The 57671-nt window shown below is 27.6% G+C and carries 57 protein-coding genes (1 of these 57 running past the window's edge); 14 read left to right on the forward strand and 43 right to left on the reverse strand.

Going from position 1 to position 57671, the window contains the following annotated elements:
• Window positions 1–107: 107 nt before the first annotated feature.
• A complete protein-coding gene (locus tag GBG18_RS00790; protein ID WP_152187480.1) occupies window positions 108–1346 on the reverse strand; it encodes a BaiN/RdsA family NAD(P)/FAD-dependent oxidoreductase in 1239 nt (412 codons plus the stop codon).
• A 58-nt stretch (window positions 1347–1404) separates the two neighbouring features.
• On the opposite strand from GBG18_RS00790, the gene GBG18_RS00795 reads away from it, so the two are divergent.
• Window positions 1405–2406: an endonuclease/exonuclease/phosphatase family protein gene (locus GBG18_RS00795; RefSeq protein ID WP_152187482.1), complete on the forward strand. Its 1002-nt coding sequence runs from the start codon at window positions 1405–1407 to the stop codon at window positions 2404–2406.
• A gap of 167 nt (window positions 2407–2573) precedes the next feature.
• Here GBG18_RS00795 and mfd read toward each other — a convergent pair whose 3' ends face one another.
• The 4 genes from mfd to GBG18_RS00815 form a co-directional block, all read right to left on the reverse strand.
• Complete coding sequence (gene mfd, locus GBG18_RS00800; RefSeq protein WP_152187484.1) at window positions 2574–5561, reverse strand: transcription-repair coupling factor; 2988 nt, start codon at window positions 5559–5561, stop codon at window positions 2574–2576.
• On the reverse strand, window positions 5561–5869 hold the full coding sequence (locus GBG18_RS00805) for a hypothetical protein (RefSeq protein ID WP_152187485.1): 309 nt from the start codon (window positions 5867–5869) through the stop codon (window positions 5561–5563). The genes mfd and GBG18_RS00805 overlap by 1 nt, the downstream gene beginning before the upstream one ends.
• 79 nt (window positions 5870–5948) lie before the next feature.
• The gene (locus tag GBG18_RS00810) at window positions 5949–6962 is read right to left on the reverse strand and encodes a sensor histidine kinase (RefSeq protein ID WP_152187487.1); all 1014 of its coding nucleotides are present in this window, start codon (window positions 6960–6962) and stop codon (window positions 5949–5951) included.
• 26 nt (window positions 6963–6988) lie between these two features.
• On the reverse strand, window positions 6989–7693 hold the full coding sequence (locus GBG18_RS00815; protein ID WP_152187489.1) for a DUF445 domain-containing protein: 705 nt from the start codon (window positions 7691–7693) through the stop codon (window positions 6989–6991).
• A gap of 105 nt (window positions 7694–7798) precedes the next feature.
• On the opposite strand from GBG18_RS00815, the gene olsF reads away from it, so the two are divergent.
• Window positions 7799–9517, forward strand: a complete 1719-nt coding sequence (olsF, locus tag GBG18_RS00820; protein WP_152187491.1) for a bifunctional ornithine lipid synthase OlsF — start codon at window positions 7799–7801, stop codon at window positions 9515–9517.
• Between the two features lie 11 nt (window positions 9518–9528).
• Here the strand turns inward: olsF and GBG18_RS00825 are convergent, their stop codons facing one another.
• From GBG18_RS00825 to yajC, 12 genes are all read right to left on the reverse strand, one after another.
• Entirely contained in the window at window positions 9529–11142 is a 1614-nt protein-coding gene (locus tag GBG18_RS00825) for a cation:proton antiporter (protein WP_152187493.1), read from the reverse strand.
• Between the two features lie 14 nt (window positions 11143–11156).
• On the reverse strand, window positions 11157–13277 hold the full coding sequence (locus GBG18_RS00830; RefSeq protein WP_152187494.1) for a DEAD/DEAH box helicase: 2121 nt from the start codon (window positions 13275–13277) through the stop codon (window positions 11157–11159).
• Entirely contained in the window at window positions 13264–13701 is a 438-nt protein-coding gene (locus tag GBG18_RS00835; protein ID WP_152187496.1) for a bactofilin family protein, read from the reverse strand. The genes GBG18_RS00830 and GBG18_RS00835 overlap by 14 nt, the downstream gene beginning before the upstream one ends.
• Window positions 13647–14549: a M23 family metallopeptidase gene (locus GBG18_RS00840; protein ID WP_152187498.1), complete on the reverse strand. Its 903-nt coding sequence runs from the start codon at window positions 14547–14549 to the stop codon at window positions 13647–13649. The genes GBG18_RS00835 and GBG18_RS00840 overlap by 55 nt, the downstream gene beginning before the upstream one ends.
• Complete coding sequence (locus tag GBG18_RS00845) at window positions 14539–15708, reverse strand: Mur ligase family protein (protein ID WP_152187499.1); 1170 nt, start codon at window positions 15706–15708, stop codon at window positions 14539–14541. Before GBG18_RS00845 ends, GBG18_RS00840 begins: the two co-directional genes overlap by 11 nt.
• Window positions 15709–15711: 3 nt before the next feature.
• Complete coding sequence (gene lptE / locus GBG18_RS00850) at window positions 15712–16251, reverse strand: LPS assembly lipoprotein LptE (protein WP_226896357.1); 540 nt, start codon at window positions 16249–16251, stop codon at window positions 15712–15714.
• 7 nt (window positions 16252–16258) lie between these two features.
• Window positions 16259–18724 (reverse strand): leucine--tRNA ligase, encoded by a 2466-nt coding sequence (gene leuS / locus GBG18_RS00855; protein ID WP_152187501.1) that lies wholly within the window; start codon window positions 18722–18724, stop codon window positions 16259–16261.
• Window positions 18724–19068 (reverse strand): DUF6394 family protein, encoded by a 345-nt coding sequence (locus GBG18_RS00860; protein ID WP_152187503.1) that lies wholly within the window; start codon window positions 19066–19068, stop codon window positions 18724–18726. The genes leuS and GBG18_RS00860 overlap by 1 nt, the downstream gene beginning before the upstream one ends.
• A 108-nt stretch (window positions 19069–19176) precedes the next feature.
• On the reverse strand, window positions 19177–19665 hold the full coding sequence (locus tag GBG18_RS00865; RefSeq protein ID WP_152187505.1) for a hypothetical protein: 489 nt from the start codon (window positions 19663–19665) through the stop codon (window positions 19177–19179).
• Between the two features lie 68 nt (window positions 19666–19733).
• Window positions 19734–20702, reverse strand: coding sequence for a protein translocase subunit SecF (gene secF, locus GBG18_RS00870; RefSeq protein ID WP_152187506.1), 969 nt, complete (start codon window positions 20700–20702; stop codon window positions 19734–19736).
• Complete coding sequence (gene secD, locus GBG18_RS00875; RefSeq protein ID WP_152187508.1) at window positions 20702–22267, reverse strand: protein translocase subunit SecD; 1566 nt, start codon at window positions 22265–22267, stop codon at window positions 20702–20704. Before secD ends, secF begins: the two co-directional genes overlap by 1 nt.
• Before the next feature lie 76 nt (window positions 22268–22343).
• Window positions 22344–22619, reverse strand: coding sequence for a preprotein translocase subunit YajC (yajC, locus tag GBG18_RS00880; protein ID WP_152187510.1), 276 nt, complete (start codon window positions 22617–22619; stop codon window positions 22344–22346).
• Window positions 22620–22647: 28 nt separating this feature from the next.
• Here yajC and GBG18_RS00885 point away from each other — a divergent pair, with 28 nt between their 5' ends.
• On the forward strand, window positions 22648–23880 hold the full coding sequence (locus tag GBG18_RS00885) for an apolipoprotein N-acyltransferase (RefSeq protein WP_152187511.1): 1233 nt from the start codon (window positions 22648–22650) through the stop codon (window positions 23878–23880).
• A gap of 15 nt (window positions 23881–23895) precedes the next feature.
• On the opposite strand, the gene GBG18_RS00890 is transcribed toward GBG18_RS00885, so the two are convergent.
• The 10 genes from GBG18_RS00890 to GBG18_RS00935 are packed head-to-tail and all read right to left on the reverse strand — an operon-like array spanning window position 23896 to window position 35019.
• Window positions 23896–25296 (reverse strand): CCA tRNA nucleotidyltransferase, encoded by a 1401-nt coding sequence (locus GBG18_RS00890; protein ID WP_152187513.1) that lies wholly within the window; start codon window positions 25294–25296, stop codon window positions 23896–23898.
• Window positions 25271–26098 carry a mechanosensitive ion channel family protein gene (locus GBG18_RS00895; protein ID WP_152187515.1) on the reverse strand — a complete coding sequence of 276 codons (828 nt, stop codon included), beginning with the start codon at window positions 26096–26098 and terminating at the stop codon, window positions 25271–25273. Before GBG18_RS00895 ends, GBG18_RS00890 begins: the two co-directional genes overlap by 26 nt.
• A 21-nt stretch (window positions 26099–26119) precedes the next feature.
• Entirely contained in the window at window positions 26120–27841 is a 1722-nt protein-coding gene (locus GBG18_RS00900; protein ID WP_152187516.1) for a proline--tRNA ligase, read from the reverse strand.
• A gap of 16 nt (window positions 27842–27857) precedes the next feature.
• Window positions 27858–29150 (reverse strand): glutamyl-tRNA reductase, encoded by a 1293-nt coding sequence (gene hemA / locus GBG18_RS00905; protein WP_152187518.1) that lies wholly within the window; start codon window positions 29148–29150, stop codon window positions 27858–27860.
• Window positions 29150–30049 carry a polyprenyl synthetase family protein gene (locus tag GBG18_RS00910; protein WP_152187520.1) on the reverse strand — a complete coding sequence of 300 codons (900 nt, stop codon included), beginning with the start codon at window positions 30047–30049 and terminating at the stop codon, window positions 29150–29152. Before GBG18_RS00910 ends, hemA begins: the two co-directional genes overlap by 1 nt.
• 8 nt (window positions 30050–30057) lie before the next feature.
• A complete protein-coding gene (locus GBG18_RS00915) occupies window positions 30058–30360 on the reverse strand; it encodes a DUF2018 family protein (protein WP_152187521.1) in 303 nt (100 codons plus the stop codon).
• An 11-nt stretch (window positions 30361–30371) separates the two neighbouring features.
• Window positions 30372–31673: a histidinol dehydrogenase gene (gene hisD / locus GBG18_RS00920; RefSeq protein ID WP_152187523.1), complete on the reverse strand. Its 1302-nt coding sequence runs from the start codon at window positions 31671–31673 to the stop codon at window positions 30372–30374.
• The gene (locus GBG18_RS00925) at window positions 31674–32183 is read right to left on the reverse strand and encodes a shikimate kinase (RefSeq protein ID WP_226896358.1); all 510 of its coding nucleotides are present in this window, start codon (window positions 32181–32183) and stop codon (window positions 31674–31676) included.
• Window positions 32184–32236: 53 nt separating this feature from the next.
• On the reverse strand, window positions 32237–34150 hold the full coding sequence (locus GBG18_RS00930; protein ID WP_152187525.1) for a sensor histidine kinase: 1914 nt from the start codon (window positions 34148–34150) through the stop codon (window positions 32237–32239).
• Window positions 34151–34173: 23 nt separating this feature from the next.
• Window positions 34174–35019, reverse strand: a complete 846-nt coding sequence (locus GBG18_RS00935; RefSeq protein ID WP_152187527.1) for a 1-aminocyclopropane-1-carboxylate deaminase/D-cysteine desulfhydrase — start codon at window positions 35017–35019, stop codon at window positions 34174–34176.
• Window positions 35020–35091: 72 nt separating this feature from the next.
• On the opposite strand from GBG18_RS00935, the gene GBG18_RS00940 reads away from it, so the two are divergent.
• Together GBG18_RS00940 and GBG18_RS00945 are read left to right on the forward strand one after the other, a co-directional pair.
• Window positions 35092–35562 carry a MotA/TolQ/ExbB proton channel family protein gene (locus GBG18_RS00940; protein WP_226896359.1) on the forward strand — a complete coding sequence of 157 codons (471 nt, stop codon included), beginning with the start codon at window positions 35092–35094 and terminating at the stop codon, window positions 35560–35562.
• A 1-nt stretch (window position 35563) separates the two neighbouring features.
• Window positions 35564–35950: an ExbD/TolR family protein gene (locus GBG18_RS00945; protein WP_152187531.1), complete on the forward strand. Its 387-nt coding sequence runs from the start codon at window positions 35564–35566 to the stop codon at window positions 35948–35950.
• A 20-nt stretch (window positions 35951–35970) separates the two neighbouring features.
• On the opposite strand, the gene GBG18_RS00950 is transcribed toward GBG18_RS00945, so the two are convergent.
• Together GBG18_RS00950 and GBG18_RS00955 are read right to left on the reverse strand one after the other, a co-directional pair.
• Window positions 35971–36351 carry a DUF779 domain-containing protein gene (locus tag GBG18_RS00950; protein ID WP_152187533.1) on the reverse strand — a complete coding sequence of 127 codons (381 nt, stop codon included), beginning with the start codon at window positions 36349–36351 and terminating at the stop codon, window positions 35971–35973.
• Window positions 36352–36438: 87 nt separating this feature from the next.
• Entirely contained in the window at window positions 36439–37935 is a 1497-nt protein-coding gene (locus GBG18_RS00955; protein ID WP_152187535.1) for an aldehyde dehydrogenase family protein, read from the reverse strand.
• A 219-nt stretch (window positions 37936–38154) separates the two neighbouring features.
• Here GBG18_RS00955 and GBG18_RS00960 point away from each other — a divergent pair, with 219 nt between their 5' ends.
• The 3 genes from GBG18_RS00960 (at window position 38155) to GBG18_RS00970 (ending at window position 41918) form a co-directional block, all read left to right on the forward strand.
• Window positions 38155–40071, forward strand: coding sequence for an FIST N-terminal domain-containing protein (locus tag GBG18_RS00960; protein WP_152187537.1), 1917 nt, complete (start codon window positions 38155–38157; stop codon window positions 40069–40071).
• The gene (locus tag GBG18_RS00965; RefSeq protein ID WP_152187539.1) at window positions 40068–40727 is read left to right on the forward strand and encodes a response regulator transcription factor; all 660 of its coding nucleotides are present in this window, start codon (window positions 40068–40070) and stop codon (window positions 40725–40727) included. The genes GBG18_RS00960 and GBG18_RS00965 overlap by 4 nt, the downstream gene beginning before the upstream one ends.
• A gap of 168 nt (window positions 40728–40895) precedes the next feature.
• Complete coding sequence (locus GBG18_RS00970; RefSeq protein WP_152187541.1) at window positions 40896–41918, forward strand: cytochrome-c peroxidase; 1023 nt, start codon at window positions 40896–40898, stop codon at window positions 41916–41918.
• A gap of 44 nt (window positions 41919–41962) precedes the next feature.
• On the opposite strand, the gene GBG18_RS00975 is transcribed toward GBG18_RS00970, so the two are convergent.
• Complete coding sequence (locus GBG18_RS00975) at window positions 41963–42838, reverse strand: AraC family transcriptional regulator (RefSeq protein ID WP_152187543.1); 876 nt, start codon at window positions 42836–42838, stop codon at window positions 41963–41965.
• A gap of 131 nt (window positions 42839–42969) precedes the next feature.
• Between GBG18_RS00975 and GBG18_RS00980 the strand changes: the two genes are divergently transcribed.
• A complete protein-coding gene (locus GBG18_RS00980; RefSeq protein WP_152187544.1) occupies window positions 42970–43656 on the forward strand; it encodes a hypothetical protein in 687 nt (228 codons plus the stop codon).
• 36 nt (window positions 43657–43692) lie between these two features.
• Here GBG18_RS00980 and pqqE read toward each other — a convergent pair whose 3' ends face one another.
• From pqqE to GBG18_RS01030, 10 genes are all read right to left on the reverse strand, one after another.
• Complete coding sequence (gene pqqE, locus GBG18_RS00985; protein WP_152187546.1) at window positions 43693–44796, reverse strand: pyrroloquinoline quinone biosynthesis protein PqqE; 1104 nt, start codon at window positions 44794–44796, stop codon at window positions 43693–43695.
• Window positions 44789–45058, reverse strand: a complete 270-nt coding sequence (pqqD, locus tag GBG18_RS00990; RefSeq protein WP_152187548.1) for a pyrroloquinoline quinone biosynthesis peptide chaperone PqqD — start codon at window positions 45056–45058, stop codon at window positions 44789–44791. Before pqqD ends, pqqE begins: the two co-directional genes overlap by 8 nt.
• Window positions 45030–45770 (reverse strand): pyrroloquinoline-quinone synthase PqqC, encoded by a 741-nt coding sequence (pqqC, locus tag GBG18_RS00995; RefSeq protein WP_226896360.1) that lies wholly within the window; start codon window positions 45768–45770, stop codon window positions 45030–45032. Before pqqC ends, pqqD begins: the two co-directional genes overlap by 29 nt.
• Before the next feature lie 14 nt (window positions 45771–45784).
• Window positions 45785–46702 (reverse strand): pyrroloquinoline quinone biosynthesis protein PqqB, encoded by a 918-nt coding sequence (pqqB, locus tag GBG18_RS01000; RefSeq protein WP_152187553.1) that lies wholly within the window; start codon window positions 46700–46702, stop codon window positions 45785–45787.
• Window positions 46703–46805: 103 nt separating this feature from the next.
• A complete protein-coding gene (pqqA, locus tag GBG18_RS01005; RefSeq protein WP_071626476.1) occupies window positions 46806–46880 on the reverse strand; it encodes a pyrroloquinoline quinone precursor peptide PqqA in 75 nt (24 codons plus the stop codon).
• A 37-nt stretch (window positions 46881–46917) separates the two neighbouring features.
• The gene (locus tag GBG18_RS01010) at window positions 46918–48684 is read right to left on the reverse strand and encodes a PQQ-dependent methanol/ethanol family dehydrogenase (protein ID WP_304621416.1); all 1767 of its coding nucleotides are present in this window, start codon (window positions 48682–48684) and stop codon (window positions 46918–46920) included.
• Window positions 48685–48801: 117 nt separating this feature from the next.
• Window positions 48802–49584 (reverse strand): lanthanide ABC transporter permease protein PedC, encoded by a 783-nt coding sequence (gene pedC, locus GBG18_RS01015; protein WP_152187555.1) that lies wholly within the window; start codon window positions 49582–49584, stop codon window positions 48802–48804.
• Window positions 49585–49601: 17 nt separating this feature from the next.
• Complete coding sequence (locus tag GBG18_RS01020; RefSeq protein ID WP_152187556.1) at window positions 49602–50321, reverse strand: ATP-binding cassette domain-containing protein; 720 nt, start codon at window positions 50319–50321, stop codon at window positions 49602–49604.
• Window positions 50322–50326: 5 nt separating this feature from the next.
• A complete protein-coding gene (locus GBG18_RS01025; RefSeq protein WP_152187558.1) occupies window positions 50327–51286 on the reverse strand; it encodes a PQQ-dependent catabolism-associated beta-propeller protein in 960 nt (319 codons plus the stop codon).
• Window positions 51287–51310: 24 nt separating this feature from the next.
• Complete coding sequence (locus GBG18_RS01030; protein WP_152187560.1) at window positions 51311–51730, reverse strand: cupredoxin domain-containing protein; 420 nt, start codon at window positions 51728–51730, stop codon at window positions 51311–51313.
• 130 nt (window positions 51731–51860) lie between these two features.
• Between GBG18_RS01030 and pedA1 the strand changes: the two genes are divergently transcribed.
• Window positions 51861–53009: a lanthanide ABC transporter ABC transporter substrate-binding protein PedA1 gene (gene pedA1 / locus GBG18_RS01035; protein ID WP_193311040.1), complete on the forward strand. Its 1149-nt coding sequence runs from the start codon at window positions 51861–51863 to the stop codon at window positions 53007–53009.
• Window positions 53010–53480 (forward strand): DUF302 domain-containing protein, encoded by a 471-nt coding sequence (locus tag GBG18_RS01040; RefSeq protein WP_152187563.1) that lies wholly within the window; start codon window positions 53010–53012, stop codon window positions 53478–53480.
• Window positions 53481–53484: 4 nt separating this feature from the next.
• On the opposite strand, the gene GBG18_RS01045 is transcribed toward GBG18_RS01040, so the two are convergent.
• The 3 genes from GBG18_RS01045 to GBG18_RS01055 are packed head-to-tail and all read right to left on the reverse strand — an operon-like array spanning window position 53485 to window position 55920.
• On the reverse strand, window positions 53485–54207 hold the full coding sequence (locus GBG18_RS01045) for an ABC transporter ATP-binding protein (RefSeq protein WP_152187565.1): 723 nt from the start codon (window positions 54205–54207) through the stop codon (window positions 53485–53487).
• A gap of 1 nt (window position 54208) precedes the next feature.
• The gene (locus GBG18_RS01050; RefSeq protein WP_152187567.1) at window positions 54209–54943 is read right to left on the reverse strand and encodes an ABC transporter permease; all 735 of its coding nucleotides are present in this window, start codon (window positions 54941–54943) and stop codon (window positions 54209–54211) included.
• Between the two features lie 8 nt (window positions 54944–54951).
• Window positions 54952–55920, reverse strand: a complete 969-nt coding sequence (locus GBG18_RS01055; protein ID WP_152187568.1) for an ABC transporter substrate-binding protein — start codon at window positions 55918–55920, stop codon at window positions 54952–54954.
• Window positions 55921–56058: 138 nt separating this feature from the next.
• Between GBG18_RS01055 and pedF the strand changes: the two genes are divergently transcribed.
• The 3 genes in view from pedF to GBG18_RS01070 are tightly spaced (at most 30 nt apart) and all read left to right on the forward strand, a layout consistent with a single transcriptional unit that may run on beyond the window.
• The gene (gene pedF / locus GBG18_RS01060) at window positions 56059–56475 is read left to right on the forward strand and encodes a cytochrome c-550 PedF (RefSeq protein ID WP_152187570.1); all 417 of its coding nucleotides are present in this window, start codon (window positions 56059–56061) and stop codon (window positions 56473–56475) included.
• A gap of 8 nt (window positions 56476–56483) precedes the next feature.
• On the forward strand, window positions 56484–57344 hold the full coding sequence (locus GBG18_RS01065) for a substrate-binding periplasmic protein (RefSeq protein ID WP_152187572.1): 861 nt from the start codon (window positions 56484–56486) through the stop codon (window positions 57342–57344).
• 30 nt (window positions 57345–57374) lie between these two features.
• Window positions 57375–57671: the start of a quinoprotein dehydrogenase-associated SoxYZ-like carrier gene (locus GBG18_RS01070; protein WP_152187574.1), read on the forward strand. 462 nt of this gene lie beyond the right edge of the window; only the first 297 of its 759 coding nucleotides appear in the window; its start codon is at window positions 57375–57377; the stop codon falls past the right edge of the window.

A 57671-nucleotide genomic window follows, 5' to 3' on the forward strand; every position in this document is an offset into this window, starting at 1 on the left:
CCTACTTTGTCAAGAGGTAAAGCTTAGAAGAAGCTTAAATTTTTAAAGTTCTTGTCTTTTCGGAGTTTTACTATGTTTTTCTTGGGTTTTAGATTGTTTCTTATCTATTATAGTAAATGCCCAGCTAAATTACCACTTGAAAAAGACCATTGAAGATTAAAACCACCGCAAGGTCCATCTAAATCCATCACTTCTCCACAAAAATATAAACCATCAACTATTTTGCTCTTCATTGTTGTTGGATCTATTTCCTTCAAAGTAACCCCACCTCTAGTAATCATTGCTTTTTTAAAACCAACAGAATCTATTACTGTTAAAGGAGTATTTGTAAGTATTTTTATTAGATTATTTCTTACTTCACCATTTTGTTCTTTGAACTTTTTATTTATATCAGCATTTACTATTTGACATAATTCTTTTGCAACTGATTTTGGTACAAGTATTGAGGCATTATCTAATACATTTGAATCAGGATTTGAACTTGCGTGTTTTTTTATAATTTGTAAAACCTCATCTTCATTTTTTCCTTTTACCATGTTTATAAGTAAAGGTACTTCATCATACTTTTCTAATAAAGGTGTAATCTCTCTTGAAAAATCTAGAATAACTGGTCCTCTTAATCCTTTAGATGTAAAGATTAAATCTCCTACAGCTTTTAATTTCTTTGCTTTTTTTAAATCTATTTTTACAATAGCTTTAGCAATCGTATCAGCAGTACAATTTGCAACCCATGTTTCTTTTGTGTAAACAGGAAGCATTGCTGGATAAAGGTCTGTAATTTTATGACCTAGTTCTTTAGCAAATTCATAACCATCACCATGTGCTCCTAGAACTGGGAATCCTAGTCCTCCAGTTGCTACTATTACATTTGGTGAATTAAAGACTTTATCCTGAGTTTGAACTCCAGAGATTCTATCTTTAGTAATCAAAAGTTTTTGTACTGACTGATTACACTCAATATCTACACCTAAAGAGTTTAACTCTTTTTCTAAAGCTTTGATTATTGTTGAAGAGTTATGAGTAACTGGAAAAATTCTAAAGCCATCTTTTGTATCAGTTTGAACTCCAATATTTAAAAAGAATTCTCTTAAGCTATCTCTATTTAACATATTAATAGCTGTTGTCATAAATCTACCATTTTTACCAAAAGAGTTCATAAACTCTTCACTACTTAAAGTATTAGTAAGATTACACTTTCCTCCACCTGTTGCTTTTAATTTTGCACCAAGAGCTGGTAGTTTTTCTAAAAGAAGGACATTTTTACCTTGTTTTCTTGCAGTTATTGAAGCAATCATTCCAGCACCACCTGAACCAATTACTATTACATCATAATTATTTGTTTTCATTGGCTAATAATAACTAAAGATTATTAAATATAATCTATTATTTAGATATACTTCCTATATGAAAATAAGACTTGGTACATTTAACCTCTTTCAATTTGTAGAGCCTCCTTACTCTTGGTATACTAAAAAAGAAAAATTCAATAATCTTCAATGGATAGAAAAAACTCAATGGATTAAAAATCAAATTACTTTAATGAATTGTGATGTGATTGGATTTCAAGAAGTTTTTTCAAGAAATTCATTGAAAGATATTCTTTCTGAACTAGGGTTTAACTATTTTGAAACTGTAGATATTGCAAAAACAAGTAAAGAGAACTCAACTATTTATACAAGTACAACAGTTGCTATTGCTTCAAAGTTTCCTATTTCACAGCTACAAGAAGTTAAAGCACATATTCCTAGTATTAAAAAACATAATTTTGAAGGTTTTTTCAAGTTTTCTAGAATTCCTATAAAAGCTACAATTATTCTTCCTAATGAACAAGAAATACTTATTTACGTATGCCATTTAAAATCAAATAGATTAAATGAGTTTGAATATACATTTAAACAAGAAGATTCAATTGAGCATAAAAAAAGTTTAATTAGTAAAGCTTTAAAAGATAAATATTCTAGTTCATTAAAACAAAGACTTTGTGAAGCATCTTCACTATTTTTTGATATAAAAAAAGAAAAAGATAAGCCAATCATTTTGATGTGCGATTTAAATGATAAAGAGTTTTCTATAACTATTGATGCTTTGAGTAATGATAAATATCATGATGAAAAAAGAAAAGAGAGTTTAATTTTACATGATGCATATAATCAACATGAAAGAATTATATATAATCCACATCCTGAACAAAAAGAGGTGAAAAGAACTCCTACTAGTTTTTTTGCAGGTAAAGGAAATGTTCTTGATTATATATTTATCTCAAAACAGTTTAATAAGAAAAATAAAAATTCTATTGCTAAAGTTACTAAGTATGATATTTGTGATAAACACTTACAAGAAAACCCTGATGGCTCACTATTAAAAAGTGATCATGCTCAAGTTGTTTGTGAATTAGAGTTTAAATGAAAATATTCTATTAACAAATTGTTTACAATCTCTTTACAAACTATTAACACTAAAACTCTATAATTGATTTAACATTTGAATTAAGCCGCGAACTTAAAATAGATGTCATTTTCTCCTTAATATAAAAGTAAGACAAAGTTCTCCTAATTTGTCCTACTTTTTTTCTTCTATTTTCTTAAATATTTTAAAGTTGTAATAATAATATCGTCATCATCTTTACTTGGACTTTTAATAGTCTCTTTTGTATCATCACTTTTTGTAAATGTAATATTCATTTCGTATGAACTAATTGTCTGAATACCTTTTTGTAAACTCAATATCTTTATCATAATTAATTCTAAGAATTGTTTTGTAGGTAAATCTGGCTTTCCAAATCTATCTTCCATCTCTTCTTCAATTTTATAAACTTCATCTTTTTGTGTAGTTTTTGAAAGTCTTCTATAAAGCTCTAATCTTACTCTATCTTCAACTATATAATCATCAGAGATAAATGCCGAAATTGCTAATTTAATATCAACATTTTTCTTCTCTTCTTTTGCATCACCACTTAGAGTTGCTAGTGTGTCTTCTAACATTTTTAAATATAAGCCATATCCAATTTGTTTGATATGACCACTTTGAGCTTCACCTATAATATTTCCACCACCTCTAATTTCTAAATCTTGATGAGCTAGAGCTGTTCCACTTCCTAAATAAGAGTTTGATTCTAAGGCTACTAATCTTTTAATTGCATCTGATGTAATTTTCTTTTTATCTTCAACTACGTAATAACAGAAGCCCTCTTTATTACTTCTTCCTACTCTTCCTCTTAATTGGTGTAAATCTGCAATACCAAATCTATCTGCACCATCAATTATAATTGAGTTTGCATTTGGAAGATGAAGACCTGATTCTACTATTGAAGTTGCTAATAAAATATCAAATTTCTTTTCTTCAAAGGCATCAAGTATTTTTTCAGCATCAGCTGGCTTAATTTTTGAGTGAATGATTTCAACTTTGATATTTGGAACAATCTCTTCAATATCTGCTTTTTTTGCTTCAATTGATGCAATATTATTATGAACATAGAAAAGCTGACCTCCTCTTCTTTTTTCTCTTAAGACAATTTCTTTGATTAGTTTATCACTATACTCTTTTACATAAGTTCTAACACCTAATCTTTCACTTGGAGGTGTTAAAAGAGAACTCATACCTTTTAATTTTGATAATGCTAGATTTAAAGTTCTTGGAATTGGTGTTGCACTCATTGAGAAAATATGCACATCTTCTCGTAAGTTTTTTAATTTCTCTTTTTGTTTTACACCAAATTTATGCTCTTCATCTACAATAACTAAAGCTAAGTCTTTTGCTGTAATATTAAGTAAAGAGTGTGTTCCTATTACAAATTGGATTTCTCCTGAGTTTAGACCTTTTTTAATCTCACTTTTTTCTTTAGCAGTTGATTTCCCATCAAGTTTTGCCATAGAAAAACCATACTCTTCAAATCTTTTTTGCATTCCATGAAAATGTTGAGTTGCAAGCAGTGTTGTAGGACATACAAAAATAGCTTGGTTTCCATTTAAAACAGTTGCTAAAATTGCATTCATAGCAACTTCAGTTTTTCCAAATCCAACATCACCTGAAAGTAATCTATCCATTACTCTACCTGAGCTTAAATCTTTAAATATTTCAGATACAGATCGTGCTTGGTCTTTTGTATAATCAAAACCTGAGCTTTTTCTAAAGTCACTTAAAACTTTTTTATCTACATCTATTTTAATACCATTTACTAATTCTCTTGCAGCTGCTAGTTTTATAATATCATTTGCAATTGCAAATAATCTATCTTTAACTTTCTCTTTTAACTTAGCAAATGAACCTTTTCCTAGTTTATCAATAACAGCATAGGAACTTCCATCAGCTACATATCTATCAACTAAATCAATATTTTCAACAGGAATTAAAAGCTTATCTTCTCCAGCATATTGAACAATTACAAAATCACGCTTCGCACCCATTACAGTTACAGGTTCTATTCCTTTGTACTGTCCAATACCATGTTTTTCATGAACTACAAAATCATTTACTTGTAATTCATCAATTACAAGTTTTATTTTCTTTTTTCGTCTTTTTTTAATCTCTTTATTTAAAGAAATTATTACCTCATCATCACTTACAAGATTTATAATATAAGGTTCAAAAACATAATTAATCTTTGAATCACTTAACTCTAAATCAAAAGCTTTTACCTTAGCTTCTGTACTTGAAATTATTGTGATTTTTTTGCTTTTATGAAAAGTGATAAACTCTTTTACATTTGCTGGTGCTATTTCTTTATGAGTTGTACTTTTATATATTTGTGGAGTTAGTAAAAACTTATCTTTATTAATTCTTTTTTCTTCAAAAACATAAACTTCTTCTAATTCGTCTAAAGACTCTTGTGTTATAAAACAATTCATACTTGAAGGTAAATATTCACCTAAATCATTTAAGTACCAAAAACCTAAAGAGTGAATATCTTTTATAAACGCATCACTTGAAACTGTTTGAATTTCATTTGTTATGTTTTCATAAGTTTCTTCATCTAAAGCTAAAAAAGCAGGTGTTATATCTATAGTTTCAATCTCTTCTTTAAAAGATTTTTGATCTTCAATATCAAACTTTCTAATACTTTCAACTTCATCATCAAAAAGTGAGATTCTATATCCCACTTCACTTCCTAAAGGACAAATATCAATAATATCCCCTCTAATAGAAGCTTCTGCTTCACTTGTAACAATATCTACAAAATAGTATCCCCAATTATAAAGTTTTGATTTAAACTCTTCTATATTTATAGTATCTGCAAAGTTTATTGTATATGAATCAAAACATTTTGCTTTTGGAAGTGGAAAAGATATTGTTCTAATTGGTGATATTAATATTTTATTCTGTTTTTTATATGAATAAAACTCATTTAATACTTTCGTAATTTCTTGTAGTTCACCTGAAAAAGATAATAAATCATCACCAAAGTTTGCTCTAAAGTCTGATAAAACAAAAGGGGTAAAGCCTAAAAAAGAGACAATATCACTAGCTATTTGTGCTTGTTTATCATCATTTACTATTAAAAGTTCACACTTCTTTAGTTGTTTATCATCTTTTAAATTCTTAAGGAATTCATATATATTGTTCACTATTTGCTTTCTTCTTTTGATAACTCAAAATCATTTGTATCATGATCATAATAATATGCAGGATAAGGTGTTTCATTTAAAAGAAAAATTAAATTTGCATCTTTGAAACTATTTTTTTGAAGTCCTTTTCTAAATACTTCTAAAATATATGCTTTTGTTGAAAATGTAGTTGTTGAACTTTGTGCTGTGTAAACGAATGCTTCTTCTTCAACTATATTAAAACCCTCTTTTTTTAAATGTTTTTCAAATTTTTCTTTATCTTCTAAGCTTGAAACATCTAATAATACTAATACTTCTAATTTTTCCATACTTTTTGTTTTCCTATATATTTATTACATTAAAAAAATGTATTGTAGTTAAATATGGTTTAATTACTAAATTACTTTATTAAGATGAAATATTTTTATATAATGGAATTTTAATAAGAAATTCAGCTTTATTATCAATATTTTTAACTTTAATACTACCTTTCATATTTTGTTCTATAATAATCTTTGCCATATATAAGCCAATTCCAGTACCCTTACCCTCTTCTTTTGTTGTAAAGTAAGGATCAAAGATTTTATTTATGATATTTGAAGGTATTCCACCTGCATTATCTTTAATCATTACAAAACCGTAATCACCGTCAAAACCAGTAAGTATTTCAACTGTAGATTTTTCTATATTTTTATTAGTAAAAGCATCTTTTGCATTATTTAAAATATTTAATAAAGTTTGTGAAAATTCATTAACAAATCCATAAACCTCAATTTTCTTACTACTATTATTTATAATTTCTATATTACTATGTTTATAACTTGCTTCTACTAAAGATAAGGCATTATTTACTGAAGTACTTAAATCAAATACTTCAATCTCTTTATTAGATTTAAAAAAGTTTCTAAAATCATCAATTGTTTTTGACATATTTTGATTAAGTAGATTTATTTTTTCAATAGAACTATCCATAAATTCATCATTTAATTCACCAGCTTTATATGAAAAATATATATTTTGAGAAACTAAGCCTAAGGCATTTAGTGGTTGTCTCCATTGATGAGCAATATTTCCTATCATTTCACCTAATGATGCTAATTTTGACTGCTCTATTAAAAGTTGTTCTTTTTTGTGTCTTTGCGAGATTTGATTTTCTATTTCTTCTTTTAGTTTTTGATTTATATTTTCTAATTGTTTATTGATTCTACTAGCTTCAGAAACTCTTCTAAAAGTAAAGAATATTGATAAGATTCCAATAATAACAATAAGTAAAAGAAGTTCATCAAGTTCATAATCTTCATGTGTTTCTAAATAATTTAATATATATTCAAAAGCATCAACTTCACTAAGAAGAAGCCAAGAGATTATAGATATAAAAACTAAAATTAAAAACTCTTTTTTTATATTTAACTTATCAATCATAAACAACCTTTATATAAATAAGAGTTTTATAAGAATGTACTTATAAATCCAATTAGTCCACCAAATACAGCGCCCCAAACTACTAACCATCCTAAATGTTCTTTGATTATATTTTGAACCATTTGTTTAACCATTAAAGGTGTTAGTTCATCTAATCTTTTATTTACTATTTGACTTAATTTATTATAAATATCTTCTGATAAATCATCTGATTTTACTGCTTCTTCTAATACTTCTTGAAAAGCTTGTGTTTTTGTAATATCAATTATTGAAGTTTGAAGTTTATTTGTAAAAGGTTCTTTTAAAGGCTCTAGTGCAGCCTCTCCGCCGAACATTCCTAACATCCCACCAAATGAAGATTCCATTACTGATTCTTTTAAAGAGTTATAAGCTGGTGTAAAATCTGTTTTATTTAATATTTTTTCAAAATCTACTGTGTTTTTTGCACTTTTCATCTCTTCTTGAAAAAACCTAGTTAAATTCTCTTTTGTAAAGAATTGATTCATAAGTAAATTATGAATTGAAGATTTAAACTTTGTAAAGTTTTTTTCAATCACTCCCGAACCATAAAGGTATGGCACTTTTTCAAAAAGCATATGAATAGCTAAAGTATTTGTAATTGCTCCACTTAAAGCAAAAAGACCTATCATAAAAATAGTATCGTATCCATTTGAGTAACCATAAGCCATTATTAAAACTGTGAGTATATTTGTTATATCTGATTTATTCATCTATCAAATCCCTTTTAAATTATAAAAGAATTTTAACATAAAGAATATTCATTTTTGTTTCCTTTTTGTAATCAAAGCTTATTACAATATGATTAAGGAGAATATATGATAGATGTTCAAAAAGAGATAGAAAAAAAATTTCCAAATATAAATAAAAAACAAAGCTTTTTAAAAAAATCCCTATTTAAAATTGCAAAAAAAATTGTTCATGAAGATTCAATCAATAAATTTTTAAATCAAAACTCACATCTAAAAGGTTTTGAATTTGTTGATTCTGTTTTAGATTATTTTGATTTTGATTATACAGTTTCAAGTACTGATTTAGAAAATATTCCAAGTTCTGGGAAAGTTGTGATTATTGCAAATCATCCACTTGGAGGATTAGATGCACTTTGTTTATTAAGATTAATATCACAAGTAAGATCTGATGTAAAAATTGTAGCAAATGATTTTTTAGTTAGTTTTGAAGCTTTAAACAATCTTTTAATTCCAATAGATAATTATAAAATCAGACAATCAAAAAAAGATATAAAAAAAATATATGAAGCTTTAAATAATGAAGAAGCTGTAATAATTTTTCCAGCAGGAGAAGTTAGTCGTGCAACTTCTAAAGGAATTAAAGATCCTTCATGGAATAAAGGTTTTTTAAACTTTGCCCAAAATTCTAATTCCCCAATTTTACCTATATTCTTAGATGCAAAAAATTCAAAAACATTTTATACAATTTCAGTTATTAATAAAACATTCTCAACACTACTTCTATCAAATGAAATGTTTAAAAAGAAATCAAAAAGAATCAATATCAAAATAGGTAAAATTATTCCAAATGAAAACATTACACCTAAAGGTTTAGATAAAAAACATCTATTAACTTTATATAAAAAACATTTATATGCACTAAAGAAGAGAAAAAAAAGCTATTTTCAAACACAAAGTGCGATTGCTCATCCACAGAAAAGACAAGAATTAAGTAAAGAATTAAAATCATCACAATTAATTGGTCAAACAAATGATGGGAAAAAGATATATTTATATGATTATAGAGACGATTCTATTGTTTTAAAAGAATTAGGAAGATTAAGAGAATTATCTTTTAGAAAAGTTGGTGAGGGATTAAATAAAAAACGAGATACTGATAAATATGATATATATTATCAACATATTATTCTTTGGGACGAAAATGATTTAGAAATTGTAGGTTCTTATAGAATAGGGAATTCAGATTTTATTTTTAAAAATATTGGAGTAAAAGGCTTTTATTCAAATACTTTATTTAAATATAAAGAAGAAATGACTCCTTATTTAAAAAACTCTATTGAATTAGGGCGTAGTTTTGTACAACCAAAATATTGGGGGACAAGAGCTTTAGATTATCTTTGGTATGGAATTGGTGCATATTTAAAACAGAATCCAAATATTAAATATATGTTTGGTCCTGTTTCTATGAGTGCATCTTTTCCAGCAATTGCTAAGGATTTAATGATATTTTATTACTCTCATTATTTTAAAGAAAATAAAGATTTAGTAATAGCGAAGCTTCCATACCAATACTCAAATAGCCAAAATGAGATAAAAGAACAGTTTTTATTAAATGATAGAAAAAAGGATTTTAAGTATTTGAAATCAACTCTATTAAGTATGGGACTTGCTGTACCTACACTTTACAAACAATATAGTGAAATTACAGAAGAAAATGGTGTTAAGTTTTTAGGCTTTAATGTAGATAAGGAGTTTTCTGATTGTATTGACGGTTTTATTTTAGTTAATGTTGATAAAATAAAAGATACTCCAAGAAAAAGATATATAGATTCACATAGAGATTAAATCTCTATGCATTAATTTAATCTACAATACATAACCTCATCAACAACTGCTTTTGATAATTGTTTTGTTTCTACAATAATATGTTCTAAGTGAAGACTTTCTAAAATCTCTTTTTCTCCATCTGTTGTAACTGTTACAATAGTTTTAGTATTATGTGTTAAAGAATCTACTGCTTCACAAATTAAATGTAAAGCATCAGGATTATTAACAGCTACAATAACAGCTGAAGAACTTATAATATTAACTGAGTTTAGAATATGTCTTTGAGCTGCATTTCCAAATACTATGGGTTCGTTTCGTTCTTGCCCTATTTGATAAAACTTAACATTATGTTCAATAATAATATATTTTTGTCCCATTGCTTTTAACTCTTCAACAATAGCCTGCCCAAAACGTCCATACCCTAAAACTACAACATGATTTGCAGTATCTTTTTCAACATTATAAGTATTAACTACTTCTAAAGGATCTTCACTAATTAATAATCCTGCTGCTTTTGATAAATTTTTAAGAATTATAGGAGTTAAAATCATTGATATAACAATAGTTACAATTAAAATTTGAGAGTATGTTTTATCAACTAAATCCTGACTTCTAGCTAACTCTAAAATGGCAAGGGAAAATTCACCAATTTGAATTAATGAAAATGCTGTTTTAAAAGCAACTCTTCTAGTATCTTCAAGTTTTACAAGTGTGTATATAATTACATATTTTAACCCCATTAAAAGAGGTAATAAAACTAAAATTACTAAAATATACTCTGAAATTACAGCAAAGTTAATTTGCATACCAACTGTTACAAAGAATACACCTAATAATATATTTCTAAAAGGAATTAAATCTGCTTCAACTTGATGTTTAAACTTTGTTTCTGCAATCATCATACCTGCGATAAAAGCACCTAAAGAGTAAGAGAACCCAAAATAGTATGCTAAATATGAAGATCCAATAGCAAGAAGTAAAACAGATGCTACAAAAAGTTCATCAGATTTTGTTTGTGATACATGAGTTAAAAATGGCTCTAATAAATATTTACCAGAAACAAAAAGTAATCCTAATAAAATCACAGCAGCTACTACTGTTTCTAAAATCATATAACCAACACTATTCCCTTCATTCATTGTAAAAAATGAAATCATAAGCAAAATAGGAATTACAGCAATATCTTGCATTATTAAAATACCTAAAACTCTTTTTCCATATGGTTTTTTTATCTCTTTTGTTTCATTAAATGTTTTTAATACAATAGCTGTTGAGGATAAAGAAAGTGCCGCACCAATTACCATTGAAGATCTAACATCTATTCCTATTACATAATGACAAATAAGAAAAACAAAAAGTGTTGTTATTATAATTTGCAAGGAACCTGTAAAAAACACTTCTTTCTTCATCTTTTTTAAGTGTTCAATAGAAAATTCTAATCCTATTGTGAACATTAAAAAAACTACACCAAACTCTGCTATTTCTTTTAATTCATGATTATTAACAGCTGCATGTAAATTAAAAGCATATGCAATTATTGTTCCTGTAAATATATATCCAATAATTGTTGGTAATTGGAATCTTTTTAATATTAAATTTATTATAAGTGCAATAAATATAGTAGCTACTATTATTCCTAACATTTTAAAACTCCTTTTTATTTATAGTGCATTTGCTTATATCCCTCAGCTCTTTTTTTAAAAGCTGAATTAAGCATTGCATTGTTTGTATCTAGAAAATCTATTGCTAAACACTCTTGATTTCCTCTTCCTATTCGACCTAAATACTGAACTAATCTACCATAATAAGAGATGGGAGTTGCAAAGAAAATAGTATTTAAATGTGGGAAATCAATTCCCTCACCAAAATATGAAGTAGTTGCAATTATTAAAGATTTTTCTCTTACTAAATTCATATTTTCTACTTGTTCTTTTTTATTTTGACTTCCATGAATACTTACATAATCAATATTCTCTAAATTGAGTAAATGTTCAAGTATATTTATATGCTCTATTCTATCAGTTAAAAGTAAAATCTTTCTATTAATATTGTTTTTTATTTCATTAATTATTAATTTATTTCTTTTTTCATCAAGACATAGTTCATTTATGATAGTTGCATAGTTATCAGCTTCACTTATGAAATCCGTTCTAATTATTTTTAATTTATTATAATGTGTTTTTTTCTTCTTATACTCATAAGCGATATCTCCTAATTGTTGATATAAAATAGGCTGTAAACCATCTTTTCTATTAGGTGTTGCACTTAAACCTAAAATATATTTACCTCTAAAGTTTTTTACAATTTGCTCAAAAGTAATTGCTGGGATATGATGACATTCATCTATTATTACAAAAGAGTAATTATGTATGTATTCAGGTGCATTTTTCAAGCTTTGCATTGTTGCTACATCTATATATCCATTTAGTTTATTTTTGCTTTTTCCTAAATAACCTATATCTTTTTTATCATATTCAAAATAATCAACAAATCTTTCAATCCATTGGTTTAAAAGCATGTTTTTATTAACAATTATTAAGGTCTTACACTCTCTTTTTTCAAACATCTTTGCACCAATTAATGTTTTTCCAAAACCAGGAGGTGCAACACAAATACAAAAATCATTTTTCATTATTTGATTTATTGCATCATTTTGCTCAGGTCTTAGTTTAAATTTCACTTTTTTTGTTTCACAAGAGTTAAAATATCTTTTATCATCAATAACAAATGTGACTGCATTAGAATTAAAAAAATCACAAACTATATTTTTTAAACCTCTAGGAAGCATTAAATGAGTTTCATCTTCTTCAAAACTTTGAATAATTCTTGGAATATTATATAAAGGCTTACGAAGTCCTAATAAAATTTTTATTTGTGGATTTTCAAAAGAAGCAAAAGACTTTAATTTATTAATTAAAGATTTAGATAATAAAGCAAGAGGAATATATAAAAAATCATATAAAACTATTTCAAGTTTCTCTAAAGGAAACTCTATATTTCCAAAATCTTTTTCACTATTAACACTCTTGCTTATTTGAGCATTATTATAAACAATTTGTTTTGATATTTTTTGAACACTATTTAAAAGCATCCATTGATCTTCATAAATTTTACTTGTATTTGTATCAATAAAAACTGTTTTATTTTTCTTTCTACTTTTTAAATGAAGTGGTAATTCAATACTTAATCCTAAATTTCCCTTATTAGCAAATTCATTATTAGGGTACATTTTAGCACTTATATTGGCTTTTTTTAAAAGAAACTTTCCAAAATTATAAACAATTTTTGTTTCTAAACTCTCTTCTAAAAAAATCCACACAATTAGCGAGTTATACGAGTTTAATTCATAATAAGCTTTAATATTTAAACTATTAAGTGCTATTTGAAGTTTAAACTTATCTTCATCTAGAATCTCAAAAGCTAAGAATTTTGACATATTATTTGAATCAATACAAAAAGTTCCAAGATGTACTAAACCTCTTAAATGACTCTCAATCTCTTTATTTGTTAAAGGAATATAATCTTCACCTTGAAAAGTTCTTGTAACTGGATAAAAATCTTGTTTATTTCCATCTTTACTTATCCATTTTTTTGCATATATATCTAATCGTGCTATAAATAAAGACTTGAAAATATTAATCTTTTCATCTTTCGTAAATGTAGTTTGAAGAGTTTTTTCTTTTTCTATACTTATTTGTTCTTCTAAACTCTTAATCTCATTTTCTATGTTTTCTTTTTCTAAGTAAAGATTTTTAAGTTTATTTTCAAGATTTGTCATGAGCTATTGCAGAAGGTGTCACTATAATATTACTAATTTTTTGTTCAATTTCATTATATCTACTTTTTAAATCAGAATTCTTTCTAATTCCTCTTCCTTCAAATTTTCCATTTGTTTCTATGATTAATTCATTATATTTCATATCACCAATAACTTTTCCATGCTCTAAAATTTGAACAATATTACAATCAATTTTCCCATCAAATAAGCCATTTACTATTAAATTATTTGCTTTAATATCACCAATTACTTCTCCAGTTTGACCAATAGCAATTACATCTGCTTCTAAAATAACACCCTCAAATTTTCCATCTATATGAACTGTACCTTTTGTACTAATTCCACCAATAATACATGTTCCTTGAGCAATTACTGTAGCGCCGTTTGGTGTTGATCCTTTATCAGACTTATTAAAGACTCCCATTCAACTTTCCTTTCATTTTTAAAAATACTATCATATGTATCTAAATTCCATTTTATAAAATTTTTTGGATTTAGAAGTGTACTTGCATATCTTATTTCATAATGTAAATGCGGGCCAGAACTTCTTCCTGAAGTCCCAACTGAACCAATTATTTGTCCTTTTTTTACAATATCACCTAATTTCACATATGTTTTATTCATATGAGCAAAGGTAGTTTTAAATCCATAATTATGACTTAATCTTATAACTCTACCATAATCTCCTATATTTTTTGGTTGAACATGTTCAACTATTCCATCAGCAGTTGCTATAATAGGTGTCTTCTTTGGAGCGGCTAAATCTATACCTCTATGAAACTGTTTTCTTTTTGTTATAGGATTAATTCTATATCCAAAGTGTGAAGAGACTCTACTTTTTTTAAGTGGTTTACCATTTGGAATTACCATTAAAGTGTATTTTTTCTTATTTATATTAATAGCTGCAAGTGTTTTTTTAGTAATTTCACTTTTTGTAGCATTTTTTCCAACACCAATAATAGTATGAATTTCATCTAACTTTTGATTTAACTCATCTATATCTTTTACTTTACTTTTTATTTGTATTGAATAGAGTTTATTTTGAGCTAAGAGTTTCTCTTCTTTTTCATTGAGTATTTTAAATTCAATCTCTTTATTTTTCTTAACACTTTGTATTTCTTTATCTAAATAAGATATAAGCCAAAAACTTCCACCAATTATACATAACACTATTAAAATAAGAGAAAATAAAACTTTTTTTATAAACTGATGAACATTATAGGACTTTGTGCCTTTTATGTCAGAAACTGTAATTATTAATCTATTTTTCATTAATCCCAATCAAATATAAAAATTTTTCAACAACTAAAAATGAACCAAAGACTAAATACTCTTCATTATCATTAATTTCAATCATATCTTCATTCATTATATTTAATTTATCTATAATTTTTAATAAATTATTTTTAGAAACAATTCTTTTATCATTTATATCTATAATTATTATTTTATTTATTATAGGTTTAAGAATTTTTAATACCTCTTCATAATCTTTATCTTCATAAGAGTTATAAATTAAAGTGATTTTTTTATTTGCAAATTCTTCTTTTAAAACTCTAGCTGCAAGAGGATTGTGTCCTACATCAATCGTAATATTCTTTGCTATTTTTTGACACCTTCCAAAGAGTTCTACATCATCAAATAAAGCTAAGTCTATATCAATTTTTAGTTCTTTTAAACAAGCTATAACTAAATGTAAATTTCTTTTTAAATAACTTGCGAATTTATTATTTAATTCATATTTATTAAAATCTTGAACTTTTTCTATTATTATTTTTCTATTTCTCTCTTTTAAAATCTGCTCTTTTACTTTTAATGCTGTTTTATAAACACTCTTATGTATTTGATAACCTACTATCATTTTATTATCAACTGAACGCATTTTAGTTTGGGCTATTTCTTCGACACTATTTCCTAAAAAACTCATGTGGTCTAAATCAATAGTTGTAATTAAAGATAGATTATTCTCTACAACATTTGTAGCATCAAATTCTCCACCAAGACCAGCTTCTAAAACTAAATAATCACAATCTTTTGATAAATATAGTGATAATAATGTTGCATATTCAAAGTATGTTAACTTTTCTAATAATTCTATAGGATAAAGTTCTTGTAAAAACTTATGAGCATCTTCTAAATAATCATTTGATACATCACTTCCATTAATCCAAATACGTTCATTAAACTTGATAATATGAGGAGAACTGTAATGTAAGACTTTATAATTACTTCTATTTAAATAGTGAGCTAGAAATCTTCCTGTACTTCCTTTACCATTAGTTCCAACAAGATGAATTACAAAAGGGAGTGTGATTTTTTTTGATAGTAAATCCCAAGAAGATTTTACTATTGTAAAATCAATCTTGTCATAATAAAGAGTTTTAAACTCTAAAAACTGTGCTAAAGTAGCTTTTTTTAAATCAACTTGCATTGATTATTTTTTAAAAGATGCTACTGCAATTTTTGATAATACTTCATCTAAAGCATCATCTGAAGCACTTTTTATTGCATCAAAACGTTTTGTATCAGTAATTGTAGTACTACTTCCTAAGGAAAAGTCATTCTCACCACTAACTGTAAAGTTTCTTGTTATTTTTTCTTCTTTGTTATTATAGTTTACACCAATATTTACTTTTGCTCTATATAAATTATTGTATCCATCTGCATCATATTGTAAAGTAGTCATACTTACAGATGTGATCTTAATATTCATAATAGTATCAGCAAGTGCTTCATCATATACAAGTTTTGAATTAAGTTTTTGCACCAATAATTGATTCATTGCATCTTTAATTAAAACTGCATTTCTTGGATCTTTCAAATCAATAAATAGCTTTACAAAAACCTTTCCTGAAAGTTCTTTTTTTGCATATGAAACACTTGGTTTATATCCACATCCGCTAAGAGTAAAAAAACAAAGACTTAAAGTGAAAAGTACAAATAGTACTTTTCTTACATTATTTATACTTTTCATACTTTAATTATCCTTTTATTACTAGATTTACTAATTTATTTGGAACAACAATCTCTTTAATAATCTCTTTATTTTCAATCCACTTTAAAGAACTTTCTTTTGCAATTGTTAAAATATCTTCTTTTGAAGCATTTGGTTCAACTTCAATTTCACATCTTTTCTTACCATTAATTGTAACAGCTAAAACAAGTGAATCCATTTCAAACACTTCAGGCTTTACTTCAAGTTTATCATTAAAGTTCTCTTGCTTGAATAATGCATTTGATATTTCCCATGAAGCATGAGGAATAATAGGCTCTAAAATATTTGATAATATATAATAACCCTCTGCCCAAACATCTTCATTTTCTTGTGCTGATAAAGCATTTAATGCTTCCATTGAAGCTGCAATTAAAGTATTGAAAGTATATGTTTTATTGAATACTTCATTTGACTTTTGTAAAGCTTCATAAACTTTTTTTCTTGCATTTTTTTCATCTTTAGATAAAGATTTGTGATCAATACTTTTAAAGTTCTGAACTGCTGAACTTGTAACATTAGAAGCTCTTTCAAAAAACTTTTTAATAAATCTAAAAGCTCCATCAACTGCTGAATCATTCCACTCTAATTCTTTTGTAGGAGGTGCAGCGAACATCATAAATAATCTTGCTGTATCTGCTCCATATTTTTCAATAATTAAATCAGGATCAACAACATTTCCTTTTGATTTTGACATTTTAGAGCCATCTTTTAAAACCATTCCTTGAGTAAGTAGTTTTTTAAAAGGCTCTTTAGAGTTTGTATATCCTAAAGAGTTTAGTGCTTTTGTAAAAAACCTTGCATATAAAAGGTGTAAAATTGCATGTTCTATTCCACCAATATATTGATCAACATCCATCCAATAATCACTATCGGCTTTAGATATTCCCTCATCATTCCATTTTTTAGGATTTGTTGCATATCTTAAAAAATACCAAGAAGATTGAACAAATGTATCTAAAGTATCAGTTTCTCTTAAAGCAGGTTTTCCACATTTTGGACAAGCACAATGTTTCCATGTAGGATGAGTATCTAAAGGATTTCCCTCTCCTGTAATTTCAACATCTTCAGGTAATGCAATTGGTAAGTTTTCTGTTTTTTCAGGAACTAAACCACAAGAGTCACAATGTACAAAAGGAATAGGCGCTCCCCAATATCTTTGTCTTGAAATACCCCAGTCTCTTAGTTTAAAGTTAACTTTTTTAATACCTAAAGAGTTTTGTTCAAAATGATAAATAATCGCTTTTTTAGCTTTAGTATTTTTTAATCCAGTAAAACTTTCTGAATTAATAAGTTCACCCTCACCTGTAAAGGCTTCAGTTTGTTTCTCAATTAATCCATCCTTTCCTACAATTACTTGTGTAATTGGTAAATCATACTGTTTTGCAAATTCAAAATCTCTTTGGTCATGAGCTGGTACTGCCATAACGGCACCTCCACCATAAGATGCTAAAACGAAGTTTGCAACCCATACTGGAATAGTTTCTCCTGTTAAAGGATGCATAACATCAATTTCTAAAGAGATACCCTCTTTATCTTGAGTTGCTCTGTCTCTTTCACTAACTTTTTGCATATCTTTAATAGCATCTAGTTTCTTTTGTGGTAAAAGTTTATGCTCTAAAATATACTTTACAATTGGATGTTCAGGTGCTAAAGCAGAATAAGAGATTCCATAAACAGTATCTGGTCTAGTTGTAAATACTAAATATTTTGAAAAAGATCTATTTAATTTATTTTTTGAATCTTTTGATAATTCAAATTTAAACTCTAAGCCTTCGCTTCTTCCAATCCAGTTTTCTTGCATTGTTAAAACTTGTGATGGCCAAGTATCTTTTAGTCCATCTAAATCATCTAAAAGTTCTTGTGCGTATTGAGTAATACCAATATAATATCCTGGCATCTCTTTTTGTTCAACAGGAGTATCACATCTCCAACAACATCCCTCTTCTACTTGTTCATTTGCTAAAACTGTATGACAAGGCTCACACCAATTTACTGTTGTTGACTTTCTATATAATAACTTCTCTTCATACATTTTAATGATAAACTCTTGTTCCCATTTTGTGTATAATTCATCTGAAGTTGCGAATTCTCTAGTTTCAGAAAAAGATAAACCTAAACTTCTTAATTCATCTCTCATATAATCTATATTTTCGTAAGTCCATTTTTTTGGATGTGATTTATGTTTTATAGCTGCATTTTCAGCAGGCATTCCAAAACTATCCCATCCTATTGGATGTAAAACATTAAAATCTGATTTTCTAAAATGTCTAGCAAAAGCATCACCTAGACAATAATTTCTAACATGTCCCATATGAATTCTACCACTTGGGTATGGGAACATACTTAGAATATATTTTTTTTCTTTATCTTGATTATCACTTGGCTCAAAAGATTTATTTTCTGTCCAAAATTTTTGCCATTTATCTTCAATTGCTTTTGCATTGTATTCCATTAAAACTCTTCCTTATCTTGACTTTTCGCACTTTCAATTAATGCTAGGGCAATTGAGAAAACATTTGCCACAACTGCACCAATAGCTAAAGAAATTGCTAAAGATATATCATTCATAAAAGTTAATACCATAAAAGCAGGAATTAGATGTAAATCAGCTACTAAAGAACTTGCTAATAATTCTGCTGCAAGTAAATTTTTAACACCAAGTTTTAATATTGTTGATATAACATTTACACCAGCTGCAATAAATAATGCAATCTCATTTTGCTCATACAGAAATCCTGCAGTAGTTGTTAATGACATTAGTGAAAAAAATATGTAAGTTACTTTACCCCAATCCATTTGAATCCTTTTATAATTTTACTTTTAAATTTAAAAGAGATAATAGCTAAATTTTGATAATAAATTGCTTTTATTATCTTTAAGATGGGGTTTTAAAAAGTTTGTGTTTTACTCTTTTTGTTTTTGTTTTTTAATTGAAATTAACATTTTAATTACTAGATAAGTGATGATTAATTTTAAAAATAGTTGAATAAGTAAATAAAAACCAAAGCCATTTTCAAATAAATTACCAGGATTTAAATTATGTATTAATAAATTAAAAGTAATATCATGAGTAATAAGCAAATATATACAAACAGAACCATATAAAGCAAGAGTAATAAACTGTTTTCTATACATAAAAACAATACTATAAACACTATACCAAATAAAAAGTACAAATAAAGAGGCAATAAATATTTCTTTTGTTAAACCATCTTCCATATGAAAAATATATTGTTCTGAAGTATCTAAGTACTCATACTCTAAGACAGTTGAAGTGAATTCTAGAATAAATATCCATATTAGTGCTAATATTCTATCTTTACCATTGTTTGATGTGATTTTATCAAATTTATATAAAACGTTTTTAGACTTAGTCAAAATATCTGTTTTCATATTATATTTCTTTTCAAGTATATAAATTTTATTTAAAAGAAGAGAAAGACTCTTCTTTTATTTTCTAACTACATTGTACCTTGTTCGTACATTGCTCTAATTTTATCTTTTTCTTTTTGTCTTTTCAATTTATCTGCTTCTTTAGATCTAAAATCAGCAATTGAAAATTTCAGTTGTACTAAAAATGATGCAGCTACAAAAATAGATGAATATGTACCTACAATAACACCTACAAGCATTGTAAATGCAAATCCATTAATAATCTCACCACCAAATAAATAAAGTGTTACAACAACAAAGAATGTAGTTAATGAAGTAAGCGTAGTTCTTGATAAAGTTCTACTAACTGACTCATTTACTACTTTTTCTAATATAGATTCTTTAGAAGTTTGAACACCTTCTCTAACTCTATCAAATACAATAATTGTATCATTTAAAGAGTATCCTAAAATTGTAAGAATTGCTGCTAAAATATCAAGATTAACTTCAACATTAAACAAACTAATTGCACCTAATGCAATAATAATATCGTGAGCTAAAGCAAGAATTGAAGCAACAGCAAATCGCCATTCAAATCTAAATGATACATAAGCTAAAATCACAATTAAAGATAAAGCTAATGCCATTATACCTTTTTCTCGTAATTCTCCACCAACTTTTGGTCCAACTATATCAACTCTTCTTATTTCAAACTCACCAGTAGTTTTTAATAAAACATGCATTTCATCACCAATATCATTTGCAATATCAGAAGATGAACCTGTAATTCTTATTACAACCTCTTGGGGGCTTCCAAACTCTGTAATTGATGCCTTTGCATAATTTGTCTTTTTTAAAGTATCTCTAATATCATCTATAGGAGCTTTTTGTTCATATTTAACTTGAACAATAGTACCGCCTGCAAAATCAATACCAAAGTTTACCCCTTTAGTTAATAATAAAACAATTGAAGCAATAACTAATAAAGAAGATAAGCCTAAGAAAGGCAATCTTTTTCCCATAAAATTATAAACTTTACCTGATTTAAAAATTTCCATTAGCTAACTCCAAACCATTTTTTTAAGTCTTTATCTTTTGATATTTTTCCAAGTAATGCTTCGTAAATACCATGAGTACCTAAAATTGCTGTTAACATTGATGCTAAAATACCAATTGAGATAGTAATTGCAAAACCTTTAATAGCTCCTGTTCCATAAGCATAAAGAATAACTGCAACTAATAAAGTTGTAATATTTGCATCTAAAATTGCTCTCATAGCATTTGCATATCCATCTTCAATTGACTTTTGAACAGATACACCAGCTTTTAATAACTCTCTAATTCTTTCACTAATAATAACATTAGCATCAACAGCCATACCAACTGTTAATACAATTCCTGCCATACCAGGTAAAGTAAGTGTTGCTCCAAACATTGCCATAACTGAAATAATTATGAAAATATTTGTAACTAGTGCAATATTTGCAATTACACCTGCACGTCTATAATAAACTATCATAAATACAAATACTATTAGAAAACCAGAAATTAAAGCAATTGTTGAAGCTTTAATAGAATCAGCACCTAAAGATGGTCCAACTGATCTTTTTTCTAATAAATTTACACTTGCTGGAAGAGCTCCTGATCTTAAAGCAATAGCAACATTTCCAGCTTCAGAAGTTGTAAAACCACCAGAAATTTGACCAGAACCGCCACCAATTCTTTCTCTAATATTTGGAGCAGAATAAACTTTTCCATCTAAAACAACTGCTAATCTTTTTCCTACACTTTTACCTGTAAAATCTCCAAAAATTCTAGCACCTGTAGAGTTTAATGTAAAGTTAATAATAGGCTGATTTCCTTGATCAAATGCAACTTGAGCATCTACAACTTGAGAACCATTTAAAATAGGAATTTCTTTTACAAGATATTTTCTATTTGGATCTCTAGTATCTTCTAAGATTATATCACCATATTCAGCAGCTTGTGCTCTTGATAAAGTATATACTTGATCAGCTCTTTCTTCATCAACAGCCATTAATTCTAGATTAGCAGGCTTTGAAATAAGCTCACGTGCAGCCTTTTCTTCAGCTTGAGTTTTAATTCCTGGAAGTTCAACAACAATAGCAGTCTCACCTTGTCTTACAACACTAGGTTCTGCAAGTCCAAATTGGTCAAGCCTATTTCTAATAGTTTCAACAGCTTGAGAAACAGCTAAGTCTTTTGTTTTTTCAATATCTTCATTACTTAATATTAAAGTATAAGATAAATCATTTTTTGAAATATCTAAACCTTTTATTTGTTTTAACATTTCATCCATTTTAGGAATTTCATCTTTATCTAAAACAGTAAAGATAACGCTATCTCCATCAATAGATAATCCATCAATAAGTAAGTCTTCATCATCTGCATAATATTTTACAGCTGTTGCAATTGTTTTGATTTTAGATGTAACTGCTTCGTGTGTATTTACACCAAGCCTCATGTGAAGCCCACCTTGTAAATCAAGTCCTAGAGATATTTTTTTTCCACTGTCAGTTTGCATAAGTGATGGAATTGCAAAAACAACACCAAATATTATACTTAGAGCAAATATAACAAGTCTATAATTAAAGATTTTCAATCTTGGTCCTTAGTAAGGGTTTTGTATTAGGAAGTATAAAACATGTAAATTTATTACATGTTTTAAATAATGAAATTTAGTCTTCTAAAAGTTTTGAAACGAACTCTTTTACAAGTTTCATTTCTGAACCATCACTGTTCTTAACAGTAAGACTATCTTCAGTTACATTAGAAACTTCTACGATTAAGCCTCCATTTGTTACAATTTTATCACCTTTCTTTAAATTAGTAACCATTTCTTTATGAGCTTTCGCTTGTTTTTGTTGTGGTCTAATAATTAAGAAGTAAAATATTGCAAATAATGCAACAAGAGGTAACAATGAGCTTAATAAATCAGTACTTGAACTATCCATTAAATTTCCTTTTTATAAGTAGTTTATTTTGTTTTTAGTAAAACGCGATAATTTTAACAAAAATTTCATAATAAAGGGCTTGATTACAGCTATTTTATTAAGTGCTTTTATATACTTAAGCTATTTTGACATTGAATATCGATTTATAAATACTATATTAGGACTTTTAGGCCTTTATTTTTTACTTACAATTCCAAGAAAAGCTGTATTTATAGCAGGTTTTGCTACAGGTATTTTATGGTGTTATTGGATGGCTATTAGTTTAAAATATTATGATTTAATATTTTTAACACCTGTTTTATTAATAGCTATTGGATTTGCTTATGGATTTATTTTTTTACTTTTTACACTATATGATAAAATTTATTTTAGAATAATAGCAATTTTTGCATTCACTTTTATAGCGCCATTTGGCTTTAATTGGATGAAATTTGAGCTACTTTTTATTGACTCATATTTAGGTACTTCAAAAGAAGATTTTGCATTAATTTTAGTATCTTTATTTATGATGGCAAAACTAAAAAGAATGAAAATTCTTTCAATTCTTCCACTTCTTTTTGCTTTTTCTTCTCAAAGTGGAATATATATAGATAATCCAGATGCAAAAATATCAATGCCTCAATTAAATATTAAACAAAATCTTAAATGGGAAAAAGATTACCAAGCTACGGTATTTAAGAAAAATTTTGAATATATAGATAATGCCATTTATAATAAAAAAGATTTAGTTATTCTACCTGAAACTGCATTTCCAACTATCTTAAATAAGAGTGAAGAATTACTTGCAATTTTAAAAAACAAATCTTATAAAATAGATATTATTACAGGTTCTTTATACTTAGAAAACGAGCAGTTTTATAATGCAACTTATTATATTTCAAATGGAGATATTCAAATTGCTAAGAAGTTAGTACTAGTTCCATTTGGAGAAGAAATACCACTTCCTAAGTTCTTTGTTGATTTAATAAATGATATTCTTTATGATGGTGCACAAGATTATTCTAAGGCAAAAAAACCAACAGATTTTGTAATAAATAATCAAAAATTTAGAAATGCAATTTGTTATGAAGCAACAACAGATAAAATTTTTGAGAACTTAAACGATGTAAAATATATGATTGCTACATCAAATAATGCATGGTTTACACCATCAATTGAGCCAACTTTACAAAAATTACTTCTAAGATATTATTCAAAAAAATATAATGTGACAATATTTCATGTAGTAAATGGAAGTAATAACTTTATATTTAGACCTTAAGTTCTAAATCTAGAATTAAAGATATTTTTCTTTAATTCTTTGAAGAATCTCTTCTTTATTCAAGTTTTCATCTATTTGTAAATCAAGTGCAAAATTTAATATTATCTTAAACTCTTTACTTGGTTTCATTCCTAAAAGTATTAAATCTCTTCCTTGAATAAGTGACTTAAGGGCAGCTGATGAGATATTTAATTCTCTGGCTTTTTCTAAAAGCCAAGAAACTGCATTATCACAGATATCTTTATTTGGAATTGTTCTACCTTTACAATCTGCTAGACAAACTAGACATAAATCTTCAATATTACATTTTAAAGATAATCTTTTTACTGCTTTTAAAGAAGATTCATCTTTAAATAGTTGAAAAGGTGCTAAGTGATTTTTAACTAAAGGTATCACTATCTGTATAAATCTACTCTCATTTGTAAGTTTTGATAAAAAAGAAACTGTTGGTTCAATCCCTAAACTTTCATGCTTATATGCTGTAATTTTTCCATTTATAAGTTCTGTACAATATGGCTTTCCTAAGTCATGACATAAAATTGCATAAAAAAGATATAAAATTCTATATTCATCTTCTATTCTTTCTTTTTTTATAATCTTTGCCATTTCATCTAAAGTCATTAAAGTATGAACCCAAACATCGCCCTCAGGGTGATACTCTTTTTCTTGCTCACAGTTTACTAATGCTTTTAATTCTGGAAAATAGTTTAAAACTTCTAACTCTTTTAAAAGTTCAAAGCCAATTGAAGGTTTTAATGATTTTAAAAATAGTTTTTTAAACTCTTCATAAACTCTCTCTTTTGCTAAGTGTGATAAATCATCATTTAAAACCATTTGTCTGCAAAGTTCTTTTGTTTTATTATCAATATTAAACTCAAATCTTGAAGCAAATTGTATTGCTCTATAAACTCTTAAAGGGTCTTCTATGAAAGTGCTATCATTTATATGTCTAATTTTTTTATTCTTTAAGTCATCTATTCCATTATAAGGATCTAGATAGCTCTCTTTAACAAAATCATACCCTATTGAGTTAATAGTAAAATCACGTCTTAAAGCAGCTTGCTTAAAGCTTAGATTTGCATTTGTAGTAACTTCAAAATCTTGATGACTTAATCCAATTTTCTTTTCAGTTCGGGCTAAGGCAAAATCAAAATCATAAGACTCAACTTTTAAAGTAAGAACTCCAAAAGATTTTCCTACAAGTTTTACAGGTCCATATTTTTCTAAGTGTTTTAAAATAGAGTCTAAAGAGTTTATTCCAAAGATTTCAACATCATAATCTTTACATGGAATTTGAAGTAATGCATCACGTACACATCCACCTACTAAAATAGGAGTAGCTCCTATTTCTTGTAGATTTTGAAGAATCTCTTCTAATATTAAAGGGATATTAGGCTTGATTGTGGTGATGAACATCTTGTTGTGGATAAGGAATAGAAATACCCTCTTGATCAAATCTTGTTTTAACTTCTTCTGTTAAAGCAAATTTTACAGCCCAATAATCAGGAGTATTAACCCAAGCACGAACAACAAAGTTTACAGAAGAATCTGCTAATTCAGAAACTGCAACTGTTAAACCTTTTTCTTGAAGGATTTTTTCATTTGATTCTAAAATATTTGTTAAAACATTTTTTGCTTTTTTAATATCATCATCATAACCAATTCCAACAACTAAATCTACTCTTCTAGTAGGGTTTGCATTTACATTTACAATTGTTCCTGCAATAATTGAGCCATTTGGTACAATCATTCTTTGATTATCTCCAGTTGTTAAAATTGAAGAGAAAATTGATATTTCATTTACAGTTCCTGAAACTCCTGCAACTGTAACAAAATCTCCAACTTTAAAAGGCTTAAACATAATTAACATAACACCTGAAGCAAAGTTACCAAGTGAATCTTTTAAAGCTAAACCAATAGCTAAACCAGCAGCTCCTAAGATTGCAAAGAATGACGTAGTTTCAACACCTAATTTTGATAATGCAGTTAAAATAACTACCATCATTAAAATATAATAAACTATATTTTCAATAAACTTTACAAGTGTTACATCAATACCTTTTATTCTTTTTAAAATTGATACTACTATATTTGTAATTTTTCTAGCTAACCATTTACCTATAATAAATACAACAATAGCAATACCTAAGTTTACAACATAAGGTATAATCATTTCTATTATACTTTGTATTTTTTCTTCGTTAAAATATTCATTCATTTAATTTTTTATCTCACTTTTTTATATTAGTTCTTTTAATTTAGTAGCAACTTCATCAATTGCTATTTCAATTTTAGAACCGGTATCTCTTCTATCTACAATCTCAACTAAACCATCTTGTAATTTTTTTCCAACAACAACAGCATATGGGAATCCAATTAATTCAAAATCACCCATTTTAAAACCAAATCTCTCTTTAGTTCTATCATCTATAATTGTTGAAATTCCATTTGATTTTAACTCTTCGTAAATTTTTAAACCTGCATTTAATTCATCTTCTTTTTTTGCATTTGAAACAATAACATCTACCATAAAAGGAGCAGTTTCTTTCGTCCAAATACAACCTTTTTCATCATGATTTTGTTCAATAACAGCAGCTACTAATCTAGATACTCCAATTCCATAACATCCCATAATAAAAGGTTGTGCTTTACCATTTTCATCTAAAAATTTTGCATCCATAGCTTCAGAGTATTTTGTTCCTAATTGGAAAATATGACCTGCTTCAATTCCTTTTGTATATTCAAGTTTTCCACCACAACAAGTACAAGAATCTCCTTCTTGAACAGTAATTAAATCTTTATAAACAGCATCTTTTACTAAAGATAAATCTGTATTAACAAAGTGATAATGCTCTTCATTAGCTCCACAAGCTAATCCAATTTCATTTTCTAATTCACTATCAATTACAAATATTGTACCTTGTGGTAAATTAAATGGTCCACAATATCCTGGAGTTAATCCAGCATCTTTTAATTCATCTTCTGTAATATCTACTAAATCTAAAGCATCAACTGCATTACAAGCTTTAGTTTCTTCTAGCTCATCATCACCTCTTACAAAGAAGATAACAGGTTTTGAATCCTCATCATAAATCGCTTTTTTCATAACAGCTTTTATATTTTGAGCTTTTGAAACACTTAGGAAATTAGAAACTTCTTCAATAGTTTTTAAATCTTCAGTTAGTACTTTTTCCATTGAAGCTGGTGTATTTGTATTTTCAAACCAGGCATCAAAATGTCTTTTCTTTCTAACAGCTGCTTCAATATTTGCACCATATTCACAATCAGGACATACAACAATTGTATCTTCACCTGAATTTGCTAAAACATGAAACTCTTTTGAACCACTTCCACCAATAGCACCAGAATCAGCTTCAACAACTCTAAACTCTAGACCTAATCTTTGATAAACTCTTTTATAAGTTTCTTCCATTAAATTAAATTCTCTAACTAAATCTTCTTGCGATGAATGAAAAGAGTAAGCATCTTTCATTAAGAACTCTCTACCTCTCATTAAACCAAATCTTGGACGTGCTTCATCTCTAAATTTTAAATTAATATGATAAAGATTTACTGGTAAATTTTTATATGATGTAATACGATTTTTAACCATATTTACAACTGATTCTTCATTTGTTGGAGATAATACATACTCCGCATTTTTTCTATCTTTAAATCTTAATAGCTCATTACCCATAGTTGATGATCTTCCAGATTCATCCCAAAAAGATTGTGGAGTTACAAAAGAGCATAACATTTCATTTGCTCCAGCGTTATCCATTTCTTCTTTTACAATAGCTCTAATTTTATCTAATACAATTTTTCCTAAAGGCATAAAATCATAAAGACCAGCTCCACTTTGAGAAATAAATCCACCTCTTACTAAAAATTGGTGAGATGGTAAAGTCGCATCACTTGGAGTTTCTTTAGTAGTTGGCATAAACATATTAGTAAATTTCATTAATTATTTTCCTATTTTATTTTTTTGATAAATGTTCACATTTATATTGTTCACTATCTTCATCACTATTTGATGTAAACATATTTTGTATTGTTCCTACAACAATATCACATTCCATATTTTTAGAAATACTTTTTAATTTTTTTGAAGGAGCGTGTAAATATTCAGTTATAACAGTTTGACAAAGTTTTCTAATATTTTCTTCATCTTCTTGTTTTATAAAACCTTTTTTTATCGCATGTTGAACTTTTTTCTCTATAACATCGTCTGCTTTTGTATAAAGTGTTTTTACAACTGGTTCAATATCTAATGATTTTAACCAATCATAAAATTCTAAGGACATTTTACTTACGATTGAATATGCAGTTTTTGCTTGCTCTGCTCGTAAACTCATATTTTCATTTACAATATCTTGCAAGTCATCTACTGAATAAATATTTAATCCAGATTTATCAATATCATCAATATCTCTTGGAACTGCAATATCAAACCAATATCTATTAAAGTTTGCATCTGGAGTATTATCAGATGTAATAATTGGATAAGGTGCTGATGTTGCAGTTATCATTACAGGAATTTGTCCTAATAATGAAGTTAAATTTTCATATGGTGCAACATCTACATTTTGTTCAAAAGTATTAGCTAGGTTTTGTGCTTTTTTAATATCTCTACTTGTTAAAATAACATCAAAACCTGAAGATAATAAGTGTTTAATAGTTAACTCACTCATCTCTCCAGCTCCAATTACTAAAGCTTTTACACCACAAGTATCTTTTATAATATCTTTAGCTTTTGCAACTGCTGTTGAAGCAACTGAAACAGAACCAGTTCCTAAAGATGTTGCATTTCTTACTGTCGCTGCACATTTAAAAGCAAAATGCATTAACCTTGTAATTTTTTGAGAACAGTGTCCTTTTGATTGAGAAAATCTAAAAGCATCTTTTAATTGACCTACAATTTGAGTCTCCCCAATTACTAGGGAATCAAGAGCAGAAGCAACAGAAAAGATATGATGAACGGCACTGTCATTATCATAAATATCAGCTCTTTTATATAAAAGAGCATAATCAACACCAGAATACTTGGCTAGTTCTTCTAAAATAAGTTTAGCTCCACTTTTAATATTAATAGATCTTGTTATTATTTCAACTCTATTACAAGTAGATAATAAAACTGCTTCTTTTGTAACATTATTTGACAATATTGATCTTATAAATCTATCTTTATCTTCATCAGACCCAAAAGCTAATTTCTCTCTCATTTCAATATCTGTATTTTTATGAGAAAAACTAATTATTAAATAACTCATTAAAACTCTCTTTCAATCATAGCTTTCATTATAAATACTAAAGTTTCACTATTTTCTTCATCTTTTACAGCTTGTATTGCTTCATTTCCAATATCTTTTGCCATTTTTATAGAATCTTCAAGAGCCTTAGTTTCATTCATTTGCTCTTTTATCCAAGCTGACTCTTCAATAGTTAATTCTTTTTTATATAACTCTTCTAATTTTGATTTATTTTTTAATCTTTCATGTAGTAAAAGGTAAGGAATAGTAACTTTCCCTTCAACAAAATCTAACATTGCAGGTTTTCCTAAAGTCTTACTATCTTGTGTGATATCTAAAATATCATCTACCATTTGAAAAGCAAGGCCTAGGTTTTTTCCATATAAAGCGTATTTCTCTTCATCTAAACCTGCTAATATTGCTGCTGCTTTTGCTGCTGCTTCTATTAGTGATGCAGTTTTTTTATAAATCATATCATTGTATTTTTCATACGAAGTATTGAAGCTATTTGTTAAATCTACATCTAACATCTCTCCAATACTAAGAAGTGTTACTGCATTTGAAACTGTATAAGCAATTTTTTTATCCATTAAAGTAAGCTGAGTAAAAGCTTTTGAATATAAAATATCTCCAAACATAATTGATGTCTTATTGTCATATAAAGCATTTACAGAAGGTTTACCTCTTCTTGTATCTGCTTCATCAATAACATCATCATGTAAAAGTGATGCAGCATGAATCATTTCAACTACAGCACATAATTTTATACTTTGCTCATTTACACCAGCAATTTTTAAAATAAGTTTAGATCTTAGCATCTTTCCAGTTGCTAATTTTTCTAAAAGTTCTAAACTCTTTTCATCATTACACTCTTTAACAAACTCTTTTATTTGACTTTTTACAGCTTCTAATTCTTCCACTTTCTACCTTATGAATCTAATCTACAAATAATCTCACCAGTAAATTCAACATAAAGTCCTTTTTTTACTGCGTTAACTTTTTCTATATTATCAAAAGTGTATTGCTTAATAACTTGATTGATATCAAACTCTTCACCTTTTCCTTCAGAAAGCATCATTTCTAATACTGCTAACTTTTCAATAACTTTATCCCATTCATCTTCTACAACTTCTTCTGATGCAGTTCTACTTACATCAAAGAATTTTGATTTAGGGCTTCCCATAAATATATCATCTTCATCTTCACTTAACCAATCATTAAAAACTGACATTTAATTTCCTTTTATTTCTCTTTATTTTCTAATCTAACTCTAACCGATTGAGCATGTGCTGTTAAACCTTCTGTATCTGCTAAAAGGGCACAAGCTTCTCCTACTTCATCTATTGCATTTTTTGAAAAGTTAATAATTGAACTTTTCTTCATAAAATTCTCTACATTTAATGGGCTATAAAATTTAGCCGTACTTCCAGTTGGAAGTGTATGATTAGGACCTGCAATATAATCACCTATTGGCTCAGGAGTATTCTCACCTAAGAAAATCGCACCTGCATGTTTAATATATGGTAATAATTCAAAGGCATTAGCTGTCATTACTTCTAAGTGTTCAGGAGCAATCTCATTCATAAGTTCAAGTGCCTCTTCCATAGAAGATGCAACAATAATAACACCTCTATTTTCAATAGATGTTCTAGCAATTGTTTCACGTGTTAATGTTTTAAGATAGTTTTCTACCTCAACACTAGTTTGCTTTGCAATATTAGCATCTGTTGTAATTAAAATTGAAGAAGCCATTTCATCATGCTCTGCTTGAGATAATAAATCTATTGCTAAATACTTAGGTTTTGCAGTACTATCTGCAAGTATTCCAATTTCAGAAGGGCCTGCAATCATATCAATATTTACTTCACCAAATACTAATTTTTTTGCAGTTGCTACAAAGATATTTCCTGGACCTGTTATTACATCAACTTTAGGAATAGTTTCAGTTCCATAAGCCATAGCTGCAATTGCTGAAGCTCCACCTACTTTATAAGCTTTTTTGATTCCACAAAGGTGACAAGCAGCGAGAACTAATTCATTTATTTCATTATCAGGAGTTGGCGTACATACTACGATTTCTTCAACACCTGCAACAATTGCTGGAATTGCATTCATTAAAAGTGAACTAGGATATGCAGCTTTTCCACCTGGAATATATAAACCTGCTTTATCAACTGCGCTTACTTTTTGTCCTAAAATTGTTCCATTTTTTTCAAAATCAATCCATGATTTTGGAAGTTGTTTTTCATGATAATTTTTAATTCTGTCATATGCTGTATGCAAAGAAGCTCTTAATTTTTCATCTATATTATTATAAGCATTTTCCATATCAACAGTTGAAATTAAAAGCTCATTATCATCTTTAACTTCCCACTTATCAAACTTTTCAATATGCTTTTTAACAGCAGTATTTCCATCTTCAATTATTTCATCAATAATATTCATAACTATTGACGAAACACCTTTTATATCACTTTTTGCACGTGCTAATATTCCATCAAACTCTTCTTTAAAATTTGAATCTTCTGTATTTATAATTTTCATTTAAATCTGTCCTAATATCTCGTTAATAATATCTTCTAAAGGTTTTTTCTCAACATCAATAATGATATTTGCTACATTTTCATAATCACTTACTCTTGAATCATAAAGCTTTATTGCCTCATCTAAATTTTGAAGTAAGGGCCTTTTTTTTAACTTCTTATCTGCATTTGGACATTCATTTATTCTGTCTAATATCCCTTGAAAAGATGACTTTAAATAAACTACTTTTCCAATATTATTTATATTTTCTTGTTTATAAAAACCACCGCCAGTTGAAATAATTGTATTGCATACATTTTCTTCTAACCAAATAGCAGTCTTTTTTTCTAGATTTCTAAAGTATGGTTCACCTTCATTTTCGAAAATTTTTTTAATTTTTCGGTTTTCCATACTTTCAATCAAATCATCAGTATCTATTGCAAACATTGAAGATTTCTTTACGAGTCCTCTTGCAATCGTACCTTTACCAACACCCATAAAACCTATTAATATTATATTGTTCTTTTTCATAGTTAAAGATTATATCTAAAGTTAAATAAAAGAGTATAAAAAGGTTTCTTAACTTAAATTTTAAAGTTAAGAATTAATTCAAAAAGTGCACCTTCGTACTCTTTTTTATTAAAAGTAAACTTGTCATTTCTAACAGTTAATTCACCTTTCATATGTTTTACAATAATTTCCCTTGACATATAAAGACCAATTCCTGTGCCTTGACTTTTATGTTTAGTCGTAAAGTATGGTTCAAATATTCTATCAATAATACTCTTTTTAATTCCACCTGCATTATCTTTAATTAAAATATGTACATTATCTTTTTTCTTTAGTACATCAACTATAATTAATTTTTCTTCTATTTTTAATTTAAGAAGTTCATCACGGGCATTATTACAAATATTAATAATTACTTGTATAAATTCATTTTCATATCCATATATATCTATATTTTCAATATTTTGAATTATCTGTATATTTTTATCTTTAAATTGTACTTCTAAAAGATTAAGTGCTTTATTTATTGTTTTTTCAAGATTGAACAAAATTATCTTTTTATTTGGGTTAAAAAAGTCACTAAAATCTTCAATTGTTTGAGATAAATATTTAGTAGAAGTATTAATATCATCCATTGATTTAAACAGTTCTTTATCCTCTAATAAGCCAAACTCTTTTTTAAATTTTACTCCACTTGAAAGCATAGAAATAGAGCTTAAAGGCTGTCTCCATTGATGTGCAATATTTTGTAACATTTCACCCATTGCAGCCATTTTTGATTGTTGAGCTAGCATACTATCTTTTTCTCTATTTGCATTTATATATGAAATTACTTCTTTTTTATATTTTAAAAATTGTTTTTCTAAAACTTTTGAAATATAAAAAGATAAAAGTATAAATATTAATATTACAAAAATACTAATAATCAAAAAGTTAAAAATATTTTCCTTATTCTCTTTGTTAATATGTAACTCTTTTATTGCAATTTGTTTTTCAAGTTCATCAGTATAAAAGCCTGTTCCAATTGCCCAATTCCAACTATCAAAGCCTTTTACAAAAGTTGTTTTCTTAGCAGGTAGTTTAGTTTCTGGTTTTATTGTTCCAATATATGTAATAAAACCAAAACCATTTTTTGCAGTTTTTATAATCTCTTTTGTAATCATAAAATTATTACTATCTTTTAAAGTTATTCTATTTAAACCTATGTAGGATTTCTTAATGTGAGATAGATAGGTACCATTATAATCAACAATAAAAACATAACCATTTTGGGAATACTTTAAATTATGAATGTAGTGAAGAATTTTTTCTTTTAGCTCTTCCTCATAATCTTCAATATACTCTCCTGTTCCTACGAATAAATTATAAGGCTTAAACTCTTTTATAATTCCAATTTTCTTTTTTTGGATTTTATTTTCATTTGGTTTATACCAATACCATTCATAAAAAGGTTCATTTTCCTTTTTTAGTAATGAAACCATATCTTGCAATATGAAACTACCTTTTGAATCTTTATGATTCCAAAAATCATTACCTTCCATATTAGGTAAAGGTGGAAGCATAATATTTTTACCTGTTTTTTCATAAATATAGAAGTACCCTCTTCCATTATTGAATCTATAATCTCTTAAAGCATCTTTTATTCTCTCTAAAATTTGTTCTTTGGATTCACTTCTTTTATATTTTTCATAAATATGAGTCATTGTTTTATGAGCTTCTTGAACTTTTAATTTAATTAGTTTTTTTAAATGTACTTCACTATTTTTCTTTTCATAAACTATATAATTATGTATTCTGTTAACTTCTGCATTTATTCTATTTTTATTCTCATTTAAAAATGTTTTTCTTAATTCAACAATATCATTTTTAAACTGTGTATTTTTATCTAAAAAGATTATGTAAGTTATAATTATTGAAAAGAAAGCCACAATAATTACGGGAGTGTATTTTATAAATTTTAGTATTTTAGTTTCATTTTGGGTAAGCATTATTTTCCATGTATTTAAATAATTTAATCATATTTATATTTATATCTTTCTAACATTGATATATTACCTAAAATACCCCCTTGATGTATATATAAAATATCACTTTTTGAATTATTTAAGTGTTTATTTACACATAACCACCCTTTTGAATCATATAATAAGTCAAATTCTATATTTGTTTGTTCTTTTAGCTCTTTATGCACTTCATAAAACTCTTTATAAAGCTTTCCAAAATGATATTTTTTATCTAAATTTAAAATAGTTGGATGATTTTCTTCTTCAAGTTCTAAAAACTGTTTTTGTAAATACTGCTCATCTCCTACACAAGCACAAGTTAATACTTCAAAGGGTAAATATTTTTGTAAATAAAGGGCAGTTGTCCCAGTTCCTGAGGGTAAAAATACTTTTAAATCTTTTAGATTAGTCTCTTTTGCCCATGTTATTATCTCATTGGCTAATATTTTTATACCAAAGGATGCTTCTTCTAAAGCTCCACCCTCAGGTATAAAAATACTATTTTTATCTATATTTTTTGGAACTTCTTTTACTATTATATTCATACCATTTTTTAAAGCTTCTTTATAATTTCCAATTGGATTAGTTTTTAAATACTCAGCAATATGATCAACATAATAATCAAAATCCAAATTTCTAATTTTGCAAAGAACTGATAATGAGTACATAGCATTAGATTGTGAAGAACCATGAGAGATTATTTTTGTAACATTATTAAAATCATTTTTTAAAAAATAGTAAAATTTTCTTGCTTTATTTCCAGAAAAGTCTTTATGCAATAAATCATCTCTTTTAACAAAGATTTTTTTATTATTAAATTTAACTTCTTCTACTTTAGAGTTTGTATATTTCATGGAAGAAATTGTACCATCTATTAACAAAACTTAAGTACAATTATAAAAAAATTTGAGGTATATATGACACTAATGGACTATATTGATAAAGGTGGGATAATTGTATATATTCTAATTGTTTTAAATACAATTGGGTTTGCTATTATTTTTTGGAAGTTCTTTACTCTTCCTAGACAAAACGCAATGATTCAAAGAATTAAAAATAAAACTGATTTAAACTCCAAATCAACTATTATTTCACAAATAGAGTATGAAGTGAAAAAACTAGAATCAGGATTAACATATATAAAAAACATTGCAACCGTTGCACCTTTATTAGGATTACTTGGAACTGTAATTGGTGTATATAAATCTTTTGAAGCAATTACAGCAAATGGATTAGGAGACCCCACAATTTTTTCTAATGGTATTGCACTTGCTCTTATTACTACAATTGCAGGTCTTATTGTAGCAATTCCTCATCATATAGCTTATAATCACTTTATTTCAATGCTTGATACAATTGAACTAAAAGCAAAAAAAGAAATAGTTGGCTTATCATAATATGAAAAGAAGAGAAACATTAGGACTAGACTTAACACCTATTATTGATGTTGTTTTTATTCTACTTATATTTTTTATTGTAAGTTCCGTATTTAAAAAAGATGAACTTGCACTTATTTTAGATTTACCAAGCTCAAGTGCAAAACAAATGCAAATAGATAAAAATCAAGTATTTATAGAATTAAGTGCAGAAAAATTAGCTATAAAAGGGATTGAAGTATCTTTTGATTCTTTAGAAGATAATTTAAAAGCAATTGAAGATAAAAATAAGTCTGTAATAGTTAGAATTGATAAAAAAGTAGAATATCAAAGAGTTGTAAAAGTTTTAGACTTACTTCAAAAATATAATTTAACTAATTTAGCACTAGTTACAAACGAAGAAAAATAAAAAAGAAATAGAATTAAGTTCTATTTCTTTTCTTCTTCTGATAATTGTGCATATTCTTCATCTGTAAAAATCCTAGATACTGTAATAAACTGATATCCTAAATCTATCTCTAATGAAAAAGAATTACCAAAGGCACTTTTTTCTTCTTTAACATCAACAGTAATATGAGAGTGTCTAAAATACTCAAATTGGTCTTTATCTATAAAGAATTCACATCCACATAATTCACCTAGTTTTATATTTCTACTTGGAACATAAAAATCACCTTTTGCATAACACATAGGTGCAGTTCCATCACAGCAACCACCACTTTGGTTAAATACTAATTCACCATGTTCTTCTTTTAATTTCTCTACAACCTTAGCAGCTGCTTCTGTTATTGCTACTCTTTCTATACTCATAATAAATCCTTTATATTATGTTATAACAAAAAAAATGCATAGAAGAAAATCTTCTATGCATTTATCATATTCTTTTTAAGCTTAGGTCTAGAAGAATCCCATTGCATCTTTTGAGTATGAAGTTAAAATATTTTTTGTATGTCTGTAAGAGTTTAACATCATCATATGAGTTTCTCTTCCAATTCCTGATTTTTTGTATCCACCAAATGATGCATGAGATGGGTACATGTGGTAACAATTTACCCAAACTCTACCAGCTTCAATTCCTCTTGAGAATTTATGTAATTGGTGAGCATCTCTTGACCAGATTCCTGAACCTAATCCGTAAATTGTATCATTAGCAATTTCTAATGCTTCTTCTTCAGTTTTAAATGTAGTTACTGCAAGTACTGGTCCAAAAATCTCTTCTTGGAAGATTCTCATTTTATTATGACCTTTGAAGATTGTTGGTTTAATATAGTTTCCATTTGGATATGTTTTATTATCATATGCTTCACCACCAATTAAACACTCAGCACCCTCTTCTTTACCAATTTTGATATAAGAAAGAATTTTTTCTTTTTGAGAAACAGAACATTGAGCACCCATTTTAGTTGTAGGATCTAGAGGGTTTTCTTGTGTTATTGCTTCAATTCTCTCTAAACATCTTTTCATAAATGGCTCATAAATTGATTCTTGAATTAATGCTCTTGATGGACAAGTACAAACTTCACCAGAATTAAATGCGAATAATACTAAACCTTCAATCGCTTTATCAAAGAACTCATCATCAGCATCCATAATTGATTCCATGAAGATGTTTGGAGATTTACCACCAAGCTCTAATGTTGAAGGAATAATATTTTCTGTTGCATATTGCATAATTAACTGACCAGTTGTTGTTTCACCTGTAAATCCAACTTTTTTAATATCTGGATGAGTTGATAAATGCTTACCAATTTTTCCACCAGCACCATTAATAATATTAATTAAACCTTTTGGAAGAACATCTTGAATTGTTTCCATTAAAATTAAAATTGACATTGGAGTTGCAGATGCAGGTTTTAATACTACTGCATTTCCAGCTGCTAATGCAGGTGCAATTTTCCATGCTGCCATTAATAATGGGAAGTTCCATGGAATAATTTGTGCAACAACACCTAAAGGCTCATGAATTTCTTGAGAAATTGTATTTTCATCTAAATCAGAAACATCACCAGACTCTCCTCTAATTACAGAAGCAAAATATCTAAAGTGATCAACAACTAAAGGTACGTCAGCTGCAAGTGTTTCTCTAACTGCTTTACCATTATCTAAAGTTTCAGCAATTGCTAAATTCTCTAAGTTTGCTTCAATTGCATCAGCAATTTTATTTAACATTGTAGATCTTTCAATTACTGAAGAGTGCTTAAAAGATTCAAATGCAACAAGACCTGCTGCAACTGCTGCATCAACATCAGCTTCATTAGATCTTGGAATTCTTGTTAAAACTTCATTATCAACTGGTGATACATTATCAAAGTATTCTCCACTTAAAGGTGCAACCCATTCTCCACCAATGAAGTTTTCGAATTGTGATTTATATTGAGGTTTAGTATATGCCATTTTTTTTCCTTTTATTTGTTTAATTTATGAAAAAACATCTTCTTTAAAAAAGTGATTGTTTTTCGCTTAGTGAAATTCTACATGAGTTTTATAGCGTGAATTTAGCGTTTGTATAGCCTGAGTATAGCGATGCGTTTTTTTGTTACAATTTCCCTATTTTTCGAGCTTTTTAAGCTTTTTTTTTCTTTAAATTTTTTATTTTATATGCTACAATATTTTATGAAGACATTTAACTATACATATAATAACAAAGCACTTGATACCTTAATTGATTTTAATTCATTTAAAAATGAAAAAAACATATTAATTCAGATATTTTGTGGAGATAAAAAATCAATCTTAAAAGAGATTGCTACAAATATACTAGATAACTTGCCTCAAGCTATTTGTATTGGATCATCTACTGATGGAGAAATTAATAATAGTAAAGTAACAACATGTAAAACTGTTATATCTATTTCTACTTTTGAAAATACAAAATTAAAAACTGCATTTGTTAGAAGGAAAGACTCTTTTAGTAATGGTGTTGATTTAGCAAAAGAGTTGTGTACAGAAGATACAAAATTACTTATTACATTTAGTGATGGAAACAAAACAAATGGAGAATCTTTTTTAAAAGGTATTCAATCAGTTAATCATAATGTTATGGTATCTGGTGGAATGGCAGGAGATAATGCAAACTTTAGACAAACATTTATTTCATCACAAAATCAAATAGTTACAAATGGTGCAGTAGGAGTTGCATTAGATTCAAAAGTATTAAAAGTATGTAATGCTTTTAATTTTAATTGGTCGCCTATTGGAATAGAGCATACTATTGATAAAGTTGTTGATAATAGAGTTTATCAAATATCTGGAATGAAACCTTTGGATTTTTATGAAAAATATTTAGGAGAGTATGTTGCAAAGGCATTGCCTGCAACTGGTATTGAGTTTCCTTTAATTGCACAAAGAAATGGTCTTCCTGTTGCAAGAGCAGTAATTGCTAAACATAAAGATGGCAGCTTAAGTTTTGCTGGAAATTTATATCAAGGAGATATTGTAAAACTTGGCTTTGGTAATGTTGAACTTATTATGAATAATCCACTAGAGTCCTTATTTGATACTTGCAATATAAAAGATACTCAATCCTTTTTCATATATTCATGTATGGCAAGACGACGATATATGCCAAGTATGGTTGATATTGAAATCAAACCCTTTTCATCAATAGCTCCAACTTCTGGGTTTTTCACCTATGGTGAGTTTTATCATGACAATGGAAATAATGAATTATTAAATCAAACTTTTACAATTGTAGCTTTAAGTGAAATAGAAGATAGTAAAAATGATAAAAAAACATCTTGCGAAATACAAAGTGAAACACAGCCTATAAGTGAACATGCAAGAAGTTTACAAGCACTTACACATTTGATTCAACAATCCTCACATGATTATAATAAACAATCAAAAGAGTTAGAAGAAGGAAAGATTTATGCACAAAATCTAGTAGATTCTCAAAAACAATTTTTAAAACATGCAGTTCATGAAACAAATACTCCTTTATCAATTATTATGGGAAATATTGAAATGTATGAAATAGAGCATGGGAAGAATAAGCATTTATCAAATATTGAAGTTGCTATGAAAAATATCTCTAGTATATATGATGACTTATCTTATTTAATAAAGAAAAACCAAGTAAATGAAGCAACTCATGAAATAAACTTAGTTGATTTTGTAAGATCTAGAATTGACTTTTTTACACAATCAGCTATAAAATTTAAATCAGAATTTAACTTTTCAAGTCAAAGAAAAGAGATGCTAATAAATTTTAATGAAATTAAACTTCAAAGAATTGTAGATAATAATCTTACAAACGCAATAAAATATTCCTTACCAAATGAAAATATTCAAGTTAGAATGAATGTAATGAATAATGACTGTCATTTAATAATAGAGAGTCGCTCTAAACAAATTTTAGACCAACAAAAAATATTTGAAGAGTATTATCGAGAACAAATAAGCGACCAAGAAGGATTTGGACTTGGATTAAACTTAGTAAAACGTATTTGTAGTGAAGAAAATGTTGGAATACAATTAGCATCTGGTGAAAATTGGTCATCATTTACATATATATTTAAGGAAATAAAATGAAAATATTACTATTAGAAGATGATGTAATGTTAAATGAGATGATAAGTGAATACTTATCATCAACAGGACATGTAGTAAAAAGTACAACTACAGGACAAGAGTGTTTAGAAACTCTAGATAAAGAAAAGTTTGACTTACTTATTTTAGATATTAATCTACCTGATGTTAATGGCTTTACAATACTTGAAACACTTCATGAACAAAAAAGAATGGTTCCAACTATTTATATTTCTGCATTAATTGAAATAGAAGATATTTCAAGAGCCTTTGATATTGGATGCCATGACTATTTAAAAAAACCTTTTCATTTAAAAGAACTTACAATTAGAATAAATAAAATATTAAAAACAACAATTGTTCCTCAAAAACATAAAAGATTATCAAAAAACTACTCTTATGATAGTGAAACAATGACACTTTTATTTAATAATGAACCTCAAATATTACCAAAGAGGCAAATTCAAATTATTGAATTACTTGCACATAATAGAAGTTTAGTTGTTCAATATGATATGTTTAGAAACTATGTTTGGAATGATGACTTTATAGATAATGCAACAATAAGAGCTGAAGTAAATAGAGTAAAAAAAGTTTTAAAAGAAGATTTTATTAAAAATATCAGAGGAAGTGGATATATGGTAGAAAGACCTAATTGAAATTTATTTTAATAAGTTTTTATTATTTAAATAATAAATCCTAAAATACCATAAATACTTTATTTAGGTATCTAAAAGTCAATTTTAATAAGTTTACCTTATAATTAAATTAATTTTCATTTAATAATCATTATCCTAAAATTAGGTATTAACTTAAAGGAGATAGTAATGAAATTAGTTAAATCACTAAGTATATGTCTATTGGGAGCGAGTTCTTTATTTGCATCATCATTAATTGAAAAAGCTGTGGATAATGGTTTAAAAGCAATTCCTGCAAATAAAGCAGAATTAATGAAATTAATTGATGATAAAAATGATCCAATTACAAAAGAGAAAGTTGAACTTGGAAAAAAGCTATACTTTGACCCAAGACTTTCAAAAAGTGGAATAATCTCATGTAATACTTGTCATAATATTGGACTTGGTGGAGCAGATGGAATTCCAGCTGCTATTGGTCATGGATGGACAGCAAATCCTCATCATTTAAATTCACCAACAGTTTATAACTCTGTATTTTTTAAAGCACAATTTTGGGATGGAAGAAGTCCTCACTTAGCAGATCAAGCACAAGGTCCAATTCAAGCTGGTCCAGAAATGGCTGCACCACCAAAACTAGTTGAGCAGAGAATAAACTCAATCCCTGAATATGTAAATGAATTTCAAAATGCATATGGAAAAGATGTAAAAGTAGATTTTAAAAAGATTACTGAAACTATTGCAACTTTTGAAAAGATTCTAGTTACTCCAGCACCTTTTGATGACTATTTAAATGGTAATGAAGATGCATTATCAAAAGAAGAAAAAGCAGGACTTAATACTTTTATAGATAAAGGCTGTGCATCGTGTCATACTGGAATTGCTCTTGGTGGAACTATGCAGCCTTTTGAATTAGCTACAAAATATAAATTTGCATCTGTGGGAGATTTTAAAGGTAATGAGCAAGGTATGGTAAAAACTCCAACTTTAAGAAATATTACTGAAACTGCTCCATATTTCCATAATGGACAAATCTGGTCTTTAAGTGAAGCTGTAAAAGAGATGGGTTCTGTTCAGTTAGGAATAAATATATCCAATAAAGAAGCTGCATCAATTGTGACTTTCTTAAAAGCACTCAAAGGTATAAAACCAGATATTGCATATCCTCAACTTCCAGAATCTACAATTAACACTGCAAAACCTGAGTTTAACTAAAAAAAGAGGCTAAAACCTTAGCCTCTTTTTTAAATATTTTATTTTTAAAAGCTTATTGAAACATAAAAACTAATATCAAACTCATCATCTTCACTTAAATAATTATTCTTTTTGTATTCAGTATATGATGGTTTTGTAGTTGTTTCATACTCACTATTTGGAAGCCATTCATGATAAACCCAATGAATAAACTTTAATACATCTCCTTTTTTCCCTTTTAAATCAAATCTTGCATAAACACCTTTTGCAATATAAAAATCTGGTAATCTATCACTTTTAATATCTTCGTCTTCATCTGGGACTATACATGCAATATATTGACATTCACTTAAAGGTGTAATAGTTGGATTATCATGAAAAAGTGCAATTTGCTTATATGATTTTATATCATTACTTAAAACCCATGTATATAACTTTTGCCATGTATTTGTAATATTTACGTTATAGCCTTTATTTCTGATGTAAAAACTCTTTAATGATGACATTTTAACAATTGTTGGTCTTAAATTAGAAAAATCTGCTGTAGAATTTCTGGCTATTAATGATTGTTTTAAAATTTCTTGTGAGTACTCTTTATATCCACCAGTTCTCCACTGTTTTGGCGTTTGATTAAATCTTTCTTTAAAGATTTTTATAAAAGAAGATTGAGATGAGTATCCACAAATATTTGCTATATTTGAAATTGTTGATAATTTATTTGTTAAAAGTAAGTTTGAGGCTTTTTGTAACCTTATTGATTTTATACTCTCATAAATATTTCTGCCAAATGCTTCTTTAAAAATACGGTGCATATGGAATTTACTTACATTTAAATCTATACTTAACTCTTCTATATCAATATCTGTATCAATATGAGTATAAATATAATACATAATATTATTTGCTATTTTTGTTCTTTTTTTTAGAGTTTCTTTTTTCATAATTAATTATAGCACAAAAGAAGTATAAAAATAGCACTAATAAACAATTTATAAAGCACAAAGAAAGAAGAACTATTTTCTTAAAAATCCTACAATAAGGAACTTTAAATATTTTAAGGGAGTTTATATATATGGATCAAGATAAACAATTTAAATTAGCGTTAAATCAATGTAAAACAATTAACTTAAAAAAAATGAAAATAGATACTTTTTTACTTGTTATACATTTTTTACTAAAAGATTATAAAAAAATAGATCCAAATAAAACTACAAATCCTACAACAATATGTGCAAGTAAAGAAGAGATACTATTTATTAATAATAGTGTAGCAAATTTAAAAAGCTATCTTGAAAATAATATTATTATTAGTGATACCCTATTTAGTATATTTAAAGAACAAAACAAATCCCTAATTTTTGATAAACTTTCACGAAATCTTGAACCAATGAAAATCTACTATAAATATCTTATTAATACTTTTTCAAGTAGATTAAAAAATGGTTCAGATTGGATTCCAGAACTTCTAGCTTTTAGTTTAATTTACAATTATAAAAAAGAGCATAATAAATCTTTCCTTTCTTATCCAGAGCTCGAAAAACTTCCTATTGAAAAAATTGTAAATATATATAATAAAAACAATTTAGAACTAAAAAAAAGAATTTCACAAAAAAATGGTACTTCTGTTTGGAAAATAAAAACAAATATTGATGAGATGTATAATGTTTCAGAACTAATGGTTATGAAATATCTAAACTACACTTATAAAATAAATCCATCTAGAAAATCAAAAATTAGAGATAAGAGAAAGAAACATTAAAATAGTTGTTTCTTTCTTTTTTGTTAGTTTATTTATTTAAGTAGTTAATTCTAAAGAGTTCTTTCTATTTCTATACCATATTTTAGCATCAGTAGTTGCTAAACTCTCTTGAACTTTATCTGTTACTACATGATGAAAATCTGATTTTGAACAAACAGGATCTGCTTCATTCATATCTCCTGTTAATGCAAAAGCTTGACATCTACATCCTCCAAAATCTTTCTCTTTTTCATCACATGAGGCACATGTTGGATTCATCCAAGAATCACCTCTAAAATAATTAAAAGCATGAGATTCATTCCAAATTTGTTCAATTGAGAAATCTTTTACATTTGGAAACTCTAATGGTAATGTATTAGCTGTATTACAAGGAAGTGCTATACCGTCTGGATTAATAGTTAAAAAAGTAGTTCCCCATCCATTCATACAAGCTTTTGGACGGTCTGCAAAATAATCAGGAACTACAAAAAATACTTTCATAGCTTTTTCTTTACTTCTGTAAAAATCTGTTACTTTTTTTGCTTCATCTAACTGCTCTTGTGTTGGAAGTAGAGCATTGATATTTTTTAATGCCCATCCATAATATTGAATATTCGCAATTTCTAAATAATTACCACCAAGTTCATCTGCAAACTCAATAATTTCACCTACTTGGTGAATGTTTTGTCTTGTAATACAAGTATTAATAATAAGTTGAAGACCAGCTTCTTTTACTTCTTTTGCAAAGGCTATTTTTTCATCATAAGAGTTCTTATTATTTGTAATTAAAGTCATTGTATTTCTATCATGAGATTGAATTCCAAGTTGCACAGTTTTAAGTCCTGCATCTTTAAGTTTTTGTACTATTCCTTTTGGAGCTCCAACGCCAGAAGTAATCAAGTTTGTATAAAACTTTTTGTTATTTGCATACTCTACAATTTCAACTAAGTCTTTGTTTAAAAGTGGTTCACCACCAGAAATCCCAAGTTGTACTGCACCCATATCTCTTGCTTCATCCATTACTCTAAACCAATCAGTTTTACTCATAGCATCTTTTGTATTCGTAAAATCAAGTTGATTATAACAATATGAACATTCTAAAGGACATTTATGAGTAAGTTCTAAAAGTATCCATAGTGGTGGTTTTATTTCATTAGTCATTGTAAATCACCCATTTTCTATTCATTGCATCTTCTAAGAATTCTTTAACATCTGTTAATAAACCTACAAGGTTAAACTTCTCTTCTAAAGCATTTGTAATATCTATAATAGTATTTTTTCCATCACAAAGATTCATAATTTCACCAGCACTTTGGCTTAATTGAACCATTCCTTCTGGATATAAAAGGACAAAACAGTTTTGTTTTTCTTCCCATTGTAATTGAAAGTGCGTATTAATCGCAAGTGATTTTTCTAGTTGCATTACAATCCTTAATGTTAAAATATGGTGGTCTTTTTAATTCATAAGCTAAGTATAAAGCATCACACATTGTCCATAGAATATCTAATTTAAACTGTAATATTTCACAAGCTCGATTTTGTAACTCTACTGTATCAAACTCAACTAATGTCATTGAAAGTCCGTGCTGAACATCACGTCTAGCTTCACTTAATCTTTTTTGAAAATATCTTAAACCATTTTGCTCTATCCAAGGATAATTTTTAGGCCAAGTGTCTAATCTTTGTTGATGAATTTGAGGTGCAAACATTTCTGTTAATGATGACATTGCAGCTTCTTTCCAAGGACTTCTTCTCGCAAAATTTATATATGCATCAACTGCAAATCTAACTGCTGGTAATACAAACTTATGAGAAAGTAAATCTTCTTTTTTTAAGCCAACTGCCACTCCTAAATCTAACCAAGCTTCAATTCCACCACCAACACTATCATGATCTAAAATTCTATCAACCCATTTTCTTCTATCCTCAATAGGTGGATTATTAGACATAATTGCTGCATCTTTAATAGGAATTGCACATTGATAATAAAATCTATTTGCTACCCAACCTTGTATCTCTTCTTTAGTACAAGACCCCTCATACATTCTTACATGAAAAGGATGGTGAATATGGTACATTGAACCCATATCTCTTAGTTTTTTTTCAAAATCTTCTTTACTTAACAGTTCACTCATTTTTATTCCTTTTCTTATATTTCAATACTCATACCATCATATGAAACTTCAATTCCATGTGAGATAAGCTCTTTATATTCATCATTTGCTTCATCTAAAATAGGATTTGTATTATTAATATGGATTAATATTTTTCTTGGTTTTTCTAATTGGTCAAATATTTTAATTAGGCCATTTTCTCCACTTAATGGAAGGTGTCCCATATCAGTTCCTAGTTTTTGTGAAAACTCACCTTTAATCATTTCATCATTTGTCCAAAGAGTTCCTTCAACTAAAAGAACATCAGCTTTTTTCATCTCTTCAAAAACATGGTCTTCTAAAACACCAAGGCCTGGAAGATAGAATAGTCTTTTTCCTGTATTTTTATTTACTACAGTAATACCAATATTATCACCCTTTCTTGGATTATCTCTATGTTGTGAATATGGTGGTGCATTTGATATTAATGAATGTGCATAAAACTCATAAGATGGCATTACAGGTATTTCAAATTTTGTAGTACTATTTGGAATTATCTCATTCCATTTTGTTCCTCCACCATCCCAGTGTTGTAACATCTTAAATAAAGGAAAAGAAGTATTAAGCTCTTCATTTACTTCTTTTGTACAATAAACCTCATGAGGACAACCCTCTCTTAACATTAAAAGTCCAGTGGTATGATCAATTTGTCCATCATTAAAAACTATTGCTTTTATTTTAGTTTCTCTTTTTTTACTTGGATGTAAAAAAGGTGAGTTATGTATTTGTTCTAAAATATCAGGTGAAGTATTAAATAATACCCAGTTCTCACCATCTTCACTAACAGTAATTGAAGATTGAGTTCTTCTTTTAATTGTTTTTTTACCTTCTCGATAACCTCTACAGTTATCACAGTTACAATTAAATTGAGGAAGACCTCCTCCAGCACCTGAGCCTAAAACTTGAATTCTCAAAATAAATCCTTTTATTTTTCATTAAAATAAGCTCTTTAAAAAAGCTCATTTAAATAAAAAAAGATTAAAGCCTAAGCTTCAATCTTTTAAATCTTAAATGAAATTATACTGTACAAATGTACATTGTAACTTCAAAGCCAAATCTATTATCTACGTAAGTTGGTTTTTTCCATTCCATAATAATCTCCTTTCATTAAGATTTTATTTCTCTTTTCTTATCTATGTAATTTAAATACGTGAACTGATCCACCTTGATTTAAATACTTAACAGTTTTTGCAACTTCACCACCCCATAAAGGAACAGCTCCACCCCAACCTGCAACTACAGCAATATATTGGTCTTTACCTTCTTTCCAAGTAATAGGAGAACCTACGATTCCAGTACCTACATTAAACTTCCAAAGAATTTCACCAGTTTGATCATCAAATGCTAATAACTTACCTTCAGGAGTACCAGTAAATACTAAACCACCACCAGTAGTTAAAACTCCACCCCATAATGGTGCAGGATTTTTATAAGTCCATTTAGTTTCACCAGTTTTTGGATCAATAGCTTTTAAAGCTCCAATATGATCTTTAAATGTTGGTTTAATAGTAAATCCAGCACCTAAATAAGCTGCACCTTTTTTATACGCAACAGGTTTATTCCAAATATCCATTCCCCACTCATTTGCAGGAATATAGAATAATCCAGTATCTTGTGAGAATGCCATTGGATTCCAGTTTTTACCACCTAAGAAAGATGGAGTTGAGTAAACCGTTTTACCTTGTTTATCTGCACTTGGTTTTCCAGGTCTGTTATCTTCATTAACAATTGGTCTACCATTTTCATCCATACCTTTTGCCCAAGTAATATTTTCAACAAAATTTGTTGATCTAATATATTTACCTGTAACTCTATCTAATACATAGAAGAAACCATTTTTATCAGCAGTAGCTCCTGCTTTAATCATTTTTCCATTTTTATCTTTGTATTCAAAAGCTACAAATTCAGAAATACCATCATAATCCCAACCATCATTTGGAGTTGTTTGGAAATGCCAAACAATTTTTCCAGTATCTGGGTTAATTGCTACTCTTGAAGCAGAATAAAGGTTATCACCTGGTCTATCATGTGAATTCCAAGGAGCTGGATTTCCAGTTGGAACATAAATTAAATCTGCATCTGGGTCATAAGTAACACCATTCCAAGGAGCAGCTCCACCGTGTTTCCATAAATCACCTGGCCAAGTTGCATTAGTTTGTCCAGTAATTCCATTATCTTTACCATTTAAAGTACCCATATGACCTTCAACCATTGGTCTAGTCCATACAATTTCACCAGTTAATGGATTTCTTGCATCTAATTGTCCAACAACACCAAACTCACCACCAGAATTTCCAGTAATTAGTAATCCTTTTACAATTAAAGGAGCTGCTGTATAAGAGTAACCATCTTTATAATTAGCAATTTTCTTTTTCCACTTAACTTTTCCAGTTTTTCTATCAAGTGCAACTAATTTTGCATCTAATGTTCCAAAAATAACTAAATTTTGGTATAATGCAGGACCTCTGTTTATTACATCACAACAAGGTAAAATAGCACCTGGTAATCTTGCATCGTACTGCCAGATTTCTTCACCAGTTGCTATATCAATAGCATACATTCTTGAATAAGATGCAGTTACATACATAACACCATCTTTAACTAAAGGTTGAGCTTCTTGACCTCTTTGTTTTTCACCACCAAATGAAAAATTCCATACTGGAACTAAATCTTTAATAGTCTTCTTATTAATTTGATCTAAAGATGAATATCTTTGACCTTTTTGACCTAAACCATATGTTACAACATCTTCAACAGTTTTAGCATCATTTGCAATATCAGCATCAGTTACTGGTGCAAAACCAGCATTTGCAGATAACATTGTTACAGCACTTGCACTTAAAAGTGTAGATAGTGTAACTTTAGCTACATTATTCAGAAATTTATTCTTCCCCATTCCTCTCTCCTTAAGGTTATCTTGGCAACTTTTCGTTGTCTAGTTGAAAGTATACATGAGAAATATAGCCTGAATATAGGCATGAAAAAAAGTGTAGTTTTTTATTAATTTTAAGCTTTATCTTTTTAAGACATTTTTAGTGTTATAGCCTATAAAGGCAAGGCTTAGAGTGATTATAAAGATAGCAATTATAATTAAAAAAGAATTTAATTCAAATTTTAAATATAGTGTAAATCTTACAAATTCAACTATATAAGTAAATGGATTTAGTACACAAACTTGATATAAAAAAAGGCTTGAATCTTTTATTTTCCATAAAGGGTATAAAGCTGAAGATAAAAAGAACATTGGGAAAATTACAAAGTTCATAACTGAAGCAAAATTTTCAAGCTGTTTTATAACTGAAGAGATAAATAAAGCAAAAGCATTTAAAATAATTGATGTAAATAAAATTACAGGAATTGCAAGAAAATATCCTAAAGTTGGAATATCAATTCCATAAAAAAAAGCGATTACTAAAAATACACTAGCTTGAATTGTAGAAACAATACCTGTTGCAAACATTTTACAAAATAAAAGATATGACCTTGAAATATTTGATGTTAAAAGTATTTTCATAGAACCCATTTCTCTATCAAAAATCATTGCTAGTGAACTTTGCATTCCATTAAAAAGTAAAATCATTCCAATAAGCCCTGGAACTATATATGTTTCATACGTTATATATGTTTCATAAGGAGGAATAATTGCTAAACCTAATGCCGATTTAAAACCAACAGAGAAAATAAATAACCATAATAAAGGTCGTACAAGAGCAGAAAAAAATCTACTTTTCTGTTTTATAAAACGAAGTAATTCTTTATATATGATTCCTAAGGCACAATAATACAGTTTTCTCATTTTACTACTTTCGCTTTTTACTTTGTTAGGTATTCAAAAACTTGAGTTAATGAATCCTTATTATTTTCTTTTACAACATCTTTTACAATTCCAGAAGCAATTATCTCACCTTTTTTGATAATGGCTACATCATCTTCATCATCAATTTCATCAAATAAATGAGTAATCCATAAAACAGAAATACCTCTTTTTTTTACTATTTGCTTAACATAAGAAATGATTGAGTATCTACTTTTCACATCAAGACCTGAAGTTGCTTCATCAAGTAAGATTAGTTTTGGATTATCTATTAATGCACGAAGAATCTCAACTCTTCTTCTATGCCCTCCATTTAAAGAACGAACTTTTACATCTAGTTTTTCTTCTAACTCTAAAGTTTTTAACTCTTCTTGTATTGAAGACATTGTTTCTTTAAATGAAATTCCTTTTAAAGAACCATAAAAGATTAGATTTTGTTTTACTGTTAAATCTAAATCTAGTGTTGGTTCTTGAAAAACAATCCCAATACTTTCTAATGCTTTTTTATAGTTTGAAATAGGAAATGAGTTTATAAATATTTCGCCCTCTTGCAATTTAAGTAGTCTTGTAATTAGTGCAAAAAGAGTTGATTTTCCTGCACCATTTAGTCCTAAAAGAACTAAAAACGATGCGGGTTTTATATTTAGGTTTATATTTTTTAAAACTAAATCTTTATCATATTTATAAGAAACATTTTTTATTTCAAGCTGATTTTTCATTTACCCTACTTTGTTGGTTTAACTGCAATTCCCCATGGGAATCTTCCTACTTTTATTGTTTTTTCAACTTTTAAAGAATCTACATCAATAATTGAAATATCTGAACTAACACCATTTGTAGTATACAGTTTTGTTTCATTATTTGCTAAACCTAATTGCCAAACTCTTTTTCCAACTAATAAATATTTAATAACTTCATAAGTTTTAGCATCAACTACTGCTACATGATTAGCAGGCCCAAGGGCTACAAAAGCATATTTACCATCGCTTGTTAGTTTAATACCAACTGGCTGAATTTTATCTTTATAAATACCTGGAATTTTAAAAGAAATTTTACCAAGTGATTCTTTTGTTTTTGTATCAAGAACTATTACAGTTCCACCAATTTCACTTGATGCCCAAACCTTATCTCCAGTTTTTGAAAACTCAATGTGTCTTGGTCTTTCATCAACTAAAGTATTATGAATAATCTCTTTAGTTTTAGTATCAATCCAATGTAAAAAGTTAGATGTTTCAGATGAATTAATAGCTACAGATCCATCTGGACTTACAGCCATGCCTTCAGGCTCAATTCCAACTTCAATCTGTTTTATAACAGTTTTATTAACTGTATCTACAACTGTTACAATACCATCATCTTCATTTGATATATAAAGTTCAGTTCCATCTGGATGTAAAGAGAACTGCTCTGGATCTTCTCCTGAGGGAAGATTATATAAAATCTTCCCAGTTTTTGTATCCATTGCTTGAACAGTATCATCATCACTTGCGCAAATATATAATTTTGAATAATCACTAGTAAGTGTAATTCCTCTAGGTCTTTGACCTACTTCATAAGTTTTAACAACTTCATTTGTAACTGAATCAATTACAGAAATAGTATTATCTTTTTCATTTGATACAAATATTGTATCTGCAAATAGAACTGAACTTAAAATAGTAACTAATCCAAGTTTCTTTAACATTTTTATCTCCCTATATATTTTATATTATTCAACTATAATAATAGCTCTTTCTCTATCACTTTTAGCAGTTGGTAAACCTAAAGTAAAAGTTCCAGGTTTAATTGGAATAAATGTAAGTTCAATCTCACCTTCATCATCAAATTCAAAACTATCAATTCCTAATGGTCTTACTTCAATATCATTAATAGATACTTGATTTACCCAGATATTTCTAAAAAACTCAGCTCCAACAATAGGTACTTCTCTTGAACCATCACTTTTTAAAACTAACTTGTAGTATTTACCTGCTTCTAATTTATAAGGTTCCGTAGCTAATGGTTCACCTGCACTAATATTAATAGGTGCTAATGTAGTTCTTGAGTGTAATAAACCCTTTAAATTCTTTGCAGATGCAAACTCTGCTGTTATAAATACCATCATTAGTAACATTGCAATTTTTTTCATTTTCTATCCTTTATTTCTTTGATTATGAAAGTGTAGTAAATAATTATAGCCTCAGTTTAGCAATATATAAATTTGCTAAACTGAAGCTATAAAAGTTATATATACTAAAAGAAAAAAAGAAGGAATGACCATGAGAATAGTACTATTTATTACACTTTTATTTTCATTTATAAAAGCAGATATTTTAGAAACAAATATTTTATATTTAGAGCAAAAGATACAAAGGCCTCCAGTTTTATCCAATGTTATTGAAATACCAGAAGACTTAGGAATACAAGGAGCTAAAATTGCTGTGAAAGATTCAAATAAAACAGCAAGGTTTTTAAATCAGAAATATAATTTAATAGAAAAGATTTCATCTGATAAAAAAGAGTTATTATCTTCACTAGAAAAATTTATAAATGAGAAAAACTCTTTTGTTTTATTAAAAGTTGAAGATGATTTTTTAAAAGAACTTATTAAAAATCCTTTATTTAAAAAAGCAGTATTTTTTAATATTGCAAATAAAAATTCAGATTTTAGACAAAGTTTATGTAATAAAAATCTTTTACATACTATTGCTTCAAATGCAATGTTATATGATGGCTTAATTCAATTTTTAGTAAAAAGAGATTTTAAAGATATCTTTTTAATTTCAGGAACAAAGCAAAAAGATTTACAAATAAAAAAAGATATTAAAAGAGCAATAAAAAAGTTTAATGCCAATATAATAGAAGAAAAACAATGGGCTTATAATACTGATATTAGAAGAAAAGCTGCTGATGAGTTACCAGTCTTTACACAAGCTAAGGATTATGATGTAATTGTTACAGCTGATAATTATGGAGATTTTGGAGAATTTGTTTATTTTAACTCTTGGCTTCCAAGACCACTTGCAGGAACGCAAGGACTAACTCCAAAAACTTGGCATAAAGTGATTGAACAATGGGGTGCAGCACAAATGCAAAATAGGTTTGAAAAGTTTGCTTCAAGATGGATGGAAGATGAAGACTTTGCAGCTTGGATTGCTATTAGGACTATTGTTGCAAGTGTAAGTAAAACAAAAAATAATGATATGAAAACATCTTTAGATTATATTTATTCAAAAGATTTTGAATTAGGAGCTTATAAAGGAAGAAAATTAACATATAGAGATTTCAATGGACAAATAAGAATGCCAGTTGCGCTTGTTCAACCTAATGCTTTAGTTTCAACTTCACCTCAAGATGGTTTCTTACATCCAACTAATGATTTAGATACTTTAGGAATCGCTTCATTTCAAGTAGAGTGTAAAAAGTAAATGAGATCTTTTATAGTATTATTCATTTTTTTAATATTTTCATTAAACTTGCAAGCAGAGTATAAAAAAATAGTATATTCTGATTATGTCGTTTATGAAACTTCAGGCAAATATGAAAATATTATATTTACTCTATTAGATGAAATAAATCAAAATGGTTTTATCTCATCTTATAGAGCAAATATTGGAAATGCTGTAAAAAACATCTCATCATTTTATAAAAAAGAACCTATTTTTACTAAGGCTGAAAAAATAGGTTTTTGTAGACAAACACTAACTTTAGAAATGATGGAAGAAAACCCAAATAATTTAATGTTTTGTCCCTTATCAATAGCTATTTATGAACTTGTAAATAAAAAAGGTACTGTAAAAATAGTTTATAGACTTGCAGAAATTTCAAATAAAAAAAGTAATGTTTTACAAAAAGTCAATAAAGAAATTTTACAACTTATTGAAAATAGTTTAGAATAACTTTTTAGATTATACTTCCAGATAAAATATTAGGATGGTTTTTTAAAATTTTATCTTTTATTTTTTCTATTTCTAAGCTTTCTAGATTTGAAGAATAATCATCTATATTTTTGTAATCTAAAACTATTTTCATAGGTTTTGAATCTAAAAAGAGTATTCTTTGAGATAAAGATACTGCCTCTTTTAAATCATGTGTTATAAAAACAACAGTTGGTTTATATTTTTTATAAAACTTCATAAAATCACTTCTTAGAGCCTGTGCAGTTGGATAATCTAATGAAATAAAAGGTTCATCTAATAATAAAATGTCAGGTTTATTTATAAAGGCTCTAACTAATGCAGCTCTTCTTTGCATTCCACCTGATAACTCTTTGGGATATGAATTAATATACTCTTTTAATCCAACCTCAATTAATGATTGTAAAATTAATTCTTCATCTTTTGTCTTTGAAATAAGCATTATATTTTCAAAAATTGTAAGCCAAGGTATTAATCTTGAATCTTGGAACATTATCCCAATATTAATATCTTCTATATTTTCTTTATTAAAAAATACGGAACCTAAATAATCTTTATCTATATTTGATATTATGTTTAATAGCGTTGTTTTTCCACAACCAGAGGGTCCAATAATTGATATAAATTCACTTTTCTTTACTTCGAGTTTTAAATTTTCAATAATTTTATTATCATGATATTTCTTTGAACTTATATTTATATCTAACATTTTATCTCCACTGATTTGCTTTTTGCTCTAAGGGTCTTAGAACATATGTCTCAATCAATAAAATTACAATAATAAAAGCAGAAGAATAAGCCATAATACTAGAAATATCAAAAAATTGGAAAAACATAGATAACTGAAATCCAATACCTGAACTTCTACCTAATAATTCTACAACTAAAACAATTTTCCAAATTAAAGATAATCCTGTTCTTGCACTTGCCATTATATATGGATATATTTGTGGTAAAAATATCTTATTTAAGGTATCTATTTTTGAAACTTTATATATTTGCGCAATTTGCATATATTTTAATTCTACTGTTCTAGCACCTTCTCGTACTGTTACAATAACTGTTGGAACCTTATTAATAATTACAGCTAAAAGTGCAGCTGTATCTGTTAATCCAAACCATATATAACATATGATAATCGTAACTAAAGCTGGAATATTTAATCCTATAATAAGTAAGGTATCCAATGCTGTATCTATTTTTTTATATGAACCCATTAAAATACCAAAGAACACTCCAATAACCATTGCAATAAAAAAAGTAATTGCAACTCTTGCTAATGTAATACCTAAATGATAAAGAAGTTCACCCTCACTTAAATGAAAAGCTAAACTTTTAAAAACATCTACAGCAGTAGGGAAAGTATCAGAATTTATTAAAAGTGCTAATGTCTGCCATATAATAAATATTCCTAATATAGAGATAAATCTTGATTGACTTGGCATTGATTATTCTACCATTTGATATCTGGTGTAAAATTCCAGAATGTTTTATTATCTAAAAAGGTACTATTTCCTACTAGTTTTTTTCCACCCTCTTTATATAAAATATCAAATACTTTTTTAGAATTTTCAATATGAGTTATTGAAAAGTTTTTTACAATTCCGTTTATATATCCATCTTTTAAAGATGTAAACATTTCATCATTTTTTACTTTCATTAAGGGTTTAATTCTATCCCATTCTTTTTCTGAAGTACTTAATAGTTTTTTCGTTTCATAAGATGCTTGTAAAAAACCATTTATTGCTTTTTTATTTTTATTTGCAAAATCACTATTAAAAGTCCAACCAATAAGAGGGATTTCACTACTTATATTAAACTCTTCTAGAATTTCTTTTACACCTAATAATCTTTTTAATCCTTTAGATTCTAATTTTGCATTAAAGTGCCAAAAGTTTATTGAAGCATTAAGTGATTTATCTAGCATCTTTTTATATAAAATAGGAGGGGCTGCAAATACAGGATTTACCATATTTTTTAAATCTTTATTATATTTATTTTTATAATAAGCTCTAAATAACAGCCATGTTTTATCAACACTTCCACCTGCTATTCCTAATCTTTTTTGTGATAAGTCTAAAAGTGACTTGATTTTTTCGTCATTTACATATAAAGCACCAACAGCTTTAGAATAAGGATAAAAAGAGATATCTTTTCCACTTGCTCTTTGTCTATTTACCCAAACCCAATCATTTACAATAATATCAACACTATTTGATTGTAAGGCAATTGAAACTGCATTTTTAGAAGCTAACTTTACAACTTCAACTTCTATTCCATATTTTTCATCAAGTTTATTATGTTTTAAAACATCTAATTCCCAGTTTACTGTTCCAAATGCTAAAACACCAATTTTTATTTTCTCATTAGCAGCTAGATCTATTATTGCAATAAACATTAATATAAGTATTTTTAATTTCATAATAACTCCTTGAATATTTTGACAATTGTAATAGAAAATTGTAGCCTGACTATAGCAAATAAGAATTCTATCTAAGCGCTATAATCAAGCTATAAAATAAATATATACTTCCATAATGAAAAGACAAAAAGGATAAAAATGAAAAATTTAAAGAAAATTGCACTTGTAGTGTTAGCAACATCTACATTAGCATTTGGTCATGGAGATGTAACTCCTCAAGCAGTTGAAACTAAAGGTTTAGAAAAAGTAGCAGCAGACGTAATTGTTAACCCATTTAGAGATAATGAAATTGCAATTGAAATTGGTAAAAGTGCTTATAATACTAACTGTGCAAGATGTCATGGTTTAGGTGCCGTTTCAGGTGGTGTTGCACCTGATTTAAGAGCACTAGATCCAAAAGATGATGATATTGATGAGTACTTTGTTACAAAAGTAATGGAAGGTGCTGTTAGAAATGGTAATGTTTATATGCCACCATTTGGAGAAGTTTTATCATCTGAAGCAATTTGGGCAATTAGATCATGGGTAGAGACTTTACCAACAGACGATTTATAGGATAAATCATGTTATACAAAATTACATTTCTAATTTTTATACTAATATCAAACCTAAATGCTAGGTCAATAGAAGAAATCCAAGAATCTGGTGATATTATAATTGCAATTTATGAGAATTTCCCTCCTTATTCGTATGTAGAAGATGGTATTGCAAAAGGAATTGATATTGATTTAGGAAAAGAGATAGCCAAATCAATGGGTGTTAAACCTACTTGGTATTGGACTGGTTCTGATGAAACATTAGATGATGATTTAAGAAATGTAATTTGGAAGGGGCATTTAATCCACAAAACAAAAGCGGATGTAATGCTTCGTATACCATATGATTATGAATTTATTAGAGAAAAAGATAAAAGTACAGGTGAGTTAACAAATGAACTTGTAGTAATGAAAGCTCCTTATCATGCTGAAAGTTGGGTAATAGCTACAAATAAAGAAAAAATTCCTGAGATAAATACTCTTGGTGTTTTTATGTATAATAAAATAGGTGTTGAACTCGATACTCTACCTGATGCACATTTAACATCATCATTTATGGGAAAACTTAGATCTAATGTTATTCATTATCCTTCAATTTTGACAGCAATTGATGATTTAAAAAGTGGAAAGATACAAGCAGTTGCAGGATTAAAATCACAACTAGAATATGGTCTTAATTATAGTAAAAATCAAGACAAGTATTTTATGACTAAGAAAATAGATTATGTAAAATCTAAGTGGGATTTAGGAATTGCTGTACGAACTGACTTTAGGCCTTTAGGCTATGAAATTGAAGGCTTTATTGAAGATTATGTACGAAATGGTGTATTAGAAAAAATATTTAAAAAATATAATGTTACTTATGAGATTCCTCTTGCTTTACAATAAAAATTAAACTTAAACTTTAAAAGGTAAGCTATGAAAAAAAGTATTAAACATATAGTAAAAGCAGTTCTTTTACTATTAATAATAAATCAAACAAGCTTCGCTAAAGACCCTCTTAACTCCTCTGTTTGGACAGAAACAATTAAACAAATGATTGGAGATGACAAATACATCTTTGATGATGAAAATGTAAAAGTTAATGTACCAAAATTTGCAGACAATCCACTTCAAGTTCCTATATTTATAGATGCTACAAAAATAGAAAAACCAAAACGACTTTTAGTTTTTGCAGATATTAATGCAATAGTTAAAGTTGCTGATTTTGAATTA

Source organism: Poseidonibacter ostreae (genome assembly GCF_009208075.1).
In the GTDB taxonomy this organism is placed as follows: Bacteria; Campylobacterota; Campylobacteria; order Campylobacterales; family Arcobacteraceae; genus Poseidonibacter; species Poseidonibacter ostreae.

Excerpts from the sequence above, each read along its gene's own strand:
- GBG18_RS00900 (WP_152187516.1), bottom strand. The coding sequence starts at position 27,841 with ATGAAATTTACTAATATGTTTATGCCAACTACTAAAGAAACTCCAAGT.
- GBG18_RS00890 (WP_152187513.1), bottom strand. The coding sequence starts at position 25,296 with ATGTTCATCACCACAATCAAGCCTAATATCCCTTTAATATTAGAAGAG.
- GBG18_RS00925 (WP_226896358.1), bottom strand. The coding sequence starts at position 32,183 with ATGAAAAAGAACAATATAATATTAATAGGTTTTATGGGTGTTGGTAAA.
- GBG18_RS00845 (WP_152187499.1), bottom strand. The coding sequence starts at position 15,708 with ATGCAAGTTGATTTAAAAAAAGCTACTTTAGCACAGTTTTTAGAGTTT.
- GBG18_RS00930 (WP_152187525.1), bottom strand. The coding sequence starts at position 34,150 with ATGCTTACCCAAAATGAAACTAAAATACTAAAATTTATAAAATACACT.
- pedF (WP_152187570.1), top strand. The coding sequence starts at position 56,059 with ATGAAAAATTTAAAGAAAATTGCACTTGTAGTGTTAGCAACATCTACA.
- GBG18_RS00815 (WP_152187489.1), bottom strand. The coding sequence starts at position 7,693 with ATGAATAAATCAGATATAACAAATATACTCACAGTTTTAATAATGGCT.
- GBG18_RS01050 (WP_152187567.1), bottom strand. The coding sequence starts at position 54,943 with ATGCCAAGTCAATCAAGATTTATCTCTATATTAGGAATATTTATTATA.
- GBG18_RS00795 (WP_152187482.1), top strand. The coding sequence starts at position 1,405 with ATGAAAATAAGACTTGGTACATTTAACCTCTTTCAATTTGTAGAGCCT.
- GBG18_RS01010 (WP_304621416.1), bottom strand. The coding sequence starts at position 48,684 with ATGGGGAAGAATAAATTTCTGAATAATGTAGCTAAAGTTACACTATCT.
- GBG18_RS00940 (WP_226896359.1), top strand. The coding sequence starts at position 35,092 with ATGGACTATATTGATAAAGGTGGGATAATTGTATATATTCTAATTGTT.
- GBG18_RS01030 (WP_152187560.1), bottom strand. The coding sequence starts at position 51,730 with ATGAAAAAAATTGCAATGTTACTAATGATGGTATTTATAACAGCAGAG.
- GBG18_RS00965 (WP_152187539.1), top strand. The coding sequence starts at position 40,068 with ATGAAAATATTACTATTAGAAGATGATGTAATGTTAAATGAGATGATA.
- GBG18_RS00915 (WP_152187521.1), bottom strand. The coding sequence starts at position 30,360 with ATGTCAGTTTTTAATGATTGGTTAAGTGAAGATGAAGATGATATATTT.
- pedA1 (WP_193311040.1), top strand. The coding sequence starts at position 51,861 with ATGAGAATAGTACTATTTATTACACTTTTATTTTCATTTATAAAAGCA.
- GBG18_RS00945 (WP_152187531.1), top strand. The coding sequence starts at position 35,564 with ATGAAAAGAAGAGAAACATTAGGACTAGACTTAACACCTATTATTGAT.
- GBG18_RS00980 (WP_152187544.1), top strand. The coding sequence starts at position 42,970 with ATGGATCAAGATAAACAATTTAAATTAGCGTTAAATCAATGTAAAACA.
- GBG18_RS00840 (WP_152187498.1), bottom strand. The coding sequence starts at position 14,549 with ATGAAAAATAGATTAATAATTACAGTTTCTGACATAAAAGGCACAAAG.
- pqqE (WP_152187546.1), bottom strand. The coding sequence starts at position 44,796 with ATGACTAATGAAATAAAACCACCACTATGGATACTTTTAGAACTTACT.
- GBG18_RS00970 (WP_152187541.1), top strand. The coding sequence starts at position 40,896 with ATGAAATTAGTTAAATCACTAAGTATATGTCTATTGGGAGCGAGTTCT.
- GBG18_RS01020 (WP_152187556.1), bottom strand. The coding sequence starts at position 50,321 with ATGAAAAATCAGCTTGAAATAAAAAATGTTTCTTATAAATATGATAAA.
- GBG18_RS00960 (WP_152187537.1), top strand. The coding sequence starts at position 38,155 with ATGAAGACATTTAACTATACATATAATAACAAAGCACTTGATACCTTA.
- secF (WP_152187506.1), bottom strand. The coding sequence starts at position 20,702 with ATGGAAATTTTTAAATCAGGTAAAGTTTATAATTTTATGGGAAAAAGA.
- GBG18_RS01055 (WP_152187568.1), bottom strand. The coding sequence starts at position 55,920 with ATGAAATTAAAAATACTTATATTAATGTTTATTGCAATAATAGATCTA.
- GBG18_RS01045 (WP_152187565.1), bottom strand. The coding sequence starts at position 54,207 with ATGTTAGATATAAATATAAGTTCAAAGAAATATCATGATAATAAAATT.
- GBG18_RS00955 (WP_152187535.1), bottom strand. The coding sequence starts at position 37,935 with ATGGCATATACTAAACCTCAATATAAATCACAATTCGAAAACTTCATT.
- lptE (WP_226896357.1), bottom strand. The coding sequence starts at position 16,251 with ATGAAAAGTATAAATAATGTAAGAAAAGTACTATTTGTACTTTTCACT.
- yajC (WP_152187510.1), bottom strand. The coding sequence starts at position 22,619 with ATGGATAGTTCAAGTACTGATTTATTAAGCTCATTGTTACCTCTTGTT.
- GBG18_RS00810 (WP_152187487.1), bottom strand. The coding sequence starts at position 6,962 with ATGATTGATAAGTTAAATATAAAAAAAGAGTTTTTAATTTTAGTTTTT.
- pqqD (WP_152187548.1), bottom strand. The coding sequence starts at position 45,058 with ATGCAACTAGAAAAATCACTTGCGATTAATACGCACTTTCAATTACAA.
- GBG18_RS00830 (WP_152187494.1), bottom strand. The coding sequence starts at position 13,277 with ATGACAAATCTTGAAAATAAACTTAAAAATCTTTACTTAGAAAAAGAA.
- GBG18_RS01025 (WP_152187558.1), bottom strand. The coding sequence starts at position 51,286 with ATGTTAAAGAAACTTGGATTAGTTACTATTTTAAGTTCAGTTCTATTT.
- GBG18_RS01040 (WP_152187563.1), top strand. The coding sequence starts at position 53,010 with ATGAGATCTTTTATAGTATTATTCATTTTTTTAATATTTTCATTAAAC.
- hisD (WP_152187523.1), bottom strand. The coding sequence starts at position 31,673 with ATGAAAATTATAAATACAGAAGATTCAAATTTTAAAGAAGAGTTTGAT.
- GBG18_RS00865 (WP_152187505.1), bottom strand. The coding sequence starts at position 19,665 with ATGAAAACAGATATTTTGACTAAGTCTAAAAACGTTTTATATAAATTT.
- GBG18_RS00825 (WP_152187493.1), bottom strand. The coding sequence starts at position 11,142 with ATGTTAGGAATAATAGTAGCTACTATATTTATTGCACTTATAATAAAT.
- GBG18_RS00895 (WP_152187515.1), bottom strand. The coding sequence starts at position 26,098 with ATGAATGAATATTTTAACGAAGAAAAAATACAAAGTATAATAGAAATG.
- GBG18_RS00860 (WP_152187503.1), bottom strand. The coding sequence starts at position 19,068 with ATGGATTGGGGTAAAGTAACTTACATATTTTTTTCACTAATGTCATTA.
- GBG18_RS01065 (WP_152187572.1), top strand. The coding sequence starts at position 56,484 with ATGTTATACAAAATTACATTTCTAATTTTTATACTAATATCAAACCTA.
- GBG18_RS00790 (WP_152187480.1), bottom strand. The coding sequence starts at position 1,346 with ATGAAAACAAATAATTATGATGTAATAGTAATTGGTTCAGGTGGTGCT.
- olsF (WP_152187491.1), top strand. The coding sequence starts at position 7,799 with ATGATAGATGTTCAAAAAGAGATAGAAAAAAAATTTCCAAATATAAAT.
- pqqC (WP_226896360.1), bottom strand. The coding sequence starts at position 45,770 with ATGAGTGAACTGTTAAGTAAAGAAGATTTTGAAAAAAAACTAAGAGAT.
- hemA (WP_152187518.1), bottom strand. The coding sequence starts at position 29,150 with ATGAGTTATTTAATAATTAGTTTTTCTCATAAAAATACAGATATTGAA.
- GBG18_RS00935 (WP_152187527.1), bottom strand. The coding sequence starts at position 35,019 with ATGAAATATACAAACTCTAAAGTAGAAGAAGTTAAATTTAATAATAAA.
- GBG18_RS00975 (WP_152187543.1), bottom strand. The coding sequence starts at position 42,838 with ATGAAAAAAGAAACTCTAAAAAAAAGAACAAAAATAGCAAATAATATT.
- GBG18_RS00835 (WP_152187496.1), bottom strand. The coding sequence starts at position 13,701 with ATGGGAGTCTTTAATAAGTCTGATAAAGGATCAACACCAAACGGCGCT.
- GBG18_RS00805 (WP_152187485.1), bottom strand. The coding sequence starts at position 5,869 with ATGGAAAAATTAGAAGTATTAGTATTATTAGATGTTTCAAGCTTAGAA.
- GBG18_RS00950 (WP_152187533.1), bottom strand. The coding sequence starts at position 36,351 with ATGAGTATAGAAAGAGTAGCAATAACAGAAGCAGCTGCTAAGGTTGTA.
- leuS (WP_152187501.1), bottom strand. The coding sequence starts at position 18,724 with ATGGAATACAATGCAAAAGCAATTGAAGATAAATGGCAAAAATTTTGG.
- pedC (WP_152187555.1), bottom strand. The coding sequence starts at position 49,584 with ATGAGAAAACTGTATTATTGTGCCTTAGGAATCATATATAAAGAATTA.